We start from the raw sequence: 57,671 nt of genomic DNA on the forward strand, positions 1-57,671 counted from the left end.
ATCGCCGACGAATGGTTTCGGCCTCTGTTTCCGTTTAATAGCCGAATGGCCGAACTTTACGGCATGAAAAAACTCATTGTGGTAACCGGCGGCTCGAAAGGTATTGGCCGGGCCATTGTCGATATATTCGCAGACCGCGGTTTCGATGCCGTGCTTTGCGCCCGCAACGTTGATGGAATAGAAGGACCCGGACTAATTCCCTTCGCCGCCGACCTTAGCACACGTGCCGGCGTTGATGCCCTGGTAACGTACCTGAAAAGCCTGAACAGGCCGATAGATGTGCTGGTCAATAATGCAGGTACGTTCCAGCCGGGTCAAATTCAAAATGAAGCAGAGGGTACGTTCGAGACACTGATGAACACCAATGTGGCCAGTGCCTACCACCTTACCCGTGGTGTGGTTGGTGCTATGATTGCCCGGCGAGACGGCCATATTATTATGATGTGCTCAACGGCCAGCATCACGGCCTACACCAACGGGGGGTCGTACTGCATCTCGAAGTTTGCGCTACTTGGCATGAGTAAAGTGTTGCGCGAAGAACTAAAACCCAGTGGCGTTCGTGTTACAGCCATACTACCCGGTGCCACGCTCACCGCCAGTTGGGAAGGTACCGACCTCCCCTCCGACCGATTTATGCAGGCGACCGATGTAGCCGAAACCGTCTGGACCGCCTGTAACCTACCTAAAACAGCTGTACTTGAAGAGATTCTGATGCGTCCGCAGTTGGGAGATATTTAATGCTGCTTCTCGTTATTGAGTATGGGCCGTTGTTGCGGGTCGTTACGATACCTCAGCGCAGGCATAGCGTTCCCTGAATAGTCATTGGTTGTTTTTACTACCTAGTGACGGTGCCATGTAATGACCAGCAGCGGCGGACTGTATTTAACGACGCGAAACAAACGACATTTTCATGAATACATACTTTCGCCTACTCTCGTATGGCAGGCCGCTGGGACGGTTTCTGGTGCCGTTTATGCTGACATCGCTGTTGGCGGCACTCTTTGCTACACTCAACTTTACACTGCTGATCCCACTCCTCAACGTTCTCTTCAAGCAGTCGTCGCCCGAGCAGTTACAGGCTGTCCTGGCGCAACCTGCTCCGGCATTTTCGCTGGGTACGTCGCCAATCGATCTGTTCAACTATTATTTCGCGCAGCAGTTTCACTTACATGGGCAGTTGGGTGCCCTGAAGCTGGTTTGTGCTACGGTAGTCGCGTCTGTACTGCTCAGCAATGTATTCAAGTATCTATCTGTCAGGCAGCTAGAGTCGTTCAAGGCGCGTATGGTGGCTACGCTTCGGGAAACGGTTTTTGCCCGGGCTATTCAATTACACCTCGGGTATTTCTCCGATCAGCGTAAAGGCAACCTGATTGCCCGTATCACCACCGACGTGCAGGAGGTAGAGAATTCGATCGCCAACACGCTGTCAGCAGCCTCGAAAGAGGTGTTTACGCTCATCTTTTTCCTGATCACCCTTTTTTCGATCTCGGCAAAGCTGACGCTGGTTGCCTTCCTGGTCATTCCCATTTCGGGCGGCATCATTGCATCGCTGGTTCGCCGGATGAAGCGCGACGCCACACAGGGGCAACACCGATTAAGCAGCCTGCTTAGCGTTCTCGATGAAACCTTCGGCGGCATGCGTGTGGTAAAAGGGTTCAACGCCGAATCGTTCACGCTTGGCAAATTTAAGGCCGAAAATGAGGGCTATCGGGATGCGATTCGGTCATTGGCGAACCGCCGCGAGCTGGCCTCGCCGTTCTCCGAATTCATGGGTGTAACGGTGCTGTCGGGCATTTTGCTCTATGGGGGGTCGCTGGTCTTATCGGGCCAGTCGGATCTGACAGCGGGCGAATTTGTCACGTACCTGGCGCTCTTCTCGCAGGTCACCCGCCCCGCGAAAGATATTTCCAACGCGATCAGCAGTTCGCAACGGGGCCTGGTTTCGGGCAAACGCGTACTGGACCTGATTGACACACAACCCGCCATTACTGATAAACCGAATGCGATCCAGTTAACCGGCTTCCACCGCGATATAACGTTTGATAGTGTGTCGTTTGCCTATGAAGAAGGCTCACCGGTACTGAAGAACGTGAACTTCCGGCTGGAAAAAGGCAAAACGGTAGCGCTGGTTGGCTCGTCGGGTGGTGGTAAATCAACGCTTGCCGATCTGGTGCCCCGTTTTTACGACCCGGTTTCCGGCCAGGTACGTATCGACGGGCATGATCTGCGGGATTGCCATACGACTTCGGTGCGGAACCTGATGGGTATTGTAACCCAGGAAAGTATTCTGTTCAACGATACCGTGTTCAATAACATCGCCTTTGGCAGCAACGCCACCGACGCCGAGGTAGAGCAGGCGGCCCGCATTGCCAACGCGCATGAGTTTATCCGCAAAATGCCGAATGGCTATCAAACGACCATTGGCGATCGGGGTAGTAAACTGTCGGGGGGGCAGCGGCAACGCATCAGCATTGCCCGCGCCGTACTACGCAATCCGCCAATCCTGATTTTAGACGAAGCCACGTCGGCGCTCGACACCGAATCGGAAAAACTGGTTCAGGAAGCGCTTACCCGGTTAATGGCCAACCGGACCACGCTCGTTATCGCTCACCGCCTCAGCACCATCCAGCACGCTGATCAGATTTTGGTGGTGCATCAGGGCCAGCTGGTCGAGCAGGGTAACCATCAGGAGCTACTCGCTAACGAAGGCGGTTTTTACTGGCGGCTTCAGACTTTGCAGCAGGTGTAAACACAGTTTACTGTTTGCAGTTTACTGTTGCCCTGCCAACGTACCTGATTGTGGTTTAGCAGAGCAACAGTAAACTGCAAACGGTAAACAGCAAACTAATTTCCACTCCCTCCAACGTTCCCAGTCGCTCCAGGACCTTACTGACCAGCGACTTGCGGACTTCTATATCTAAAACACAAGCAGTATCGTAATCCTGCTTCAGAACGGTCAACTGCTGCTCTTTCACGAGTCGCATCACGTCATTCATCTGTTCGAATGAATAACGTACCTGGTAGGTCTCGTTTACGGTTTGCTCTATCATTTCTGCCTCATTTAGTGCCAGTAGAGTAGCCGTTTTATAGGCATTAATCAGGCCGGGTACACCCAGAAGCGTGCCGCCAAAATATCGGACCACAACGACCAACACGTTGGTTAAGTTCTTCGAATAGAGCACGTTCAATATTGGTCGACCAGCCGAGCCACCTGGTTCGCCGTCGTCGTTGGCGCGGTAGTTGTTCTGATCCAATCCAAGCCGATAGGCATAGCAATGGTGAACTGCTTTGGGGTGCTGCGTGCGTAACAATGCCAGGCACTTTCGTATAACTGATTCATTATGAGCAGGATAAGCAAACGCCAGAAATCGACTGCCCCGATCACGGAATTCGCCCGTTGCAGGAGCCGCCAATGTGCGAAAGGTATCATCGATGGTCATGGTTGCTAAAAAATGAAATTTGGCGATCTCTTAACTGATAATCAATGGGTTTTATATACTAAGCCAATAACCGATTCAGCTTTCAGGTGGGTGTCAATAAGTTAACGGCTCCAGTACGTTTCAAAACACGACCGCCTATTTCACAGTTGTATACCCACAAACCATTCTGATGAATCGTACGCTGCCGATGTCTACTCAACCGCCCGACAACACACCTGGTCCTATTGACCAGTTAGCGTTGCGCTACCTGCGGGGGGCCTTAGACTCGCCGCATCCTGCCGACGAACCGTTTGTGATGAACAACCGGGAAAGCCATGTAATTGCAAAAATACGCTGGCAAACGCTGGCTATGGCCGGTCTGTTTGGCATTCTTGGTGTAGTACTGCTTTATGTTCCGCAGTACGTATGGCCCGCCTTTTTCGAGCCAACCGCTTTGCCCATTTTAACTACAACCTACGAACTGCCCCTGGTTACGTTGCTGTACGGCGTGTTGTTAGTCTATCTTGAAATCTACGCGCTGTTGTATATCAATTTGCGGGCAGTACGGTATGTGATGGCCGTTTGTCAGTTTCCCCGCCAACACGATGCCCAATATGAGCGGCATCTGCATGCACTGGCCGACGCTGCACAGGAAAAAGAAAACCGGAGCATGCTACGCTTTGGGATCAACCCGTATCTTGGTCTACCCCAGTGGGGGCTTACAGCCTTCTTTATGGTGAATAAACTTAAGGCAGCCTTAAGCAATGTTGTCTTAAAATTCCTGTTAAAACGGCTTTTGGGTCGGTTTGGGCTGCGGCAAGTGACTGATCTGGCCGGTATGCCAATCTATGCGTTCTGGAATATATGGGCGTCGGATCAAGTGATCCACGAAGCCAAAATTCGGGTGATGGCCCCACTGACCATCCGTGAATTTGTGGACAGCCTGCATGAAGAATGGAAACACAACCAGGCTTTTTGCGAGCTAATTCCCGAGGCGCTCCAATACGTGGCTATCCTGAAACGCCAGTATAACTATGCGCACCTGTTGCTGACCGAAACGCTCATGGATCGCTTCGGCCTGAAAGTCATTCAACCAACCGGCCATTTTTTGGATCGGCTCGCCGAAGCGCCTGTCGAGGTACGTCGTCCGCTTGAACGGCTAATCATTTTCGGTGTGCTGATCGATGGTGGCATTTCCTGGTTCGAGAAACGGCGATTACGGCAGTTCCAACAGCGGGGCTGGCTATCTTATTCCATTGAAGAGATTGAAGAAATCGGACGCGAGTATTACAGAGGGCGCGGCCTTTGGGTCTGATTCTCTGTGCCGCAACCATATCCAATAAACGAAGCGGTTCTAACCGCCTTTATATCCATTCGACTATGTTTCGCTCCATAGCTTGTTTACTGCTTTTGTTGTTCGCAAGCGTTTTCGTTTCGGCCTGCCTCACCAAGAAAAGCGCCGATAAAGCCAGCCAATCTCACGTAAAAGATACGTCGCCTGCCAAACTGCCCGATCTGAAACCGGGCGAGGCTGTCGCGACGTTTGCCGCAGGCTGCTTCTGGTGCATTGAAGAAGAGTTTGAGCTACTGCGCGGCGTTCGGGAAGCCGTTTCAGGGTATGCGGGCGGTGAACAGGAAAATCCAACCTATGAACAGGTTGGCAATAACGAAACAGGTCATGCTGAGTCGGTTCAGGTCTATTATGATCCGAAAGTGATTCCGTATGATACGCTCGTTAAAGCCTTCCTGTACGCTCATGACCCCACCACGCTAAACCGGCAGGGGCCAGATGTGGGTACGCAATACCGTTCGATCGCCTTCTATCGTACCCCCGAAGAAAAAGCCAGCATTGAGGCCGCAATTAATCGCTTTAACGCGACTGGTGAACATCACGACCCTGTAGTGACGCAGGTAGTGCCATTCAAGGTGTTTTATCCTGCCGAAGTCTACCATCAAGGGTACTATCGTGCTCATCCTGACGAGGCATATATTGTACGTGTGTCGGAACCGAAGGTAGCGAAGTTCAAAAAACGCATGGCCGACAAGCTGAAAGCCGCACAGTAAAAAGGATAGGCCCTCAGGTACGTTGGCGCCCCGATACTCTATTAATTTACAGGACATTGCATTAAAAAACCCAATTCTAATCAGAATTGGGTTTTTTAAATTTATTACTGATCGAGGGCACTTCGGGCGGGCGAAAGGGTTATTTTTGTTAGCACGTAGACAATCCGCACCACATCGTTGATTGTGGTCAATCCAACCGTTTCAAAACTTACTTACGCATGCTTACAGCAACTGCAATTGAACCTATTTTAGAAGAAGATAAAAGCCGGTTTGTGCTCTTTCCTATCAAGCACAATGATATCTGGCAGATGTACAAAAAGCATGAAGCCTCCTTCTGGACTGCCGAAGAGATTGATCTGGGCCAGGATGTAAAAGACTGGAACAACCTGAATGATGGCGAACGGCATTTCATTTCGCACGTGCTCGCCTTCTTCGCTGCTTCCGATGGCATTGTGAACGAAAATCTGGCCGTCAATTTCCTGTCGGAGGTGCAGTATGCCGAGGCAAAATGCTTCTACGGTTTCCAGATCATGATGGAGAATATCCACTCGGAGACCTACTCACTGCTCATCGATACATACATCAAAGACCCTGTTGAGAAAGATCGGCTGCTAAACGCCATTGACACCATTCCCTGCGTACAGAAGAAAGCCGAATGGGCACTCCGCTGGATCGAGAACGGCAACTTTGCCGAACGGCTCATTGCGTTTGCGGCTGTGGAGGGTATTTTCTTCTCAGGCTCGTTCTGCTCTATCTTCTGGCTGAAAAAGCGCGGTCTGATGCCTGGTTTGACGTTCTCTAACGAGCTGATTTCGCGCGACGAGGGGCTGCACCGCGATTTCGCCTGCCTGCTCTACACCGACCATATCAAAAACCAGATGGACCCTGAGGCTGTCTATCAGATCATTCGAGACGCGGTGACCATTGAGCAGGAGTTTGTTACCGATGCACTTCCTGTTTCACTGATCGGCATGAATGCCGAGCTGATGAAGCAGTACATCGAGTTCGTAGCCGATCACCTGCTGATGTCGCTGAACCTGAACAAGGTATATAACGCCACGAATCCGTTCGATTTCATGGACATGATCTCGCTGCAAGGCAAAACCAATTTCTTCGAAAAGCGCGTCGGCGAATACCAGAAAGCCGGTGTTATGGCTTCGACGAAAGAAAACGACGGTTCTAAGTTCTCGCTGGAAGAAGATTTTTAAAAAATGGATTAAACACAGAGGAACAGAGAGTACACAGAGAAAACAGAGTTTTATTAGTAGCTCTGTTTTCTCTGTGTTTAATCCATGTTTTTATTCCTCTGCACCCAGTACTTCCCAGACTAACGCTGGCTCGTAGCCTTTACTGAGGGCATAACGGGCCAGTTTTTGTTTGACGACCAGCGGGTTGTCATCGCGTACCTGGCGGCGTTTCTTTTCCAGCAGGTCAGTCAGTTTGGCGCGGTAATCGTCGGGCTTAATGTCGGCCAGAGCTTTGTTGAGGTTGTAGCCCGTGATGCCCCGCTGCGCCAGTTCCTGGGTGATCTTGCGTTTTCCCCACCCCTTTATTCTGAATTTCCCGCCCGCAAAAGCAGTGGCAAATCGCTCTTCGCTGAGGTAGCCCTGCGTGATGAGTTCGGCAATAATCTCTTCCGCATCATCGCCGTAGATATCCCAGGCATCGAGGCGTTTACGAACTTCCTGCTGGGTACGTTCCTGGTAGGCGCAGAACGAAGCGGCCTTCCGCAACGCATCTTTGAGGTATTCGGTCATAAGTAAAAAACACCGTTCGTTGGGGGCGGGTTCGTATGTTTAATCAGGATGTGTCGAGCGCGTCGCTATTTTTGTAGGTGCCATCCAATCCCGGCGTACTGTCCGTGTCTTATGACTCATCCGTTTTTATTGAAGAAACCACTGGCCATTTTCGACCTGGAAACGACGGGCGTCAATCCGGCTAAAGATCGGATTGTGGAGGTCTGCGTAGCCAAAGCTCTGCCCGGCAAGGACAAAGCACCGGGCGATTTGGTCGTGAAAACATACCGGATCAATCCAGGGATTCCGATTCCGCTCGAAACCAGCCTGATCCACGGTATTTATGACGAAGATGTAAAAGACGCCCCTAGTTTCAAAAACGTTGCCAAAACACTGGCGCAATTTCTGGATGGCTGCGATCTGGCCGGTTTCAACAGCAATCGGTTCGATATTCCGCTTTTAGTCGAGGAATTTTTACGCGCCAACGTTGACTTTGACATTAAAAATCGTCGAATGGTAGATGTACAGCGGATCTATCACCTCATGGAACCCCGAAACCTGACGGCCGCCTATCGCCACTTCTGCGGCAAAGAACTGGTTGGCGCCCACGGAGCCGAAGCCGATACGCTCGCGACCTTCGAAGTGCTGGGTTCGATTGTGGAGAACCATACGGGCCGGACCATCCGGGATGAACAGCGCAAGATTAACTTCACCATTGATAATGATATGGACGTGCTGGATTCCATTGCCCGCAACAACAATGTGGATCTGGCCGGCCGGATGGTCTTCAACGAAAAAGGCGAAGAAATCATCAATTTTGGTAAACATGCCGGCAAAGCAGTGCTGGACGTACTTAAAACAGAACCTTCATTTTACGATTGGATCCAGAAAGGCGATTTCTCGCTAGACACCAAACGCCGCTTCACCGAAATACGATTGCGGATGTTCACCGGTGCCTTAAACGGGAAAAAATAGATTTTCTTCTACCTTTGCCCGAACGTTCCATTCACAGCTTTTATGCAACCAATTGACGCAGCGGCTACCATTCCGGAAGTAATCCAGCAAATTCCTCTGAATTATTACCTCATCTTCAGCACCGCTCTGTTTGTCATCGGCATCATCGGTGTGCTGACCCGGCGCAATGCCATCGTTATGTTCATGTCGATTGAACTGATGCTCAACGCCGTGAATACTCTTCTCATCGCCTTCTCGTCTTATCGCTCTGATCCAACGGGGCAGGTATTCGTTTTCTTTATTATGGCCGTTGCCGCCGCCGAAGTATCTGTCGGTCTCGCCATCATTGTTATGATTTATCGTAACCTCCGCACGACGGATATCGGCGTGCTGAATAAATTAAAATGGTAAAAAGAGTTTCAGGTGTCAAGCTTCAGGTTTCAGGCGCGCTGCTACACCAATAACAAGGTGATAAGCAAAGCACGTGAAACCTGAAGCTTGACACCTGAACTCGAACCTTCAGGTTCTTATGTCTACCGATCTACTCTGTCTGTTAATACCTCTTCTTCCCCTTCTGGGTTTTACCATCAACGGCCTGGGGTTCCGTAAGGTACCTTCATCATTAGTCGGCATTATTGGCCTGGCAGGTCCAGTGCTGGCGTTTGTCTGCGTTTGTCTGCTTTGGAGGGCTTTCGGAGCGGGCGACGACGCCGTGATCAAGTCGGTTTTATTTGACTGGATCAGCGTCGGTGAATTCCATATCAACTTTTCGTTTCAGATCGATCAGCTGACTATGCTGATGCTTACCATCGTGACAGGCATTGGCTCGCTGATTCACCTGTACAGCGTTGGTTACATGCACCACGATGCAGGCTACGGTAAGTTCATGGCCTTTCTGAACCTGTTCCTGTTCTTCATGCTGTTGCTGGTGCTGGGGTCGAACTTCGTCATCATGTTTATCGGCTGGGAAGGTGTCGGGCTATGCTCATACCTGCTTATCGGCTTCTGGAACACCAATACCAGCTACAACAACGCCGCCCGGAAGGCTTTCGTCATGAACCGTATTGGTGATCTGGGCTTTCTGCTCGGCATCTTCACGATCATGGCCACGTTTGGCTCGGTTGAGTACACCGATGTGTTTACCCAGGCAGTGGGTATGGAGGTCAACGACAAGGTGATCCTGGCCATTACACTTCTGCTGTTCGTTGGTGCAATGGGCAAATCAGCCCAGATCCCACTGTATACCTGGCTACCCGACGCCATGGCTGGTCCAACGCCGGTATCAGCCCTGATCCACGCCGCCACGATGGTGACAGCGGGCATCTACATGGTGGTTCGCGCCAATGTCCTCTTCTCATTAGCCCCACTGACGCTCGATATCATTGGCGGCATTGCCATTGCTACGGCGCTGCTTGCCGCGTCGATTGGTCTGTTGCAGAACGACATCAAGAAAGTCCTGGCTTACTCGACCGTGTCGCAGTTGGGCTATATGTTCATGGGACTGGGTGCTACGGCCTATACCGCCAGCATGTTCCATGTCATCACGCACGCGTTCTTCAAAGCGCTGCTCTTCCTGGGTGCGGGTAGCGTCATTCACGCCATGTCCGACGAGCAGGATATCCGCAACATGGGTGGTCTGCGTAAAGCGCTGCCCATCACGTTCTGGACCTTCCTGATCGGTACCATTGCTATTGCCGGTATTCCACCCTTCGCCGGTTTCTTTTCGAAAGACGAAATCCTGGCCCACGTATTTGAACACAGCAAAGTGATGTGGGTATTGGGTGTGATTGGCTCGGCTATGACCTCGTTCTATATGTTCCGGCTGTTATTCCTGACGTTTTTCGGCGAATTCCGGGGTACGTCTGAGCAGAAACATCACCTGCACGAATCACCACTGAGTATGACATTGCCGCTGATGGTACTAGCCGTTCTGTCGGCCCTGGGCGGTTTGCTGAACGTACCTGAGGTGCTAGGTGGTTCAGCCCGCCTGGCAGCGTTCATGTCGCCGCTGTTCGACGAAGCGCGGCAGGCCAATCCGGCTATTTTTGAAGCTAATGCCCTCGACCACGGCACTGAAATGCTGTTGATGGGCATCTCGGCTGGTATTGCGCTGATGGCTGCCATCGGGGCTTACGTCATGTATGTGAAGAACGCTGCCGTACCTGCCCCCGATTCGGAAGCTCGTTCAGTACCGCAACAGGTCATCTACGGCAAATACTACATCGACGAATTCTACGAGGGCCTGATTATCCGACCTGTCCGGGCCCTGGGCGATGCCTTCTATAGTTTGGGTGAGTTCGCTATCGACGCAGTAGTGGGTGGCGTAGCTTTCGCTGTACGCGGGAGTTCAACTGCTCTTCGGCGCGTGCAAAGTGGTTCCATCAGTTTGTATGTACTGCTGATGGTACTCAGCATTACCCTCCTTGTTGCCCTTCGCTTCTTTACTCTCCCCTTCATTGGCGGGAAATAACCGTTACAGCTACCTAACCATGCTTACGTTATCCCTGATTCTTTGCCCCATCGTAGCGGCCATAGCGGTACTCTTTCTGCCCCGTGAACTGGCCCGAATTACCGCTCTGGTGGGTACGTTGGTTGAACTGGCCTTAGCTGCTTATGTGTTTTTCACTTTCAGCGCCAACGCCGATTTCCAGTTTGGCTTCGATTATGCCTGGCTGTTCAATGCCGCCGATGGTAAAAGCGGCATTCGATTCAGTGGTGCCATCGATGGTATCAGTCTGTTACCTGTAGTGCTAACCGGATTGGTAACGCCCCTGATCGTTCTGTCGACGTTCAAGCAGACCTACGATCGCCCTAACTCATTTTATGCGTTGATGCTGTTCATGCAGGCAGCGCTGATGGGCGTATTTGTGGCCCGCGACGGGTTTCTCTTCTACCTGTTCTTTGAAGCCGCGCTGATTCCTATCTATTTCCTGGCGGCTATGTGGGGCGGCGAGAACCGTATCAAGGTTACGTTCAAATTCTTTGTTTATACCATCTTCGGTAGCCTGCTGATGCTGGTTGGCCTGGTTTATTTATATGCCAACACGCCAACAACAACAACTGGCGTACACAGCGCAGCTATTGCCGATCTGTACGCGCTGAATCTCAGTCCGGCCCAACAGGGATGGATTTTCTGGGCGTTTTTCATTGCCTTCGCCGTTAAGATGCCAGTATTTCCTTTCCATACCTGGCAGCCAGACACATACGTTGAATCACCTACCCCAGCTACGATGTTGCTGGCTGGTATCATGCTAAAAATGGGCGTATACGGCCTTATTCGCCTGTTACTCCCCATTGTTCCAGCTGGCGTTGACCGGTGGGGTAGCCTCGCTATCACCCTGTCGATTATCGGCATTGTTTACGGGGCCATTATCGCTATTCGTCAACGCGACATGAAGCGGCTCATCGCCTACTCTTCTTTCTCGCACGTAGGCTTAATGGCAGCAGGCGTGTTTTCCCGTTCTGAAATGGGCTTACAGGGGGCCCTGATTCAGATGTTGGCTCACGGTATCAATGTGGTCGGCCTGTTTTTTATTGCCGAACTGATTCTGCAACGTACAGGCACCCGCCAGCTCGACCAGCTTGGTGGTATCACACGCAGCACCCCGAAGCTAACGGTCTATTTCATGATCATACTGCTTGGCAGCGTGGCCCTTCCGTTAACAAATGGCTTCGTAGGTGAATTTCTGCTGCTGGCAGGTGTCTACGCCTATAACCACTACATGGGTCTGGTTGCCGGGTTGACCATCATCTTCGGTGCTGTGTATATGCTTCGGATGTACCAGAAGAGTATGTTCGGCACTACCACAGACCGCACAGAAGCAGTGGTTGATCTGAGCGGTACAGAAAGTTATACCCTGCTGGTTCTTTGCGTATTTGTCTTCTGGATGGGTCTATATCCGGCCTCTTTCCTTAAGCTGACAGAACCCGCCGTGGCCAATTTATTGCAATTCATTAAATGATGTCCTCAGTCTTCAGGCTTCCGTCCTCAGTTGCTCCGCCGTCGACCAGCAACGTACCTGAGCAGCGCAACTGAAGACGGAAGACAGAAGACTTTTAAACTCGTTTCCCAATGTTTCCCATCGTTGTCCTTTCTATTTCTGGCATTGTACTGCTGTTTCTGGGCTTCCTGAAGTCGCGGGCTGTTTTGCTGCCTGCCACACTGGCCTGCCTCGTGGTAGCGACTGTAGCCAACTTCTACGACTGGAACAAAACCTATGTCTATTTCAACGACATGCTGGTGATCAACAACCTGGCGATGGTCTTCATTGGGATTGTACTGCTATCAGCGTTTATGGTCGTAGCCTTGTCGAGCAGTTTACTCGACGATGAAGATGCCCAACCCGCAGAATACTATGCAATCATGCTGTTTTCGCTGGTCGGGGCTATTATGATGATCGGCTATGAAAATCTGCTGATGTTGTTTGTGGGTATCGAAATCCTGTCGGTGGCTATGTACATCCTGACTGGTAGCGATAAACGGAACCTGCGCTCCAATGAAGCCGCCCTGAAGTATTTCCTGATGGGTGCGTTTGCAACAGGTATTCTTCTTTTCGGCATGGCACTTCTCTACGGGGCTACAGGTACGTTCACCATCTCGGGGATTGGCAATGCAGTGGGCGGTATGATCAAGGCACAAACTTCACCGCTACTGCTTTACGCCGGTATGTTTATGTTGCTGATTGGTATGCTCTTTAAAGTGTCGGCGGCCCCCTTCCATTTCTGGACCCCCGACGTATATGACGGTTCGCCTACGCTGTTCACCGCCTTCATGTCTACGGTGGTAAAAACGGCGGGATTTGCAGCCCTACTGCGTGTTCTATTGGTCAGCTTTGGTGCTACGGTCGTTTACGGCTACTGGGTTCAGGTGTTAACGGTCGTTACCTTACTGACGCTGGTTATTGGCAACATCACCGCCGTATATCAGACCAGTTTCAAACGGATGATGGCGTATTCGAGTATATCACATGCCGGGTACCTGCTTATTGGTCTGGTAGGTCTGTCACAACAGTCGAACAGCGCCATTGCCTTTTATTCGCTGGCTTACTCGCTTTCGACCATTTCAGCATTTGGCATTTTACTACTCGTTGTAAAGAACCGCCCCCTCAATGACGCCTTCGTTGGTGACCAGGCTACACTGACTCGTCCCGACGAAAGTTATGATGCCTTTAATGGGTTGGCTCGTCAAAATCCGTTACTTGGCTTTATAATGGCCGTAGCCATGTTGTCACTGGCCGGCATTCCATTAACAGCTGGCTTTTGGGGGAAATTTATGTTGTTTTCAACGGCGGTAGACAAAGGGCTGGTGTGGCTTCTTATAGTGGCAGTGCTCATGTCGGCAGTTGGCATCTACTACTATTTCCGGGTGGTAATCGCCATGTATTTCCGGGACGGAAATACGGGTACCATTCGCGTTGCTCCTTTTTATCGCTTTGTACTAATTGCCGCTACGGTGCTGACGATTATACTTGGTATTGCTCCAGGCTTATTTCAGCGGTTGATCTAACCATTCTGTAATTAGCCCGTTTACTCAGTAGATCGGCTTCAAGTAACAGTACAAACGGGGGCTGCGTACTTTTGCCCCAGTAATCAATAATCCAACGAACGTGCAGCCTGTCGAAATCAGCATCGTGCAAACAGAAAAACACAAAGCGCCACGGGAGTTTTTCTCCTTTTTCCTGACGGCTTTGCTCGGTGCCTCGATCAATTTTGTTAGCCGAATTGTATACCGGGAACTGTTTGCTATCGATTATAGCACTAGTGTCCTGTTTGGGTATCTCACCGCCACCGTGCTGACCTTCATCCCTACCAAGCGTTATGCCTTCGCCGCTGGCAACACGGGCAATACGAAACGGGAAGCCATTAAATTTCTGATGATCGCCGCAGTAGCACTGGCCGTACAGGTGTACGTGGCTAAACTGACGCTGGAGTATGTGGCGAATCCTCTCTTCCCTGACCTGTCGAAAATATGGCGGGAAACGGGCTCACACGTGGTTGGTATGGGCTTGAGCTTTTTGGCCAATTTCTTCGGTCATAAGCTGCTTACTTTTCGGAGCACAGGCATGTATGACCGTATAAAGGCTCGGACGGGACGCCAGAACGAAGATGTATTCTAAGGTATTCCTATAGAATTACAATACTGCATTTTTTCAAGATACAACAGGCCATACGAAAATAATCTGCCATCTATATTGCACATTACCAAGATACTACCTAATTTTGCGTTGGAAACTTTAAAGCCACCAAGACTTAGTATCATGAAAAAAGTTATCGCCCTCCTGTTTGTAGGTAGCGTATTGACGCTGGCCGCTTGCGAAAGCAAACCCAAAACTGAAGAAGCGGCTGTTGATTCAACTGCCGTTGTGGCTGACTCGGCTGCTGCTGTTGTTGATTCAGCTGCTGCCAGTGTTGATTCAACCGCTTCAGCATCTGCCGTTGCTCCTGCCGACAGCGCGAAGTAATTCTGTTGCTTCATAGCAACCCGGAAAAAGCCCTATTTTCGTAGGGCTTTTTTGTTTTTATACCTCTGTGCTTCATCAACTCCATCTTCACGTACCTGCGCTTGCCGTTCAGTATTGCCAACAACTACAGCAGCAATTTCCATTTGCGCTCCGAATTGTTAAGCCTAGACGGACCCGTCTGGGCGATTTCCGCGCCATGCCCAATGGCACAACCCATATTACAGTCAATGCTGATCTCAATCCGTATGCGTTTCTGATAACCTACGTTCATGAGGTCGCTCATTGCGCCGTTTATCATACCTTCAAGCGACATGGAAAGCCTCATGGACGTACCTGGCAAACACAGTTCCAGCGCCTAATGAGTCCGTTACTGGTAGAAGCCGTTTTTCCGAACGATGTGCTTATTCCGCTGCGTTACTATATGACACGCCCAGCGGCTACGACCTCAGCCCAGCCCCTGCTCATGCGAGCCCTTCGCCAGTATGACCCCCAAAAGCCTCAGCCCCTTGACGGGGCATGGCAAGCACTTCATCAACTGCCAGAAAGCCAGCTGTTTCACTTTCAGAAAAAAAGATATATCCGGGGTAAGTTACGCCGCACCCGCATCGTTTGTAAAGATGTCCAGTCAGGCCGTTCATATGCTGTACTGGCCGATGCGCTGGTGATGCCAATCCATGAAACTATATGAGCAATGTACAAACTATACTAAACAGCCGTAGTAAGTTATTGAGCCTGGCAGGTGTACGCTGGCTATTGCTTGTACAGTGTATAGTACACATTGTTCAGCCAGTTCAGGCCCAGTCGGTACTTAAGTCCGGTGCATGGTATAAGATCGGGGTACTCGGTACGGGCATCTACCAACTCGATTACACCACGTTAACGGCCCTGGATCCTGCTTTTCGGACGGCCGATCCGCGTAAATTCAGGTTGTATGGCAATGGCGGCGCACCTCTTCCTCAAGCCAACGCAGCCGCTCGTCCGGCCGACTTACTGGAAAATTCCATCCAGGTAACAGGCGAAGCAGATGGCCGTTTCGATGCTGGTGATGTGCTCCGTTTTTACGCGCAGGGGCCTCAGACTAGTACCAAAGACCCAGTTACGGGACGATTCCGGCATCAAATCAATCCGTATAGCGATACTACTTTTTATTTTCTGACTATCGGCTCAGAAACGGGGGCGCGGATCGCCACCCGGCAATCGGTGCCTGCCGCTGGCCTTCCGGTCATCACCACCTTCGATCACTACGCTTATTACGAACATGACACCACAAACCTGATCAATTCGGGGCGGGAATGGTTGGGTGATTATTACGGAACGTACCCACAACAGTTTGTTCCTTTTCAATTACCAGGGCGCGTGGCTGGTGCACCGGCCTACGTAACGCTCTCGGCAGTAGGCGTGTCATTATCTCCGTCAGCTTTTTATGTATCTCTTGACAACACTGTACTGACAAGTGTTACGTTTGAGGCCATCAGCGGCTATCGATTTGCCCCCAGGGGATCGGCCCGAACGGTGACGAGCCAGGTTAGTCTGCCTGCTACATCAGACGAAGTACGATTAACCCTAACGTTTGACCGGCAAAATGGCAGTGGCGCAGTAGCTTACCTCAATTACGTAGCCGTTCAGACGCGGCGGGAAATTCGGCAGTACGACGTCCCCACACTGGTACGGGGCGGACGGGGTACCTACACCGCCAGGCAGGCAACGGGCGATCTGCTGATCTGGGATGTTGTTAACCCATCCACTCCGGTGCAACAGGCCTACACCCTGGCGGGCACGCAAGCGACCTGGGCTACATCGGATACAGCCTCTTTCTACGTCCATACGCCGCAGCAAGTGCGCGTTCCTGCGGCCATTTATCCAGTTGCCAATCAGAACATCCGGGCAGAGGCAACACCAAACCTGCTTATTGTTACTCCCTCAGCCTGGCGCAATGAGGCCGAAAGGCTAGCCCAGTTCCGGCGAACCAATGATAAGCTACGTGTCGTAGTTGTTACAACAGCCCAACTGTATAATGAATTTTCGTCCGGGCAACCTGATGTTACGGCGATTCGGGATGCGGCCCGCTATTTCGCCACAAAACAGCCAGGTACGTTACGGTATCTTCTACTGATGGGCGACGCGTCGTATGATTATCGGGGAAAAACCAAATCGCTGACGCCAGCCGAAACGGGTAATCTTATTCCCACGTATGAAAGCCTTGAATCACTCGATCCGGTGCGTACGTTTTCGTCTGATGACTACTTCGGCTTTTTGAAAGATGAAGATGGCGAATGGCCCGAAACGTATAGCGACAATACACGGCTCGATATTGGCGTGGGGCGATTGGCGGTAAAATCAGCGGCTGAGGCCAGAAACGTAGTCGACAAGCTCATCCGTTATGCCTCCGATAAACGACTGCTTGGCGACTGGCGAACGAAACTGCTGTTGGTTGCCGATGATGGGGACGGAAATATTCATCAGAATGACGAAGACCAGTTAGCTAGTCTGGTCGAGGCTCGCCACCCGGAATTCAGACCAGAGCGGCTGTTTCTGGATGCATTCAAACAGGACACCATCACACTTGCCGGGCAACCCGCTGGCCTGGTCACCGAGCGGGCACCAACCGTTAACAAAGCCATCAACCGATCCATCGACGAAGGGCAGTTATTGATCAATTATGCCGGGCATGGCGGCGAAACGGGTTGGGCGCAGGAACAGATACTGACCGTTCAGGATATTTTGTCGTGGACAAACAGTCGAATGCCGTTATTCATTACGGCTACCTGCGAATTTGGCCGATACGACGACCCCAACGTTGTGTCGGGGGCAGAGCTGGCCCAGCTTGATCGGACCGGTGGGGCCATTGGGCTGCTCACCACCACTCGGCCTGTTTTTGCCAACACCAATTATCTATTGAACGAAGCCTTTTACAAGGCCATCTTTCTGGCGGTTGAAGGCGGTTTACCTCGCCTGGGTGATGTTATGCGTGATACGAAAAACAACAGCATCAGTGGTGTACAGAACCGCAACTTCACGCTCCTCGGCGACCCATCGATGCGCCTGGCTTACCCGCAGCAAAACGTAACATTCACGCGTCTCAACGACAACGTGTTGAATTCTACCCGCACCGACACACTGCGCGCTGGCCAGCGTGTTACGCTCCAGGGCGAGGTTCGTCCGCAAAGTAGCACAGTGGTTTCAACTGACTTTGCAGGTACCGTACGCGTGTTGGTATATGATAAACCGCTCGCGCTGACAACACGAGGTACCGAAAGCAATCCTTTTTCCTACAAAGCTTATCAAAGTCTGTTATTTGCCGGACAGGCTACCGTGCAGCAGGGGCGTTTTCAGGTTAGTTTCACGGTACCCACCGACGTAGCCCCAGCGTTTGGTTTTGGTCGGGTATACGCCTACGCCGTTCGGTCCGATAGCCTCAGCGATGCCGTAGGTGGCTATCAGAACCTGGTGATAGGTGGCGCAGGTACGTTGCCTACCGATACGAAGCCGCCTACCTTGACGCTTACCCTGGCAAATGTTGACCCAGCAGCCACGCAGCCTACGGCTACGGGGCCAACGGTAACCATACGGCTGCAAGTTGCCGATGAAACGGGCATCAACCTGACCCAGACTGCGGCCAATCACGGTCCAACCCTTCAGTTGGATACGTCCACGCCCAGTCGAATTGCTGATTATTTTACGGGTTCGGCAGATGGAAAGCAGGGAGAGTTTGCTATTCCCCTGCGCGATATGGCCCCCGGCAACTATGTAGTCAGAGCACGCGTGTTTGATCTTAACAATAATCTGGCCGAGGCTACGTTGGCATTTGTAGTCACCGACAAGCCTGCACTGACTATTCAACGGTTAGTCGGTGCCCCTAATCCGGTGCAGGACCAGAGCCAATGGCTGTTAACGCATAACCGCCCCGGCCAGCCATTGACCTGGACATGGCGGTTGTTATCGCTCAACGGAAAAAGTTTGCTGGAGCAACAGGGAGCGTGTTATGACTGCGCAGAAACAGTGTCTATTGGTTCGTACAATAAACTGGCATTCCCTTTGCCTATAGGCGTTTATATATTACAAACTGAACTGACTAATCCTGAAACTGGCGAAAAGGCAAAGGCCAGTAGTCGTTTACTTTTTACCAACTGATAGAAACGTTTTTTTTCTACACGCAGAAACCTCGTAATTTTGACAGTCATGCAGTACAGCAGCCCGTTGGCCACCACACTGACAGACCATTAAAACGGATTTATGAATCGTATGTACTTCAGCTTGCTACTTAGCGCAGGCTTCTTCGTAACAAGCTCAGTGGCCGTAGCCCAGGTGACGTCGTTTACTAATCTGGCGGGTCAGGTGCAACGGGTTCCCAACTCGGCCGTGCCCTTTCTGAATTTCACGCCCGATGCCCGGTCGGGGGCACTTGGTGACGCCGGGGTCGCGCTGGATAATCCTGATGCCAACGCAATTTTCTGGAATCCCTCTAAGCTGGTCTATGCAAAGCAGAATGCAGGCGCGTCGGTGTCGTACACACCCTGGCTACGTGACCTCATCGGCGATATGTATTATGGATACTTCTCGGGCTATAAAAAAATAAACAAAAACCAGGTCATTGGCCTATCACTGCTATATTTCGACCTGGGCACGATTGACTTCACGACCAATCAGGGTGTATCGGCCGGGTCGTTCAACTCGCGGGAATACGCGCTAACAGCTAGTTTTTCGCAGAAATTAGCCCGCAATTTCTCGATGGGCGTCAACGTCAAGTACCTCAACTCCAACCTGGGGGGCGGCGTGTCGTTTGGCAGTGGCCAAACACCTATTCAACCTGGTTCAACGGCTGCATTTGATCTTAGCGCTTACTACAACAACTCGATTCGGGATGATGTTACGGGCAAAGGCATTAGCTGGGCGTATGGCGTCATGATCTCGAACCTGGGCGGTCGGATCAACTACGGCAGTCAGGAACGGTATTTTATTCCAACCAACTTCCGGCTGGGTGGTATGTTCACCTACCATGCCGATCAGGTCAATAAATTCAACTTTGTGCTCGACCTGAATAAGCTTATGGTGCCAACCCCGCCAATTTATCAGATAGTAGGTAATCAGAAAGTTATTGTATCGGGTCAAAACCCAAACCGCCCTTACCTAAGCGCTGTATTCGGTTCGTTTGCTGATGCCCCCAATGGCTTCAGCGAAGAATTGAAAGAGATCACTGGTTCGTTTGGGGCCGAGTACTGGTATAACGACCAGTTTGCGGCTCGTGTTGGTTATTTCGGCGAATCGGTTGAGAAAGGTGGTCGGCAGTATGCTACCGCTGGTATAGGTGCCCGGCTTCCGTCACTGGGTGTCGATTTCTCGTACCTGCTGCCCGTTCGTTCAGGTAGCCCATTGGCAAACACCTTTCGGGTAACATTGCTCTTCAATTTCAACAAAAATCAACGGGCCGCTGAAGATTCGGAAACAGCCGACAGCGAGAACTAATTTCGATACGCACAGTTCTTATACCGGCAATCCATTACGGTGGGTTGCCGGTTTTTCATTACCAGATGATATCACTCGACCGCACTCTTGCCCCCGATTACCAACCTGTTCAGGACATCCGTCTTACTAGCGTAGACACCCAACAACTGAGCAACGGAGCACCACTTTACATCGTTGCTTTCGATCAACAGCCAGTTATACGGGTTGAAGTGAACTTCGACGCGGGCGCCTGGTATGAGAACCAGCCAGCTACTTCTTTTTTCGCGTGGAAAATGTTGTCTGAAGGTACCACGTCACGCACGTCGGCCCAGATCAGTGATGCCTTTGACCGGTATGGCGCTTTCCTGGAACTGAACAGTGGTTTTGATCGCGGCAGTCTGGTTGTGTATTGTCAGCCCAAGCATCTTGCCAACGTACTGCCTCTTATGGCGGAACTACTCACCGAGGCAACGTACCCAGAAAAAGAGTTCGAGGACCTGCGCACGATCACGCTGCAAAACCTCAAAGTCAGTTACGAGAAAACCAGTCATCTGGCCAGTGTGCGGTTCCGGCAGAAACTGTACGGCCCTACGCACCCGTATGGCCGTAGCCAGCACCCCGATACCGTAGGTGCGTTGCCCCGTAGCGAAGCTGTAGCCTTCTATAACCAGTACATTCGTCAGCAGCCTTTTCGGGTGTTGCTCGCCGGGCAGGTCACGCTTACGGAAACGGCGCTCGTCAACGACATCCTGGGCCAATTACCTATTCAGGCGAACGTACCCAGCCAGGCGGCAACACCACCGAGTATCCATACCGACACTACTCCTGACCTGATCGAGAAGGCTGGCAGTTTGCAGTCGACCATTCGGTTAGGGCGGGTTCTGTTCAAGCGCGATCATCCAGACTTTTATAAAATGCTGGTCACGAACGAAATTCTGGGTGGGTACTTTGGCTCACGGTTGATGAAAAACATCCGCGAAGACAAAGGCTTTACCTATGGCATTTCGTCAAACGTAGGAGCATTTAGGCAGGCCGGGCAATTTTTGATCGGTACCGACGTAAAACGTGAGTTTACCCAGCAGACCATCGACGAAATCTGGAAAGAAATCCATCGGTTACAGACCGAACCCACTCCTGCCGACGAACTGACGACCGTTCAGAATTACATGGCTGGTGAGTTTGTGGGATCGTTAAATACACCGTTTGAGATTGCCGACCGATATAAACTCATCTTGCTCGATGGTTTACCAGCCGACTTTTTAAGCAGCTACATCAGCCATATCCGGGCCGTGACTGCCGACGACGTGCAACAGATGGCCCAGACGTACCTGACCGAACAAGCGCTGGTGGAGGTGATCGTCGGCGGCAAGTAATCGATAGAGTGACTATTAGGTAACTGAAAAACCCAGTAGATAGCGTTAAGAGGCGTTCATTAGTTTTTTCCTAAATTTGGAGTCAGATCAACAAGTTGTGGTCTGGATCAGCCTTCCTTACGCTCGCGCTAATGACCTTATCTATTGCCCCAGCTGCTTTGCTGGCCTATCTACTGGGATCGATTCCGACAGCCGTTTGGTACGGACGCGCCTTTTTCAACATAGATATTCGTGAACATGGCAGTGGTAATGCCGGAGCGACGAATACGTTCCGGGTGTTGGGGAAACGAGCGGGCACGGTTGTCATGCTTGTCGATGTACTGAAAGGGTTTGCGGCGGCATCGCTGGTTCATATTCTGAGTGCGCTGGGTACGTTATCGCCCGATGAAGTGCTGGGCTGCCAGCTCCTGTTTGGTTTTCTGGCCGTTCTGGGCCATTTGTTTCCTGTTTTCGCCCAGTTTCGTGGTGGTAAAGGCGTAGCCACGCTGCTGGGTATGGCGCTGGCTATCAAACCCGAGGTGGCAGCCATATGCATTGGCGTTTGGCTGTTGGTAGTGATCGCATCGCAATATGTTTCCCTGGGGTCGATTGTAGCGGCTCTCGCTTTTCCGGTTCTGTTGCTGCTTCGGGTGTCGGGGCAGCCAGAAAGCCCCCTCCTGATCGCGTTCGGGTTTGTGATCTTTCTCGTTGTCGTGATCACCCACAAGAAAAACATAGGCCGTTTACTGCACGGCAACGAAAGTCGGACAATCCTCATCAAACGAAATCGAAAGGTGTAACCTGAAGCTGTTAGTCAACGCGGTGATGTGTGTTCGTCCTGACTAACTGGCTATTCAGCACTTCTCATCCTACAAACTGGTACCATTATGCTCTCAACCTACCTGGCTGATAATAAACAACGGTTCCTGGACGAACTGTTCGATCTGATTCGTATTCCATCCGTATCGGCAGATTCCGCTTTTAAAGGCGACGTGCGGCGTGCCGCCGAATTTGTCCGTGATCGCCTTGCCGACGCCGGTCTCGATGGGCCCGAGGTGATCGAAACGCCGGGCCATCCCATCGTTTACGCCGAGAAGATCGTTGACCCAACCAAACCGACGGTGCTTGTTTACGGTCATTACGACGTGCAGCCTGCCGATCCGTATGAACTTTGGGACACACCACCTTTCGAGCCAACAATTCGTAATGAACGCATTTACGCCCGTGGTGCCTGCGACGACAAAGGGCAGTTTTACATGCATATCAAGGCACTGGAAGCCATGCTGGCGACCAACACGTTGCCCTGCAATGTAAAAGTGATGATCGAAGGTGAAGAAGAAGTCGGCTCCGACCACCTGGGCGACTTCGTGGCGGCGAACCGGGAAAAGCTCGCCGCCGATGTCATTCTGATTTCCGACACAAGCATCATCAGCAACGACGTACCTTCGGTAGAGTCGGGCTTGCGGGGCTTGTCGTATGTGGAGGTAGAAGTGGTTGGTCCGAACCGCGACCTGCATTCGGGTGTCTATGGGGGCGGGGTAGCCAATCCGGTGAACGTTCTTTGTGACATGATTGCCTCCCTGAAAGACGCAAACGGCCGAATCGCCATTCCCGGTTTTTATGACACCGTTGTTGATCTGTCTGATGACGAGCGGACCGAGCTGGCCAAAGCTCCTTTCGACCTCGATGAATACAAACGGGATCTGGGCATCGGTGACGTGTTTGGCGAAGCCGGTTACTCGACAAACGAACGTACCTCGATCAGGCCCACATTGGATGTCAATGGTATCTGGGGCGGTTACATTGGCGAAGGCGCTAAAACCGTTCTACCCTCGAAAGCATCAGCCAAAATCAGCATGCGGCTGGTACCCAATCAAACGCCCGACGAGATTACGGCGTTGTTTGCTGCCCATTTCAAGGCTATTGCCCCAGCGTCGGTCACTGTGAGCGTGAAGCCGCATCACGGTGGTTTCCCGTATGTCACGCCAACGGATTCTATCGAGTTCGAAGCAGCAAGCCGAGCGTTTGAGGAAGCATGGGGCAAGAAACCCATTCCCACACGTGGAGGCGGTAGCATACCCATTGTGGCACTGTTTGAGAAAGAATTGGGTATCAAAAGTATTCTGATGGGCTTTGGCCTCGATGCCGATGCCCTGCATTCGCCCAATGAAAGCTACGGCCTCTTCAATTTTTATAAGGGCATTGAGACCATCCCCTATTTCTACAAGCATTACACTGCGCTGAAAGCCTAGGCAGCTACGTACCCAGGCTATCAGCTGTTTCGTTGATGATTAATTGTAAAGCCCTCGCTAAGGAGGGCTTTTTTTAGTACCTGGCTTGCTTGTTGGTAAGCCGTTTTTATACGGGTAGTAGAAATAGCCTATATCACTGGCTTTAGTGTAGTGATTTTTTCGTATAATTCGGTTCAGTAACAAGGGGTTAACAACCTAGGCGATGAGAAAAGCAATTACGCGTACAGCGCGATGGTGGGCTATGGTCCTCCATATTCTGTTGTCGGTAGTTGGTTCTGCGTTCGCAGACCCGTTGCTTCCCCCTATTCATTACCGGATAGACCACATTGGCGTCGATGACGGCCTCACGCAGGGTTCAGTCTATTTCATTCTTAAAGACTCCCGTGGCTTCATGTGGTTTGGCACACAGGACGGTCTGAACTGCTACGATGGTCACCGGTTCCTAACCTATCGCCCCGACGATCGTCGTCCGGGCAGTATTCGGGGGGTGAATATCTTTGGCATCATTGAAGACAAACAGGGTACCATCTGGGTCGGCACTGAAGAAGGCCTAAACCGGTATGATCGCTGGAAGGATCAGTTTACCTGCTTCTATACATCATTGGCAAAGCCTGGAACACGACCGGCCCCTTCCCGTACACTCCCCTTTTTTGCCGACGACAACGAACTACTTTATCTAAGCGACGCTGAAGGGCTGGTGTCGGTGAACTATCGCCTTCGCCAGAAACGAGTACTGCATCCCGCCCTGAAGCCCAGGCACGAGTATGACCTTCAGAGTTCTACGACCCGCACACCGGCGGGCGATATCTGGTTACATGCCTCTGTTGGTTTACTGCGGTATAATTTATCCGAAAAAAAGCTCCACCGTTATTTCAGTGCCCACATAACGAACGAGTTTGGGCAACCAGAAACTGTTTTCTCCTTCCATATTGACGGCGACAACATTGCCTGGATTGGCACTGCCAATGGCCTTGTCCGTTTTGATTATAAATCTGGCCTGTCACGCACTTACGCGGCAGTAGGAGCGGCTAAACTTGGTCCTATTTACAGCCTGTCTGAAGACCAGCAGGGACGTCTCTGGATCGGCACCCGCGAACAGGGCATTTTTTATTTCGATAAACGTACCCGGCTCTTTGGCAACATCGAAAGCCCATCAAACAACATACTGGCCATCAGGCAGTTCGAAATCAATAAAATACTGGTCGATAACCAGGGGATCGTGTGGGCGAATATTGATCCAAACGGGCTGGTGAAGCTGGTCCCTGAGTTGTTCTCTTTCGACGGAATCACTAAAAATTTTCAGCAGAGTCATCTCCCTGCCAATCAACAGTTAACCAATTTCACTATCCGTGGCTTCACTGAACTGGCAGTAACTCCGGCCGATAAGGCCCTGCCAAAGCCGCCGGTCTGGGTTGGTACCGAAACAGGCATTAACGTACTGGATCAGTCGTCGTGGCGGGTACTTCGGCATTATCTGACTACAACACCGCATAGCAATATGCCGATGTATAACCCAATCAAACGCCTCTATCTTGATGCGTACAAACGGATGTGGGTTGGTACGATTGGCGGTGCCTATCTGTTTCATCCGCGCAACGAATCATTTGAATTGCTGGCTTTCCCCGCCGCAAAAACGCGCCCGGCCGATGTAACGGAGAATTTTGCCCGCGACATGATAGCCATAAGCGCCGATACAGTCCTGGCGGCCACCGAAGAAGGCATTTTTCAACTGAGTCTGGCCAACCGCCGCTGGGTCAAACGCGCTGAATTAGCCAATCAAAATCTATTCTCATTTCGGTGGGAACCCCATACGCGCCGCCTGTGGGTGGGAACGTACCTGAACGGCTTCAGCTGCTATCAACTGCCGCCCGACGGATCGGCGGCGCCGTGGCGACGGTTAATGACCGGGTTGGCCAGATTCACGGTTCTTCACATACATGACGATCCGGCGCGGAAGGCTGTCTGGCTTTCTACAGATCGCGGTCTGGCGGCCCTTGATCGTCAAACAAACAAAATAAGGATATATACAGAACGGGATGGTCTGGCCAATTCCTTTGTATACGGTGTCTTACCTGATGCGCAAAACAACCTGTGGCTCAGTACCAACCGAGGTATCGCCCGGTTTGATGTAGCCAACACACAGATCAAAAATTTTGGATTGACTGACGGGCTTCAAGGCCTGGAATTTAATGGGAATGCCCTATTCCGTACGCAAAGTGGTACCCTCTTATTCGGGGGCGTTAACGGATTCAACAGTTGCCGGCCCGAACTATATCGTGGTAGTCGCACCAACCCGGCGGTTCATCTATACAATCTACGTGTGAACGACGAACCGTATGGTACAGACGCCCGCCTGAATGAATCCAACTTATTGCTCGATTACGCCCAGAACACATTCTCCCTTGAGTTTGCAGCTATGGACTACCTCAGCCATAACCGGAATAAGTACTCGTACAGGCTTAGCAATTACGATGCAGACTGGGTGCAGGCCGGCGAAAAGAACTATGTCCGCTATGCCAACGTACCGCCCGGCAATTATGTACTGGAGGTCAGAACGGCGAATAAAGATGGTCAGTGGAGTTACCGGGTACACCGGCTGATCATCCAGATCAATCCACCCTTCTGGCGTACTATTCCTTTTGCATTGCTACTCATCTTTGCCCTAAGCGCAGCCGTGCTAATCTGGGTACGTCGGCGAGAGAACATGCTCCGCGACCGACAGGCCGAGCAGCTTAGATTGGCTTTTGATGTTCAGGAGCAGGTTAAACGGGACATTGCCCGTGACTTACACGACGAGATAGGTACCCGACTAGCCACTTTGAAACTTTACACCTCACAGATTGCCCGTTATGTCAGCAACGATGAAGCGCCACGTACCCTACGTAATGCCATCAACGGCCTGATAAACGATACAATCAGTGACGTACGTGACCTATTGCGTGAACTTAATCCACGCACGCTGGAACAATATGGTTTCGGGCCGGCTCTCGAGGAGTTGCTTGATCGAATCAACGCAACGGGCGCTATTGAAGCACACCTCAACATGGATGATAATTTAACCCGGTTCCCGACCGACACTGAAATCATGCTTTATCGCATTGTTCAGGAATTGATTAACAACACCCTAAAACACGCTAACGCCTCTCAGATAGATATTACCTGCCGGTACCGCGACGATCGGATCTATTTGACCTATGCAGATAACGGGCAGGGATTCAACTACGAGCGCGTCCGGCAGGGGCTGGGTATCGGCAACATAGAGTCAAGGGTGGCTATGCTTCAGGGCGTCATTCAGTGGCAAACAGAACACGAAAAAGGAACGTCAGTGATGATCCTGTTACCGCTACCCTATGCCGACCGAAAGCTACGACCAATTCAGACCTCCATGAAAATTCCAACGTCCTGACTGGTGGGTTGGTGTAGATGTTACTAATCATATACTGTCGTTACTATTCTTAGATTGATCTGTCATTTATTTAGATAATGTATGTTTGATTAAACAAAAGGCATATACATATATAATATCGTGTTAGTTGGCTCATCTTTTACATGTATCCCCTGTTTGGGTACGTTATGTAGTGACCTTACAGAAAAAGGTACGTCTGAGTTACAAAATATCAGCCATTGAGCCTTGTTATTATGGAAAAAGTTAGGAGGAACCGTGCCAAAACAACTCAACGTATTATTGACGCCTTTGAAGAAGTACTAGCAGAACGTGGCTTACAGGATGTAGGCGTAAACCGCGTGGCTGAACGAGCTGGTGTCAGTAAGGTGTTGATCTATCGTTATTTCGGCGGATTGGAAGGCCTAATTGCTCATTACATACGAATGGGTAAGCTTTATCCTAACTTTTCTGAGCCCGTGCTGGAGCAGCTCCGCCCCAATAACGAGGAAGAGCTAAGTCGCTTGTGGCACCGCCAGCTAACGCAACTGTTCCGGCAATTTCGGAACAACAAGGCTAGTCGTGAACTGCTAAAAGCCAATACAATTGAGAGTGATCCTGTTGCCGATATTGCCAGCCAGGTGCAGGATGAAGAGATTACCCGGCTCGTTAAGCAGCTTTCATTTGTTGAAAACGTCGACAACGAAGCGATATCAGCCATTACGGTGGGAGCTATGTCTTATCTGACGCTGATGGCCGATAACAACCGAACTATGGTTGGCATTAATCTACGTAGTGAAGAAGGCTGGAAGCGGATTGAAAACGCCGTGAAACTCATTTACGGGGCGTTGAGCGAAAAGACAGTTCAAACCGAAACAGCCTCCTTTACAAAAGCCGAAAACTCAATAGATATACAGTGGAAATAAGGTCTCGCTGGCAGTTACTACAAATAGGTACTAACTGCCAGCCACCCATCACTTCACAACTATTGTTTTTCGATCAACACCTACCCCTTTGATCGTCAGCGATTTCCACTTTTTAGGAAGGCGACCTTTTAATTGACCAATACCGGCATCGGTGATATCTACACCGCCAAATCCGTTGATAACGGCCTGCAACATCCCACCGGCTCCCGTGGCAAAATACGGATTGGTACCACCCGCTGTTTCAGACAGCACACCGAAGGGAGGCACTTCGTTAGGTTTATAGCTTCTGACAAACCATTCGTAGCCCTTCTCGGGGTCGCCCATCCGCGTATAGAGCGTCGATAAAACAGACCAGCCCATTGCCGGACCATCAGGAGAGTATCTGGGCGCATAGTATGCCAGATCTTTACGAATCTTAGCCTCGTCGTTTACAATCTTTAGTGGGTAGGCCAGCAGGTTCACGTCAGCCTGCTTGATCATCACGCCGTCATAGGTCCGGTTCTCTTTTGTAGTTCCATCCGGGAAGGTCAGAATTGGAACTCCTGCTGCCACAACATTCCATTGCGGATTGGGTGAAAGCCCTAATTCCTGGGCGGCTTTGGTCGCCATGCCCAGTACCGTTTTCACCATGCCATTGGTAAACGCGTTGTCGTCGATATTTTCCTGCCATTCATTCGAACCAATGACGTTGTTTATGTGGTATAACCCATCGGCGCCTTTTTCAACGCGGCTAACCCAAAAGTCAGCTACTTCTTTCAGCATTGGATACCCCCGGGTACGTAGCCAGTCTTTGTCTTTCGTCACCTGATAATACGTCCAGAATGACCAGCCTATACAGCCTGTAATATGGTGTTGAAAAGGCCCGGTAAGTGCCCATACCGGTGTAGCCTCCTGCCCATCCGCGTCAGACTCCCAGGGAAACATTACACCGGTGTAGCCGTGGCTAAACGCATTCTGCCGGGCCATAGACATGCGTTCGTACCGGTATTCGAGTAATGATTTAGCCAGTTCAGGTTTCAGAATTACCAACGGCGGATACATCCATAGTTCGGTATCCCAGAAGACGTGACCGTTGTAACCCAGGCCTGATAAACCCATGGGCGAGAGGCTGTAAGCCGTTCCTTCCCGCGCGAATGAATATAGATGATACAATGCCTGACGAACGGCCCGCTGGGCATCAGGGTCACCATCAATGACAATATCAGACTGCCACAGTTTTTCCCATTCCGCATGGTGGCGGCTTAGCAGCCGCTGGGTACGTTCCAAGGCGGCAAAAATGGTCAGTCGTTCAGCTTCGTTGTGCGGATCGGCCGTATGGGCTGTTGATGAAACAGACCCAACTACACTGAAACGGTATGTTTGGCCGGCCTTTAGTTGTTTTTTAAACTTGGCCAGGTGCATGTTGTAATCCCAGTCTTCGTGGATCACATCGGGCTCCTGGCCGTGTGGCTCTTCAAAAATAAAGGACGTCGAGGCCGCAACTGTATGACGGCCGGTAGGGCTTTTTGCCACCGACGTCAGTAGTCGAATAGTCACATGGGGTCGGTCAATCTCGGAATAGAAGTTCTTTACTTCCTTTAAATTCTCCGGCGATTCCAGCACCGACATGGGGACAATCTCGCAATCCTTCTTGGCGGTAATGTCTACCTGGGTGAGGGCTGAGAAAGGTAAATGGCGTAACGCTAGAACCGTTTGCTTCACGCTGACTTTGTCCTTATAATCGAACGTAGTCGTTAGCGCGGCCTTCTGCATATCAAGCGTTTGGCGGTAGTTGGTAATCGTCCGCTGATCGATCCGCTGCCCATCAACGTCGAGGTTCATGTTGGCAAAGTTGAAGACCTTCAGAATGTTCGATACGCGCCCCCGGCCGTAGGTATCAAACGCGCCGTTGAGCACCACATCCTTCACCTTCATGGGTTCTGGAGACGACACCAGGCCGATCATACCGTTAGCGACCGTGATGCCGTAATAATTGGCCGGGTTGATAGTCTGAGCTACAATTTGCCAGTCGGCTTGTTGGGCCCAACTGGCTGTCTGACACGTGCTGATAATGGCAATTACCAGGCTGACCTGAGTAATCAGGCTACTTCTCATAGAAACTGTTGTTAGTCGAAAATAATAGCAATATAGCGGGATTAAACGTAATCAGGGAAAGAGGAAGCCGTAGAGACGGGCGTTAGCTGTACCCGTGCGTCTGCCAGTTCGCGCAGGCATGGGCAGTTAGCTGCTGTTGAGCTAGTTGCCCTCTTTCGCCTGGCAGACGTTAATCTGGCGAATAAGTCAGCTGAACGATTAAGGCCGATGTACCGTCCTGGTTGCTGCGTTGCCAGCCAATGGCCAGTGGTATGCTTTTCGACAGAAAAACTTCCAGCCCCAGTGCCAGTTGCCCTACGTCGTGCTGGCCCGATATCCAGTCACCGATTACGTGTAGTTTCTGGTATAGTATACCCGCATCAAAACCAGTTTGAAACCCAATGGTGGGCCCATTTCCCAAATACCGGACATGTCCCGTGTAGGCCCCGGCTGTCAGCTTATAGTGGTTCTGATAGAACTCTTTATTGAGGTTAACATACCCATACCCGACAAACCGACGCTGGCTCTTGTTGGGCGTTAAATTATACCCTGCCTGCCCGCCAATACCTATATGGAAACTATGAGGCAGTTTAATAATTTTTTGAGCATTAACCATCAACAGCGGTGCATAGACCCGTTCGCTCGTTGAATCGTTACGGAAAATCTGGCTCTGCGAAGGATAGTAATCCAGATTGAGCAGGTTGGCGCCTATTTCCCAGTCCTTTCCTAATCCATAGTTAAACGTGGTTAGTGAGCGATAATAGTCCTGAATCGAAAACTGTTGTTGAACATTGATCTTGTGGGTTTTAGCTACATCTGATTCAGGTACGTTGAAATAGGACTCTTGCGCAAACAACGTATTTATACTCAGCATAAGCAGGGCTATTAACAGCCAGCAACTGTCTTTTCGTTTCATAAATAGGTGATAGTTAATCTCTCTTTAATACCGAATTCAGTGTCAGTGTTTTTACATTAATCACCTTTTAATTAAAAGTCTGTTTAATAGATGGGATATTTGTAGGGATATGTGAAGTAGTTGTTCGTGCAGAATATACTTATAAAAAGTTTGTTACAGCACCCTGGATTCTGCCTTTTATGGTTCCTGAATTGGTGATCTGGTGCAGCGTTTTTATCCGCTAAACATGATTGGTAAGTTAATCGCCCTTCTTCTGGGCGCTAGTATAACGGTTGCTACAACGGCAGCAGCACAGGATACATTGTCGGTAACGCTGTTTCAGGCTGACAGTCTGTTTTTAAAACAAAACCTTCAGGCGTTGGCCGGTCGATTTCAGATCGATGCGGCGCAGGCGCAGATCGTTCAGGCCCAGCTTTACGAAAACCCGTTTGTTTCGTTTGAATTCAACGCCTTCAATCCAACACTTGGTCAGGCGTTCGATGTGGGCCGAAATGGGCAAAAGGCGATAACCATTCAGCAAACAATTCTGTTGGCAGGCAAGCGCAATAAACGAGTCGCTGTAGCCACGCAGCAGGCCCGGCTTACCGAGCTTCAGTTTGCCGATTTACTGCGTACACTGCGCTTTGACGTGCATAGTCGGTTCTTTTCCGTTTTTTTCACGACGAACACCTTGCAGGTATATGCCCAGCGCCGGGTCCGACTCACCGAAACCATTGCCGCCTTCGAGCGGCAATACGCCAAGTCTAATGTCGCCCTGAAAGAGCTGGTTCGTTTAAAGGCCTTGCTCCTGCAATTGACAAATGACCAGCTGGAGCTTCAGAACCAACTGATTGACCAGCAGCGCGATCTTCGCATTTTACTTCAGACAGCGCAAACAATTCGGCCTGTTCTGGCCCCGCGCGACACAGCCCGTTATAACCAACCCTTGCCTACGTTACAGCGTGCTGTCACCGTCGCCTTTGACAATCGGCCTGATTTGCAGGGGAGTGCGGTGGCGATTCAACAGGCCGATGCCAACGTAAACCTGCAACGGGCGCTGGCTAAACCCGATCTGCGTGTGGGAGCGCTCTATGATCAGAATGCCAGTTATGTGACCAACTATTTGGGCCTTACGGTTGGCATGGACCTCCCCGTCTTCAATCGAAATCAGGGGAATATCCGCTCAGCCATCGCACAGGGGCAGTTTCTTCGACTTGGGCAACGTACCCAGCAGACAATCGTGGAGAATGAGGTGCGCGCATCGCTTGAGCAAATTCAGCAGACGAACGCCGCTTTCCAGAGTATCGACGCTCGTTTCCCGGCCCAATTTGATGAGCTGAGTCAAAACGTGCTTCGGAATTTCGAGAAGGGCAACATTGCGCTCATTGAGTTTGTCGATCTATTTGAAACGTACCTGGAAAATGTCAGACAGCTCAATCGGCTACGGGCTGACCGAATCACCGCGTATGAACAGCTATCGTTTGTATTGGGCACCGACCTTTTTAAGTAACTGTACCGTATGAAACCTATCTTTTTGCTTCTCGTTCTGGCCGCAATTGCCTGTTCAAAAGAACAGAAATTGGCTACTGAAGCGCCTAAAACAGCCTTTGCCCTGACCGATACAATGGCCAGCCGGATCCAGACAGAGGCTGTGAAACCGCTCCCCATCCGCAGCCAGCTTCGGCTCATTGGCCACGTGGTTCCCGACGAAAACCGACTGATCCGGGTGTTCCCCCTCGTTGGTGGCAACGTACGGGATGTACGGGCTGAGTTGGGCGATTTTGTTAATAAAGGCCAAACGCTGGCCGTCATTCAGTCGGGCGAAGTAGCGGGGTACAACAGCGAAGTGGCGCAGGCACAGGCCGAACTCAGACTGGCTCAGAAAAACCTCCAGGTAGCCCAGGATCTGTTTACCGACAAGCTTAGCTCAGAACGGGATGTCGTGGCGGCCCGGAAAGAGGTAGAACGCGAACAGGCCGAATTGGCCCGCCTCCGCGAAGTGCTGCAAATCTACGGGGCCGACAAGCAGTCGCAGTCAGTGGTGAAAGCGCCAATTTCGGGCTATGTCCTGGAAAAGAATATTAACCGGGGTATGCAACTGCGGTCTGACGACGCCAACGCCGTGTTCACTATTTCGCAGTTGAACGAGATTTGGGTCATGGCCAATGTGAACGAGTCAGACATTGGCCGGGTCAAGTTGGGGCTTCCGGCTCAGATACGCACCCTTAGTTATCCCGACAAGGTATTCAGGGGTACTGTCGATAAAGTATACAACGTACTTGACCCAGCCACCAAAACCATGCAGGTACGTATCCGGCTAGCCAATGAACAGATGAAGCTCAAACCAGGCATGAATGCAACGGTCATGCTGGCTTTCGATGAAGGCGGCTCCATGCCGACCATTCCGGCTCACGCCCTGATTTTTGATAAGAACAAACAGTTTGTCATGGTCTACCATGACCGGCAGCATATTGATACGCGTGAAGTAAATGTATACCGTTCGCAGGGCGACATTGCCTACATCCGCAGCGGGCTACAACCCGGCGACAGGGTGATCACTCAGTCGCAATTGTTGATCTACGACGCGCTAAATGATTAAAGAGTGAAAGACTAAAAGAGCGAAAGAGTGACAGGCTTTATTGCCCGGCAACGGGAATAGAGCAAAGCTATTCACTCAGTCGCTCTTTCAATCTTTCGCTCATTGAGAACCATGAATAACTTCATCAAGTCGATCCTGACGTTTTCTCTGAAAAACCGATTCTTCGTGTTTTTTATGGTCGGCGCATTGACCATAGCGGGCATTATCAGCTACCTGAAAACCCCGATCGAGGCGTTTCCCGACGTTACGAATACCCAGATCATTGTGGTAACGGAATGGAACGGGCGTAGTGCCGAAGAAGTAGAACGATTCGTGACGGTGCCGATCGAAGTGGCCATGAACTCGGTGCAACGCAAAACCAACGTGCGCTCTATCACCATGTTCGGGCTGTCGGTCATGAAGATCATTTTCGAAGACGACGTCGAAGATTTCTTTGCCCGCCAGCAGGTAAACAATCTGCTCCGAACGGTGTCCCTTCCCGAAGGTGTAGAACCCGACATTCAGCCACCTTATGGCCCCACCGGTGAGATTTTCCGGTACACCCTCAAATCACCTACCCGCGATACCCGTGAATTGCTGACGATTCAGAACTGGGTAATTGACCGGCAGTTGCGTGCCGTGGCGGGTGTAGCCGATATCGTAGCGTTTGGTGGCCGCGAAAAAACGTATGAGGTGAGCGTCAACCCGTTACTCCTTCAGAAGTACGGCATTACGCCTTCCGAAGTGTATAACGCCGTGACCCAGAACAACCTGAATGTTGGCGGTGACGTGATTGAGAAAAACGGGCAGGCGTATGTGGTACGGGGAATTGGTTTGTTAACCAACATCGACGACATCAATAACATCATTGTTGATGAGCAGGGTGGTCTACCTGTACTTGTACGGGATGTTGCTGATGTTATTGAATCAAATCAGCCCCGGGTAGGGCAAGTTGGCCTGGATAAAAACGACGATGTTGTTGAAGGCATCATTGTACAGCGCAAGGGTGAGAACCCATCGGAGGTGCTGGGGCGGGTAAAAGAAAAAATAGCCGAGCTGAATGAGAAGGTGCTCCCCGACGATGTAGAGATGGTCACCTTCTACGACCGCGACAACCTGATGACCTTTTGTACCGAAACGGTTCTGCATAACCTGGCCGAAGGTATTCTGTTCGTCACGGTCATTGTCTTCCTGTTCATGGCCGACTGGCGCACGACGGTCATCGTCAGTATTATTATTCCACTGGCATTGCTGTTTGCGTTTCTCTGTATGCGCCTGCGCGGTATGTCGGCAAATTTGCTCTCAATGGGGGCTGTCGACTTCGGTATCATCATCGATGGAGCCGTGGTTATGGTCGAAGGCATCTTTGTGGTGCTTGACCATAAAGCCCATAAGGTGGGCATGGAGCGCTTCAATAGACTGGCCAAACTGGGGTTGATTCGCAAAACAGGCACCGAGCTGGGCAAAGCTGTCTTTTTTTCCAAACTGATCATTATCACCGCCTTACTGCCTATTTTTTCGTTTGAAAAAGTAGAGGGTAAGATGTTCAGCCCCCTGGCCTGGACACTCGGTTTTGCCTTGCTCGGCGCGCTGATCTTCACCCTGACCCTGGTGCCGGTGCTCTGCTCTATGCTGTTGAACAAGAACGTGAGGGAGAAGAATAACTTCATTGTTAATTTCTTCAACCGCAGCATCACGCGAGGCTTTACCTGGACATATGCCCACAAGAAAATCAGTATGCTGGCCGCGCTGGTGTTTATGGGCCTCAGCTTTGCCTCGGCCACGCTACTGGGCACCGAGTTCCTGCCGCAATTGAATGAAGGCGCCCTTTGGGTTGAAGCCAAGCTACCGATGAGTTCTTCACTCGGTGAAACAGTGAAAATGGTGCATACCCTGCGTGGCAAACTGATGGAGTTTCCTGAGGTACGCGGTGTCCTGTCGCAGACGGGGCGTTCAAATGACGGTACCGACCCTTCGGGCTTCTATTATGTGCAAATGCAGGTCAACCTGAAGCCTAAAAAGGAATGGGCCCGGACAATCACGACCGACGGCCTGATCGAAGAGATGGATGCCAAGCTAAAGCAGTTTCAGGGCATCAACTACAACTATTCGCAGCCGATCATCGACAACGTGGCCGAGGCAGTGGCTGGCATGAACGCCAGTAATGCGGTGAAAATATTTGGCAGCGACCTGGCCGAGCTCGATAAATATGCCAATCAGGTTATTGACGCCATCCGGGACGTACCTGGCATTAAAGACGTCGGGATTCTGCGGAACGTAGGCCAGCCCGAACTCAGCATATATGTTGATAAACAGAAAATGGCCTTCTACGGCGTGCGGGTAGGCGATGCTGAAGCGGTTATTGAGATGGCTATTGGCGGTAAAACGGCTACGCAACTTTATGAAGGCGAACGCCGGTTCGACATCCGGGTACGTTACCTGCCCGATTACCGTAAAAATGAAGAAGATATTGGGCTCCTGATGGTGCCAACGATCCGGGGTGATAAAATTCCGCTGAAAGAGATTGCTACGATCAAAACCCTGACCGGACCGGCCTTTGTTTACCGCGACAAAAACAAACGGTTCATTGGTGTCAAATTCTCGGTTCGTGAGCGGGACCTCGGCAGCACTATTGCCGATGCACAGCAACGGGTTCGTGAAAAGGTCAAATTCGAGAAAGGTTATGAACCCGAATGGACGGGCGAGTTTGAAAATCAGGTACGTGCCTCGAAGCGGCTTGGCCAGGTAGTACCCTTAAGCCTTCTGGCCATCTTCGTGATTCTATTTGTACTGTTCGGGAATGCTAAAGATGCGGGGCTGGTGCTGCTCAACGTGCCGTTTGCCCTGATCGGCGGCATCCTGGCACTACATGCCACCGGTACGATCTTCGGCATTTCGGCGGGTGTCGGTTTTATCGCGCTCTTTGGTATCTGTGTGCAGAATGGCGTTATCCTCATTTCGGTGTTCAACGCCAATCTTACCGCTGGTATGACACTCGATCAGGCCATTTCTGAAGGCGTACAATCCCGGATTCGCCCGGTAGTAATGACCGCCATGATGGCCGCAATTGGTTTGCTCCCGGCAGCCGTTAGCAGTGGCATTGGTTCCGAAACGCAGAAACCCCTAGCCATTGTGGTCATTGGCGGCCTGATCACCGCTACTATTCTAACCCTGCTCATCTTCCCGATCATCTACCGGTTCTTCAACCGAAATACAACGCACACCGCCCGACGGGGTGGCAAGAAACGCAAACAGGCAGTGGAAGTGGCTTAACCCACTTGATAGCTAACAGCTGTCTTGTGGGCTTATAGCACCCGCAGATCAACATTAGCTTCATCATCTTCTCCGGTCAACACCGGGTATCCATTTCCGGGTGTGCTATCGGGATCGGCCGGTGCAGCAAAACGTACCTGCGCCTGGGTATGTTTTAAACCTGCGGTGGTGACTCTCGCCCTGAAACTGATGGTAGTGGATGCCCCGGCAGGTAGTGATAACGTTGTTCCGGTGATTCCTCCCCCACCAGGCCCCATCGTATTGCTGTCAACGAATTGGAGTCCGTCGGGCAGGTAAGCGGTTGTGTTCACGTTTGTGGCAGTTGCCCCACCTTCATTGCTTACAATTAACGTATAGGTGACCAGATCGTTGAGTTTCGGCGTTCGAGTACTCACCACCATACGCAGGTTCAGATCGGCCAAATTCGCCACTGGTGTTGGCTGGTTACTCTTTACCGTCGGCAACGGTTTCTGGTTTGGGTTGGGAGAAGTATACGTGGCCGCCCCAGATCCAACCCGTAGGTCGAGTTGAGTGGCATCATCCTGTCCATCGCCCGTCCCTGAACCTGGCTGACTGTCCGGGTCGGCATTCTCAGCCTGTATAATTTCCGTGGCTACCTGATAAGTACCATCTGCGGTAGCCGTTACCCGAAACGCCTGCGTTACATGCTGCCCCGCTTCCAGAACAGGCAACGTACCTGACACGACCCCGTTGCCAACCGATACGTTGGCCGATAGGGCCGTTGCCGCCATATTGGCAGGTAAACGACACGCCCAGTTCACATTAAGAGCCCGAACAGCACCGCTGTTACGGGTTGTCAGAAAGATGGTTGCAGTATCATTGACCGAAACCACGCGGCGAGAGGCGTTGCTGCTCAGATCCAGGTCTGTTTTCGGCAACAAATTGACAAGAGGCGTAGGCGCACCGGCCATTACCGGGTTTGTTGACACGACACGTACCCGATAAGTGCCCACTGCCAGCGAATCCGGCCAGCGCACCACTACCGGCGACAGGCTACCGCGCCCTATTGTAGCCCGGAATCGGCCCTGTGCATCCAGCACCTGTACATCCCATTGGTTACCGGCGTTGAACGTACCCAGTTGCGTAAACGAAACCTGCACGCTATCGCCAGCAGAAAAGGGACCTCCACCTGCTGCACCAACATCGCCAGTGGCAGCAAATAAGAGGGGAAGAATAGGCGAGGCTGTCTGAAAGAAACTGTCGCTCAAGCTATTGCTCCAATTTCGAGCTAAACGGGATAGCCCCATGTTAGCCGGAATTGCCAGCGGATTAAGGTAGTATTTCGGGTGTGGCGACGGGCGTAAGGCGTTTCCGAAATGCACATCAGCTTTACCGCCTAGCCGGTTGATGATCGTGTCGTTCAGCGGTCCTTCGAAGACGTTAAAATCAGGTGTCTGGATGACCTGCCGCTGTTGCGCAATGACGTCCGCATTTGTTACCTCGCCGGTAAAAGATGCACGCGCCACGACCCAGGGCATGGAACGGTTGTTAAAATCCAGCCGCACTTTCCGAATCAACGAGTCGAGGCGAGCGGCGTAGAGAGGAATCGTCGCTGGCCGTGCGTTCTCTGACTCACCCTGCTGCCAAAGCACCGCCCGAAAGCCGCCTGTAGCACCATAATAACTCATCAATTGCCGCAAATTCGTGTAAGGCTGTAGGTTAGGCCAGTTCGCCACACAGTTAAAAAGATTACACGCCGGTTCACCTTTGGCCGTATTACTCCAGTTATCAATGGTCGACGCATCCCAGCCTGCATTGTAGAACATCACCGGCACATTGAACCGGTTGACGATATAATCGCCTAGTTCGCCCCAGGCCCACGAGCTTTCGCCCATCGGGAATACCCGTTTTCCGGCTGTCAGCGGCGTATAAGTAGCATAGGGCATTGGGTTACCCGACGAGAACAGTGCCACATAGGGAGGAGGGTAATAATGATTGATGGTATCAATGGAACTGACCCGGTCAGAAACCGCGCCCAGGTCATTATCCCCAATACCAAATCCACGTGCATTCGATTGACCCGCCGTAATGAATACCTCCCCAATACCTACCGGCTGAACCGTTGTTTCTGCTATCGTAGCCCCGTTTTTTATGGCCCGTATCGTTAGTATATACCACCCCCCTGCCCCCGTTAGCGAACCTATAACAACGCCTGCCGATGCATTTGCCTGGATTAGCTGCCAGCTGGTAGTCGTTCCCAGTCCGGCAGTTACAGGCGTTAGTTGCCCCTCTATCCGATCGGCGGCCTGCGCCAGTCTGGCAGCCACATAGAGGCGCCCCTGATTGTCTAGACCACGTTGTGTTACAAAACGACTGGTTGGAAACTGAATGGATAATTGAGCGACAGCGGACAAGGCAGCAACCTCCAGAAGGCATAACAGGCAAGCAAAGAGGCGATACTTCATTAATGAACAGGCAATGTAAATCTCTTAGGAATATAGAATAGATAGCCTAATTTTAGAAAGCATTATAACCTTGTGGAAAACATAGACAGGCTGCATCTATTAAAAATCAAAGATAATAGACTCAATTTTTCCAGCCCGATTAAACTATGTTAAGGCGTGCTCCTCCCCAAAATACAATTATGCATGTTCCCATTCCTGAGTAACGATAAACCGGCACTACCTTGACAGTCAATATGTAAACGGTACGGAATGTGTCTTAAGCGATTGGATTTTGTCCTATGAAATAGTGAGAAAATTACAATTCACGATTTTTTTACAAGAGCACTGTATCTGTATATGGACAGAAAAAACGTAGATTTGTAAGCGTGTTTAGTGGGCTTTACCGGAATTTTATTTCTCGAAACGCCACAGTTGTAAAATTTTCACTTTTTTTACGTTCAAAACCTAACTTTCAATTCAACCCCAACAGTACACAGTTCAATGAAGACACAATCTGCAACCCCCGCACCCGCTAAGGCAGCCGCACCGAAGAAATCGTCAGGTGGTTTGAACCCAGTGTTTGTGATCCCAATCCTGTTCATCATTGCCGAATTGGTTTTCCATTTCGTTTTTGGCGATGGCAAGCACTTCCAGGATGGTGACAACACGAAGCTCCCCCTCCCTGGTGACTATTTTGGAACCGTTTATGCTGGTGGTTTTATCGTACCTATTCTGTTCACTTGCTTCCTTTGCGTATTCGTTTTCTCAATTGAGCGTTTCATCACCATTGGCCGCGCCAACGGATCAGGCTCAATCGATGACTTCGTTCGCAAAATCAAGAGCCAGCTCGACCGGAACGAGGTTGCAGCGGCTATCGCTGAGTGCGACAAGCAGAAAGGCTCAATCGGTAACGTAGTGAAAACTGCCCTGCTGAAATACCAGCAACTGGCTACAGACACGCAACTGAACAAAGAGCAGAAACTGGTTGCTCTCCAGAAAGAAGTAGAAGAAGCCACTACGCTGGAACTGCCAATGCTGGAGAAGAACCTGACGATCATCGCTACTCTGGCGTCGGTATCTACCCTGATCGCCCTGCTTGGAACGGTACTTGGTATGATTCGTGCCTTCGCCGCCATGGGTGCTACTGGTCAGCCAGACACAGGCGCTCTGTCGACAGGTATCTCTGAAGCCCTTGTAAACACGGCTATCGGTATCGGTACAGCGGCTATTGCTACGATCATGTACTCATACTTCACGAGCCGGATCGATACCCTGACTTACAACATCGACGAAATCGGTCTGAGCATCCAGCAGAACTTTGCTGCGCATAACTAAGCCGGTTTCTGACGTTAGTTAACACGGGTGGCCCGCCCCGCCTGGGCGGGCTAACCCCTTAACAGACCAAATCAATGCCAAAAGTTAAAGTTAAACGGGCCAGTTCAACGGTCGATATGACAGCGATGTGTGACGTAGCCTTCCTGCTACTCACCTTCTTTATCCTGACTGCCCAGTTCCGGTCGCAGGATGCTGCCGCGATCGAAACGCCTTCGTCGATTTCCTCTATCAAGGTGCCTGATACAGACATCATGACCATTGCGCTCGACAAAGAAGGAAAGATCTATTTCGGGATCGACGGTCAGCCAACCCGGATTGCCATGCTGGACAACATAGCCGCCGCTAAAGGCATTACGTTCAACGATAGAGAAAAGAAGGAGTTTGCCCTGATGAGCAACTTCGGTATGCCTATCGCCCAGTTAAAGGCGTATCTGAACCTGTCTAAAGAGCAACAGGCTAAAGTCAAGCAACCAGGTATTCCAACGGATACGACCGGTGCTGGCCCGACCAACGAGCTGAAAGACTGGGTCTATAACAGCCGTAAAGCCAACAACAATCTCCGGATTGCCCTGAAAGGTGATAACCTGGCCAAGTTCACGAACTTTAAGAACGTGCTGGCTACGCTTCAAGCGCAGAATATCAACAAATTCAACCTGATCACTGGCACAGAAGCGCCACCAGCAGGCTGGAAAGCAGATTAAAGGAAACGCTGGTTTTCTGTTCAGCGTCAAAATGATGGTTTGCGCAGTAACTTCTTATGGAATTTTTGAAGCCGGCGCATCAAGAAGATAAACGCTAGAACAGTTAACCAATTAAACATTTTCCCTCATGGCAGAAATTAACACCGGTGGAGGTGGTGGTAAGCATGACGGTGGTAAGGTACGGTCCAAGAAAGCGTCAACCCGTGTCGATATGACACCGATGGTTGACCTTGGGTTCCTGCTCATTACCTTCTTCATTCTGGCTACCACCCTCAGCAAACCATCGTCGATGACGCTGAACGTACCGGACAAAACGAAAGAGATTGAGACCGAACCATTGAAGGCCTCAAACGTAATGACGATTTTCCTGGGTAAAGACAACAAGGCCCACTACATTTTTGGTAAGGCTGCCTCTGAAGACCCGGAAGTGAAAACCGTTTCAGTGGGTTACGACCTGCGGAAAGCGATTCAGGAAAGTGGCGCTAAAGTTCCTGCCGACAAGTTCGTGGTAGTTATTAAGCCAACGAAAGAATCTACCTACAAAAACATGGTAGACCTTCTGGACGAGATGGCCATCATCAAAATCAAGCGGTACGCACTGGTTGATGTGTTGACGCCCGACGAGAAAACGCTGTTGAAAGACAAAGTCAAATTAGAGATCTAGACCCATGGCAGAAACTCCAAAACAAGCGACACTCGATGATATCGTGTTCGCGAACCGGAACAAGGCCTATGGTGCCTATGCCCTCCGGAAAGAGTACCCAGCGGTTGTAACCCGGGCGCTTATCATTGGCTCAGCCATCACAGCACTGGCCCTATTCGGCCCAACGCTGATCGACATTCTGAAGCCGGAAGAAAAGCAGGAGGCAATGGTAGAAGTGGATCTGATGAAGCTGCCCCCGCCGCCAATCGATCCGAACGAACCACCGCCACCACCGCCACCACCGGTTGAACTACCGAAGGTAAACACAGTTAAATTCCTTCCGCCTGAAGTAAAACCTGATGAGGAAGTTCCAGAGGAAACGCCCCCCCCTGCCGTTGAAGAACTGAAGGAGGCCGTTGCCGCTGAAAAGACTCAGGAAGGTGATCCCAACGCTGAAGAAGTGATTGCTGCCCCAGAAGAGTCAGCAGGTCCGTCTAAGGCCGAGGTTGTGGTTGAGGCCCCAGCCCCTAAAGATGATGAAGTCTTTACGGTAGTAGAGCAAAACCCAGAGTTTGTTGGCGGTAACGCCGCTATGTATGCCTGGTTAGGCAAAAACATCAAGTATCCGGCTGCTGCCTCACGGGCCAACATTTCGGGTAAGGTGTTCGTTAGCTTCACTGTAAACACAGACGGATCTATCACCGATGCCCAAGTACTGAAAGGCCTCGGTTTTGGTACGGACGAAGAAGCGATCCGGGTGGTGAAATCAATGCCAAAGTGGAAGCCAGGTAAACAGTCTGGCCGTCCGGTTCGGGTAAAGTATAACCTGCCTATCAGCTTCCAGTTGGAATAAGCATGAACCGCGACACCAATCGCATTGCCGAAACGCTTCGACTGTATCTGTCGGTTTTGGCATCGGTCGCATATCTGGGAGGAGGCATCGCACTGATAGCCTCCTCTCAGTCTTTTGGGATCGCCGCTCTAGAAGGACCACTACGCTACGTATTGGCTGTTTTACTAGTAGTTTATGGAGCCTTCCGAGGGTTTCGAGCTATACAACAGTTTCGTAATCAATAGTTTGTGATCCGATTAACCATTAATGTGGAAAAACCGTTGTCAACGCATCTATGAGATGTACAGGCAACGGTTTCTCTGTCTTATCGCGACTACAAGTGATCTCAAAAACACATTTTTATTCATTCCTCTTTGCATTCGGGATTAGTTTGTCGGGGTGTAAGGATGAGAAAAAGCTGGACAGTCCTTCGCAAGGGCAGATTACAGTTGCCGCTGATGAATCTTATCAGCCATTGACGGAAGAAATTACCAGGACGTATCAGTTGCTGTACCCCAGAACAAAATTTGATCTGGTCTTTAAACCTGAGCGGGAGGCCATACGTCTAATGCTTGAAGACAAAGCCCGGATTTGCATTGTCTCGCGTAAACTGAGTGCCAATGAACAACGTGGCCTGGATCAGCATAAGATCGTTGGTTCAGCGACCCGAATTGCAACAGACGGGGTAGCACTTATTATTAGTAAGCAGAACACCGATTCACTGATGACGATGCGCGAACTACAGGGTTTGTTTACAAAACAAATAACGCAGTGGGGGCAGTTGAAGGGTAGCAATTTGTCGGGGGCAATAACGTTGGTATTTGACAATCCAAACTCCAGCAACCTTGATTATGTACTGACGAAGTTTGGTGTAAAGCGTTTAGACGGATTACGCATTACCACGGCAAAGTCGAATAAAGGTGTAATCGACTACGTTCGCCAACACCCGGACGCCATTGGTTTCATTGGTGTAAACTGGATTAGCGATGGCGATGGGCCAGTTTCAGCCGAGTTATCGAAGAATATCCGGGTTGTCGGGCTTTCTGAAAAAGAAAACCCTAGTTCACGGGCTGATTATTTTCAGCCTTTTCAGCAGGCGTTAGGCTTAAAGGATTATCCCCTGCGCCGCGATGTGTATATTTTGAGCCGGGAAGCCCATCCTGGTCTTGGTGGGGGCCTTACCAACTACCTGATTCGGGACGCAGGCAGCCTGTTGATCGAAAAATTAGGACTTTGGCCACAGGTGCCGTACAATAGGGAAGTACGTTTCAAATAAGCAGATGGTTTTTTCTGTTTGGACGCAATTTTTTAGTTTTGTGCCTTGTTTTATGATTAAAGCACCCTTCGTTTTTTTAACAACCTACGAATGCGAATGAACCAACCCAAAAACGCCCTGCTAGCCACCTTGTTTATAGGGGCTGCAACGTTGGTACCAGCCACCGCTCAGGATATTGCTACCGGTTTGAAAGATCTGGAGGCTGAGCGCGTTCCGAAGGCGGAGCAAACGTTCAAGCAATTGGCGTCAACGGCTCCAACCGCCGACAATCAGTTTTATCTTGGCTACTTCCTGCTTAAAACGGGAAAGCCCGATGAAGCCAAAGCGGCCTTTGAAAAAGGATTAGCTGCCGACCCTAAAAACCAGCTCAACAATGTTGGTCTGGCGGGTGTGGCCCTATCAAAGAAAGACCTGACTACAGCGAAAGCTAAGACAGATGAAGCCGTTGCTGCCACCAAAGGCAAAAACAGTGACGTACTGTTCCGTGCTGGTGAAATGTACACCTTATTTGAAGGTGATAAAGGAGCTAATGATCCCGCTCGGGCTATTGAACTGCTCGAGCGTGCCAAAGTTCTGGATAAGAAGAATCAGAATGTTGATATTCCGATGGCAATGGGCGATGCCTATACGCTTCGGAATGAAGGTGGCCCGGCGGTAAGTCGTTACGAAGAAGTAATTGATGGCCCGGTAGCAGCTGCCTCGAACAATACCGTTAAAGCTGAGGCTAACGCCAAAATTGGTCAGTTGTATCTGCGTAGTAAGCAATACAAGCTGGCGCAGGAGTTCTTCGAGAAAGCACTGGCTGCTGACCCAGAGTTTGCCCCTACGTACCGGTCATACGCTGATGCGCTGGTTGGCTCAAAAGCCTACAAGAAAGCATCGAGCATCTACGACACGTATGTGCAGAAAAGTGGAACGCAGGACCCCGAGCTGTTGCTGAACGTGGCCAAGTACTACTTCCTGGCGGGCGATCACCAGAAGTCGCTTGATTACCTGGCTAAGTTGAAAGGTCAGGTGAAAGACCCGATCATCGATCGGATGACAGGCTGGTCTAGCTTCGCTTTGGGTAAGAATGATGTCGCCGTTGAGTCGCTGAATAAGTTTATCAGCACAGCTCCGCAGAAAGTAATCTTCGATGATTACAAATACCTGGGACGTTCATATGCCCAGTTGGGCACTCCGGAAGGTGATTCACTGAGCGTTGTCAACTTGCTGAAAGCTGCTCCAAGTGATACCACAGAAAATCTGTATAAAGAAGTGGCTGACCGGTATTACGCCGCCAAACGTTACGATAAAGCAGCAACGTACCTACAGCAGGCTATTAGCACAGATAAGAAGCCAAGCAACAATGATTATCTGAAACTGGGCCTATCCTATTACAACTATGGCCTGCAGGTGCCTAAGCTGATAGCTGATACAACGCTGCAACGTACCGAGCGTACAAAAGCGTTTATGCAGGCTGATACCGCTTTTGCCCGCCTGGCCGATAACGCGGAGAAAATAGGCACTCCTTATCCATTGGCGTACTATTACCGGGCTCAGTCGAACTACTTTGCGAATGGCCGGGAAGCTTCACTAGCAAGCGGTGCTCCAGTGCCACTATACGAAAAGTTTATTGAGCAAGCCTTAGCTGCGCAGGCAAATCCAGAGACAGGTGCCACCACCCGCGAACAGAACAGAAAGTACCTGATCACGGCGTATCGGTATCTAATTCAAAACAGCATTGCCAAAAAAGACGATGCCAAAGCCAAGGATTACGCTAACAAGGTGCTTGAGCTGGACCCTAACGACAAGGATGCGAAAGAATTTTTGAATCCAACGCCTGCTCCGGCAACTCCGTCAAAACCGGCGGGCAAGCCAGCGGCTAAACCGGCTCCCAAAAAAGGATCAGCTAAGTAATAGTTTGACAGGAGTTTGTGCGCAGGGGCGCGGGCAGGTTTGTCCGCGCCCTTTCGTTTTGTAAATTTGTCGCCGTTGCTTTTTTCAAACGCAACCTTGCATCCCCTCGTAGCTGTATGCTCAATCTTGTACTGTTCGGTCCGCCGGGTGCCGGCAAAGGCACACAAAGTGAAAAATTAATTCAAAAGTACCAGCTCGTTCACCTTTCGACAGGTGATCTGCTACGGTCGCAGATTGCGGCGGGCACTGAGCTAGGTCTGCGGGCCAAATCGTTGATGGATCAGGGCTTACTGGTTCCAGACGAAGTGGTCATCGGTATGATCGAAGCCAAACTGATGGAGAATCAGCAGGCTGCCGGGTTCATTTTCGATGGTTTCCCCCGCACGGTGAAGCAAGCCGAAGCGCTGGATGAGCTGCTGACTCAACATGGTACAGGCATTACAACCATGGTTGCGTTGGTTGTCGATGAGGAAGAGTTAATCCGCCGGTTGCTAAAGCGCGGCGAAACGTCGGGCCGACCGGATGATAAAGACGAAGCAACGGCTCGCCGTCGAGTTAGCGTATACACTAACGAAACAATGCCTGTAGCTGAGCACTATGCTCATCAGGGTAAGTATGCGGCTATCAGTGGTATTGGTAGTATTGATGACATTTTTGACTTAGTGTGCCAAAAAATTCAACAGGCACAACCTAGTTGACCAAACAAACCACTGGTAGCTGATAAGGCTCAACTACCAGTGGTTAACTGCCTAGCGGCTCTTTCATGGCTTCATCCAACTTCATCGACTACGTAAAAATTAACTGCCGCTCAGGACACGGTGGCGCTGGATCTATGCATTTCCGGCGCGAGAAGCACGTACCTAAGGGCGGGCCAGATGGCGGTGATGGTGGGCGAGGAGGCCATATCATCCTGAAAGCCAATGCGCAATTATGGACCTTATTGCATCTGAAATATCAGAAACACATTAAAGCAAGCTCCGGTAACGGTGGAGAAGGTGGGCGCCGGACGGGAGCAGAAGGTGAGGATGTTTACATCGAAGTGCCACTAGGCACTATAGCCCGGCATGCCGAAACCAACGAGGTAATGGCCGAGTTGACCGAAGATGGGCAGGAAATTATATTGCTTCCAGGTGGCCGTGGCGGCTTAGGGAACACGCATTTTAAGTCAGCGACCCAACAAACGCCTCAACATGCACAGCCCGGCGAGCCAGGCAAAGAAGAATGGGTCATTCTGGAATTAAAACTACTGGCCGATGTAGGTCTCGTTGGTTTTCCAAACGCAGGTAAATCAACGCTGTTATCGGTCTTATCGGCCGCACGACCGGAAATTGCGGATTATCCCTTTACAACCCTGGTTCCTAATTTGGGTGTAGTGGCTTATCGCGATTATAAATCCTTTGTTATAGCCGATATCCCCGGCATCATTGAAGGTGCGTCGCAGGGGAAAGGGCTGGGCCTGCGCTTCCTGCGGCATATTGAGCGAAATTCGGTGCTGTTGTTCATGATTCCGGCCAATAGCGACGATATAGCCGCCGAATATCAAATCCTGGCAAACGAGCTCATCGCCTTTAATCCCGAGTTAGCGGATAAAACCAGATTACTGGCGATTACGAAGATAGACTTAGTTGACAATGATGCGCTGAACCAGATACGAAGTAATCTGCCGGAAAATATTCCGTACGTATTTATTTCGTCAGTTCAACAGTACGGCCTTACCGAGTTGAAAGATGTACTCTGGAAAACGCTGACTGCACCTGTTGATCTAACCTGATTAGAAATTTTCACGAGTTACGTATGTACACGCAACTCACCAAGCGTGTGCCTTTCAATCCTCGCTTGACAAATGGCCTCACGCTTGCCCATGAAACTCTTCGCGTTCAGTTGCCGCTTTCTCTTCTTACTACTTTCAGGTTATTGTTCTTTTGCCCAGGTACAGGTTTCTTTCCCGGTTACACGTGCTGTTTTTCAGCGAAATTCAGCAAATAATGCCTCTGTCAGTATAACGGGCACATATACTGTTTCCATCACCCGAATCGAAGCGCGTGCAGAAGCACGTAACGGCCAGGGCACTACTACCGGCTGGCAAACCATTGTCGCCAACCCACAAGGCGGTGCCTTCACCGGAGCATTGACTATGCAGGGTGGCTGGTATAACCTAACGGTTCGCCTGATGCGCGATAACCAGGAGGTCGGCAGCCAAACGATCGAACGGGTTGGTGTGGGCGAAGTATTTATAATAGCTGGTCAGTCGAATGCAGGACGAATAGCGGAAAACGAACGGAGAGACGGTGTGTCGGCCCAAGATGACCGGGTTAGCAGTGTCGTTTTTCAGTATAATGACAATCAATATCCAGCTGATGCGCCAAGTCCGGTTTTTTCCCATCTCGACGGACCCAATGATATTGCTCCCTTTGGCATCGGTTCCTGGTGCTGGGGGACACTGGGCGACCTATTAGCCGCCCGCCTGAACGTACCTGTCCTCTTTTTCAACGCTGTATTTAATGGAACATCCGTTAGAAACTGGGCAGAGACGGCCACTGGTGATCGCACAGTTAGTGACTATACTCCCGTTTTTTATCCGCCCAAGCAACCTTACTTCCATCTAAAATTAGCCTTGCAGAACTATGCGAGTATGATGGGTGTGCGGGCTGTTCTTTGGCATCAGGGCGAAGCTGACAATCAGTTTGAAACCCCTGCCAGTCTGTACGCCGAGCGATTACAGGTGGTAATCGACCAAAGTAGGGCCGATTTTGGCAAAAATATACCGTGGGTGGTTGCTCGTGCATCGTATAGCGATCTTTACTCATTCGACCAAAAGGTGATCGATGGACAAAACCAGGTCATCGCCAATAAACCCAATACGTTCGCCGGGCCTAACACTGATCTGATCCAGATTCCCCGAGCAAGGGCACCGCTATTTGATCCCGTGCATTTTGATAATCCAGGACTAAGTGAAGTGGCATCAGCCTGGAGCGCTAGTCTAAACAGCGCATTTTTTAGCAATACCACGCCCATCAATCCGGCTGGCGCACCAATAGTAACAGTTAGCTGCGCGGGTAACAATGCGGTTACTTATTCTGTCACCAACTACCAGCAGGTCTTTTGGGACTCAGGCGAGACAGGCCAAACGATTACAAAACCAGCCGGTAGTACCGTACGGGCGAAAGTGAAAGACGCCCTCGGCAACCTGCATTATACGCAAACCCTTACGACTGCTCCTGCCCCCACTATCCAGGCCGACGGACCCACGAAGTTCTGCGAAACGGGCCGCGTAAACCTCACAGCCACTACTGATCGGGATTTTGTCTGGAACACGGGGGCAGTGAGCAAGACTATCAGCGTGACCAGCACTGGAAATTATTCAGTATCGGTCAAAGATGTAACTGGTTGTACGTTCACATCAAATGTTATTCCTGTCTCGATCAACCCCATTCCGGCCCGGCCAACCATTACAACGGAGGGATCGCTGACCTCGTGCCTGGGCGACAACACAACGCTATCGGCCAGCCCGGCAGCGACTTACAACTGGAGCAATGGCGAACGTACCCAGCGTATAATCGTTAGCCAGTCGGGTAGCTACTCATTAACTGTAGCCGATGAGAATGGCTGTACCTCACCGGCTTCGGTTGTGATCAGTGCCACGGTCAACCCTCGTCCCGATCCTCTCTCAATCAACTTTACCGGCCGTACTACTTTTTGTGCGAATGAGTCGATAACGCTCAATGCCAGTACTGCCCCCGTATATGAATGGAGCAACGGAACAACCACACCAAGCGTAGTCGTCAACCAATCGGGCCACTACACCGTACGTACCCGGAATTCATTCAATTGCCCATCGGCCCCATCCAATGTGGTAGCCGTAGTGGTGAACCCTTTGCCTGTGACACCCCTTATCAGCAGTGAACGAGCTACCACCTTTTGTCAGGGCGACAATACAGTGCTGGCCGTCACAAACACATCTGCGTCGGGGTATAACTGGAGTAATGGGGCTCGAACGCCCCGTCTTACAGTAACCCAGTCGGGTAGTTATTCACTAACGCTTTCTGATGGAAATGGCTGTGTTTCAGCGCCATCAAATGTAATTGCCATTCTGGTCAACCCCGTTCCGGCCTTACCGCAGGTAACAGCCAGTGGGCGAACTATTTTCTGCGCCAACGAATCGGTAACACTGACGGCCAGCCCCGAAGCGAATTACGAATGGAGTAGTGGCCAATCAACGCAAAGCATTACTGTTAACCAGTCGGGTAGCTATTCGATTCGGACACGCAACCAGTTTAATTGCTTTTCAGAACGTTCAGGGCCAATTAATGTAACAGTAAATCCGCTGCCTGCCACGCCAACTATCAGCAACGAACGACCAACCACCTTTTGCCAGGGCGACAACACAGTGTTGGTAGCGAGCCCAGCCGTAGCTTATAACTGGAATACGGGCGTGCAAACGCAACGATTGACTATTACCCAAAGCGGAAATTTTTCGTTGACAGTATCTGATGCCAATGGGTGTGTGTCGTTGCCCTCAGTTGTTGTTCCCGTAGTCGCTAATCCATTACCAGCAACGCCACAGCTTACCGCTAGCGGGTCTACGACCTTTTGCGCTAATGAATCAATTACCCTAAGCGCAAGTGCCGAAACCAGTTACCTCTGGAACACAGGGCAGACCACACGTAGTATCGGTGTTAACCAGTCAGGTACGTATCTGGTGCGTACTCGTAATCAGTTTAACTGTGAATCTGCACCATCAAACGCGGTTACGATCCTGGTCAACCCGTTACCCGCGCCACCTATCGTATCGGCCAGAGGATCACTTACCTTCTGTGAAGGAACGAGTGTGACATTACAGACAAACTCGCCACTACGCACGTTCTGGTCAACAGGTGATTCGACGCTTACTCTTGTGGTTCGTCAGGCTGGTTTTTATACCGCTCGCGTCCGTGACAGCAATGGCTGCTTGTCTCCTAATAGCTTATCTGTTGCAACAAGTGTACTTCTGCGGCCACAGGCTCCCCAACTGGCGCAGGTTGGTACGTACCTATTGCAAGCAACTGGTGCGGCAGCAACTGAGCGCTATTACTGGCACCGCGATGCAGATTCGCTGACTGTGGCAACTGCCCAGTTGCGTGTAACACAGACAGGGGTCTATAGCGTCCAAACAGCCACTACTTATTCCCCAACGTTGGTCTGCCTATCGGCTCCTTCCACAAGCTATACCTATCAGCTACCAACCGAGAACCAGAATATCAGCCTTTACCCCAACCCCAACCCGACGGGTGACTTCCTGATCGAGACCCTGGTTGACCTGAGCAATGCGGTTATCACTGTTTATACTCTTAGTGGCCAACAGGTGTATCAGACAACCCCTACGCTACTCGACGGACGGCGACAGATCTCGTTGACCTCGCTTTTGCCAGGCCCTTATCTGATCATGATCCAGTCGGGCAGTACGAAAGTGACGAAACGTGTACAGATTGGTCTGTAATAATCACCGGTTGAACGCGTTAACTTTGTGGTCTATTGGCTCCATCGCCGATACCCTAATTCAGGTGATTAGAGCAGTCTTATTACCTACCAACTACTCTATGAACAGTATATCTATGCGCTGGATTTTATACGGGCTATTCGTTTGTTTACTTACATCACCAACATTTGCGCAGACGCTGGCTACTGGTATTGATATTACGTATCCGGAAACCCGTGCCGTATTTCAGCGAGACAACGATAACACTACCACCATTTTTGTTTCCGGTTCTTACTTCCAGCCTGTCGATAGCCTCCAGGTACGTTTGGTTGCCGAAGTAGCGGGGCAGGGAATCAATACCGAATGGCGAACCCTGCAAAAGGCCGTTCAGGGTGGTGTCTTTCAGGGCCGAATAAAAGGTACGGGTGGTTGGTATCGCCTCGAAGTGCAGGGATTTTACAACGGGGCTGTAGTGGCCAGCGATGTCGTTCGTAAAGTTGGCATCGGCGAAGTATTTATTATCACGGGGCAATCCAACGCACAGGGTTTTCAGGATTTTGGCGCCGTTGGGGCCGCCGATGACCGGGTTAATTGCGTCAGCTATAACAATTCACTGGCCAACTCGCTGGCAGACCCACCCGCTCCTGTTTTCGAACAATTGAGTGCCACCTCGGTGATCGGTATGCGGGGGCAAAGTGCCTGGTGCTGGGGGCGACTTGGCGACCTGTTGGCTCAACAGTACAACGTGCCTGTGCTATTTATCAACACGGCCTGGGCTGGTACAACTATCCGAAACTGGATTGAAAGTTTCGACGATAAAGTAACGAAGAACATTTTTGCACTTGGTACCCCCAACGAAAATATGCCCAGGGGTATGCCATACGCCAATCTGCGTATTGCGCTACGCTATTATTGCTCACTACAGGGGCTCAGGGCCATTCTCTGGCACCAGGGCGAAACGGATAATATTCCACTTCATCTGGAACGCGAAGAATACCGGCGGTTATTACAGAGCCTGATTGATAAAACGCGCACCGACACCAATCGTTACCCAGCCTGGATTCTGGCCCGCGCTTCTAGAAATAGTCAGTTAGACGGCACCTGCTTTCAGAATTGCAATGGTAACCAGGATTGTATTGATAAATGCCCGAATGTCTTTTCAAACAGCGATAAAATCACGGGCGGCCAAACGGACATTATCAACTCATTTAATAATAACGTATACGCAGGTCCATTTACCGACAATATCCAGCCCGCCCGGCCCGATGGCGTTCACTTTTCGGGCGATGGCCTCCTTCAGTTAGCACAAGCCTGGTACCAAAGCATGAGCCCGGTCTTTTTTGCCAGCTCGATTCCACTGCTCCCTACTGTGCAGCCAACAATAGCTGCCGCCTGCGGCCCAACGGATAACAGCATAAACGTAGTCCTCCCTTCAGGTTTCAGTAGCTACACATGGCGCACCGGGCAAACAACCCGTACCTTGACCATCACGCAGCCTGGCCAATACGAGGCCACCATGAAAGACGCGAGTGGTAATACGTTCTTATCGCCTAAGATTGACGTTCGTGCTCCCCTTCAGCCTGCTGTGCCTACTATTTCCGTAGCGCAACAAGGGACGGCAGTAGCGGCTTCGCAACAGCAAATCTGTGCCGATTCAGTGCTATCGTTAGTGGCTAACGTACCCACACAGGCCGCGGCCCAGTGGAGCAACGGGATCAATCAGCGCGTGCTGAATGCCGGTAATGCGGGCACCTATAGTGTCAGGGCCGTAAATACCTATGGTTGCCGATCGGCCAGCTCTCCAGCCATTACGCTCATCGTACGGCCTAAGTTAGTGACGCCTACTATTGCGCAGGCTGGCGTATATACCCTACAGGCCACCTTACCGGCTTACCCCAATAATGAACAGTTTGACTGGCGCCGGGGCACAACGTTCCTGAATAACCAGAACGGAGCCATTGCCAAGGCCATTATCACCGGGACGTATTCTGCCCGTGCCAAAGCGAAATTCACCCTCGCTGGTGCACCAGATCTGACTTGTTATTCCAACTTCTCCAATGAGATTCCATTTGTCTCATCGGAGAACTCTGAAGGCTTAAGCGTCTATCCGAATCCGGCTTCGAACGGTTATATAGCCGTCGAAACGGTAGAGAACCTACAGAACGTTGAGCTGACGGTACATACGCTTACGGGCCAGCTGGTTTTTTCTGCCAAAGTTCCTTCTTTCGATGAGCGAAAACTCATCAGCGTAGCCGGGCTTACCTCTGGTCAGTACATTGTTCGCCTGAAAACCGCAGGCTTCAACGTGGCCAAGCGTATTGTGGTTATCCAGTAAGCCGTTTTATAACTAACTTGCGGTCCTCTTAAAGCCCGTTCAATGCATGAACACAGCATCGTATTTGCCTTCCGATTACGTACCCATCTTTATCCAGTTGGCCCTGGCCCTGGGGTTTATCATCACAACGATGGTCGTTACCCACAGCATCGGCCCAAAACGCCACAGCCAGAAAAAGGACGACCCATTTGAATGTGGTATTCCCGCCCAGGGGGATGCACGTGCGCCTATTTCGATTAAGTACTTCTTGATCGCAATTCTGTTCGTTTTATTCGACGTAGAAGTAATCTTTTTGTACCCCTGGGCTGTTAACTTTTTAAAGCTTGGCACCGCTGGTTTCATCCAGATGATTTTGTTTATGGGCCTGCTTCTGGCTGGCTTCTATTACGTTATTCGGAAAGGCGTTTTGAATTGGGAATAAACAAAGGCATATGGACCCCGTAGCTTGCTCTGGTCACAATCCATTGCCTTCGAACAAAAAAGATTATGTCATCATCTGTCAAGATGGTAGAGGCCCCCGAAGGCCATGAAGGCTCGGGGTTCTTTGCTACTTCGCTCGATAAAGTTGTTGGTATGGCCCGGGCAAATTCGCTCTGGCCTTTGCCATTTGCCACCTCTTGTTGTGGCATCGAATTTATGGCCACAATGGGGTCGCATTACGATTTCGCCCGTTTTGGTTCTGAACGGCCCAGTTTCTCGCCCCGGCAGGCTGATCTGCTCATGGTGATGGGGACGATCGCTAAAAAAATGGCCCCGATTGTAAAGCAGGTCTATCTTCAGATGGCTGAACCCCGCTGGGTGATTGCCATGGGAGCCTGTGCTAGTAGCGGAGGAATTTTCGATACCTACAGTGTACTACAGGGTATTGATCGGATTATCCCGGTAGACGTGTATATACCTGGCTGCCCGCCCCGCCCCGAGCAGGTAATTGAAGGGCTGATGCAGATTCAGGAGATGGCCCGTAACGAATCTACCCGCCGTCGTAACACAGAAGAGTACCAGTTGCTGTTGAATTCATATGGCATTCAATAGCCTGTCTGAATTGTCTAATAAGAACCTCCCGTATGCTCACTAACCAGGCCATTGCCGAAGACCTGATTAAGCAGTTTGGCGCGAACGTGTACGATTTCGATGAGCCCTATGGCCTCCTGACGTTATCGGCATCACGAGAGCAAATCGTACCTATTCTGCTGTATCTCAAAGATCATAAAACGTATCAGATCAATTTTCTGACAGACATCACTGGCGTTCATTACCCAGATGAGCCGGGTCGTGAGTTTTGTGTAGTTTATCACGCCCACAGTCTGGTCCATAATTTCCGGGTACGTATCAAAGTATTCCTGTCAGAGGCAGATCTGCACATTCCCAGCATGACTGTCCTGTATGCATCGGCCAACTGGATGGAGCGCGAAACCTTTGATTTCTTCGGCATTCAGTTCGATGGTCATCCAAATCTGGTTCGTATTCTAAATATGGAAGAGATGGATTACTACCCCATGCGGAAGCAGTACCCGCTGGAAGACGGCACTCGGGAAGATAAGATAGACGCCTTGTTTGGGCGATAAACTAAAGCAGTTGTCTGTTTACTGTTTTCCGTTTACTGTTGCGCTGCTTAATCGCCAGTAACGAGCACAGGCAGCGCAACGGTAAACGGAAAACAGTAAACAGACAACTTGACTTGTTATGACCACTGAAGATCTTAGCATAGACGCTGTTGGAGCACGCAATACCCCGGCAACTCCCGAAGGGCCCATTCAGTACGTTAATGAACTGACGACATTGAATCTGGGGCCTACTCACCCGGCCACCCACGGTATTTTCCAGAACATCCTGCAAATGGACGGTGAAAAAATCGTGTCGGGCGAACAAACCATTGGCTATATCCATCGGGCGTTCGAAAAAATAGCCGAACGCCGGCCTTTATATCAGATTACGACGCTTACCGACCGAATGAATTATTGCTCGTCACCGATCAATAACCTCGGCTGGATGATGACTGTCGAAAAACTACTGGGTGTACAGACGCCAAAACGGGCCGACTATATCCGGGTGATCATGATGGAGCTGGCCCGTATCTCAGATCACCTCATCTGTAACGGTATTCTCGGCGTTGATACGGGTGCATTTACGGGATTCCTGTATCTGTTCGAAGAGCGCGAAAACATTTACGAGATCTACGAGGAAATGTGCGGTGCCCGTCTGACTACCAACATGGGTCGGATCGGCGGTATGGAACGAGACCTGTCAGCCGAAGCGATTCGCAAGATCCGTAAGTTTCTCAAGGATTTCCCTCCCGTGATGAAGGAGTTTGAGAAGCTCTTTAACCGGAACCGCATCTTCATGGATCGGATCGTCGACGTAGGGCCAATCACCGCTGAACGGGCATTGAGCTATGGCTTTACCGGCCCCAACCTGCGGGCCGCCGGCGTAGACTACGATGTTCGGGCCATGAATCCATATTCATCTTACGAAGATTTCGAATTTGAGATTCCTGTTGGTGAAAGCGGCGACACGTACGACCGGTTCATGGTGCGTAACGAAGAAATTTGGCAGAGCCTGCGCATTATAGAACAGGCGCTTGATAAGTTACCCGACGGCCCCTATTATGCCGATGCACCGGAATACTACCTGCCGCCCAAACAGGAAGTATATAAAAACATGGAAGCCCTGATTTACCACTTCAAAATTGTGATGGGCGAGATTGATGCACCGGTTGGCGAAGTATATCACGCCGTAGAAGGCGGAAATGGTGAACTCGGCTTTTATCTGATAAGTGATGGAGGCCGTGCGCCCTATCGGTTACACTTCCGTCGCCCTAGTTTTATTTATTATCAGGCATTTCCGGAAATGTGCAAAGGCACAACCTTGTCAGATGCCATTGTCATTATGAGTAGCCTGAATGTGATTGCAGGCGAATTAGACGCATAAGAATTAGCCATGACCACCGAAGCGCACCCTAACGTTACCTTCACGCCCGAGCGGCTGACGCTGGCAAAGGAGATTATTGCCCGGTATCCGGCTGGTAAGCAAAAATCAGCCCTATTACCCCTACTTCACTTATTACAGGAACAGGAAGGCTGGACTAGCCCCGAAGGGATGGATATGGTTGCCGGACTTCTGGATATCCAGCCGATAGAAGCCTACGAAGTGGCCTCGTTCTATACGATGTACCATCTTGAGCCAGTCGGTAAACACGTTATTGAATACTGCCGTACCGGCCCGTGCTGCCTGATGGGGGGTGAAGAGGTATACGATCACTTGAAACGATCGCTTGGTATCGAAGCCGGCCAAACCACCCCCGATGGTTTGTTCACGGTGAAAGAAGTGGAATGTCTGGCTGCCTGTGGGATGGGGCCCGTATTTCAGATTCGGGAAAAATATTACATGAATTTAACGAATGACCGCGTCGACGAGATCATTCGCGAGTTGAGTGCCTAGCCAACTGCGTACTCATTAGTGTCACCGTAACAGAAAAATGGAAAGTAAGATCAAAGACAAACTGCGCCGTTTGTATCGAATGGCCAAGCATAAGTTGAATAGCCCTCAACGCGACTTTGATGTTGATACCTTACCCTGGATTGACCGTCCGGGTGCCGATATCGACGCGTTTTTGGCTCGGTTCGACGTACCTGTCGACTTTCCATACGACCTGAAAGAATTGCTGGAGCAGTGGCAGAACCAAGGCTATGTGATCCTGAAAGGGGCTTTACCGACCGATTGGACAGACGCCCTTTGGGATGAAGTGGAGACTACGATAGATCAACATAAGCAGCATTCCTTGAAAGCGCTTGTTTATCAGTTCAATGACCGAAAAGAAACGCCAATTCACGCAGTGCCGAAAGAGAAACTCAACGGAATTGGCGCCCGTCTGCTTGAGTACCATAGCAGCTCGGTCATGGCCAAACAGGTGATGACTCATCCACACATCGCTACCTTTTTGAAAGCGATCTTTGATGAGCCCATCAGTGTGTTTCAAAGCCTGA

At 50.8% G+C, this 57,671-nt stretch carries 44 protein-coding genes (1 of these 44 running past the window's edge); 38 read left to right on the top strand and 6 right to left on the bottom strand.

Annotated features, from left to right (window positions below):
• Positions 1 to 63 precede the first annotated feature (63 nt).
• Together ACAW75_RS01925 and ACAW75_RS01930 are read left to right on the top strand one after the other, a co-directional pair.
• Entirely contained in the window at positions 64 to 738 is a 675-nt protein-coding gene (locus tag ACAW75_RS01925; protein WP_370726975.1) for an SDR family oxidoreductase, read from the top strand.
• 172 nt (positions 739 to 910) lie between these two features.
• Positions 911 to 2,749: an ABC transporter ATP-binding protein gene (locus ACAW75_RS01930; protein ID WP_370726976.1), complete on the top strand. Its 1,839-nt coding sequence runs from the start codon at positions 911 to 913 to the stop codon at positions 2,747 to 2,749.
• A gap of 55 nt (positions 2,750 to 2,804) precedes the next feature.
• On the opposite strand, the gene ACAW75_RS01935 is transcribed toward ACAW75_RS01930, so the two are convergent.
• Positions 2,805 to 3,440 (bottom strand): IMPACT family protein, encoded by a 636-nt coding sequence (locus ACAW75_RS01935; protein WP_370726977.1) that lies wholly within the window; start codon positions 3,438 to 3,440, stop codon positions 2,805 to 2,807.
• Positions 3,441 to 3,609: 169 nt separating this feature from the next.
• Between ACAW75_RS01935 and ACAW75_RS01940 the strand changes: the two genes are divergently transcribed.
• The 3 genes from ACAW75_RS01940 to ACAW75_RS01950 all read left to right on the top strand — a co-directional run bounded on the left by ACAW75_RS01940 (position 3,610) and on the right by ACAW75_RS01950 (position 6,691).
• Entirely contained in the window at positions 3,610 to 4,734 is a 1,125-nt protein-coding gene (locus ACAW75_RS01940) for an LBF_2804 family protein (protein WP_370726978.1), read from the top strand.
• Positions 4,735 to 4,799: 65 nt separating this feature from the next.
• The gene (gene msrA, locus ACAW75_RS01945; protein ID WP_370726979.1) at positions 4,800 to 5,483 is read left to right on the top strand and encodes a peptide-methionine (S)-S-oxide reductase MsrA; all 684 of its coding nucleotides are present in this window, start codon (positions 4,800 to 4,802) and stop codon (positions 5,481 to 5,483) included.
• 218 nt (positions 5,484 to 5,701) lie between these two features.
• Positions 5,702 to 6,691, top strand: coding sequence for a ribonucleoside-diphosphate reductase small subunit (locus tag ACAW75_RS01950; RefSeq protein ID WP_370726980.1), 990 nt, complete (start codon positions 5,702 to 5,704; stop codon positions 6,689 to 6,691).
• A gap of 90 nt (positions 6,692 to 6,781) precedes the next feature.
• Here ACAW75_RS01950 and ACAW75_RS01955 read toward each other — a convergent pair whose 3' ends face one another.
• Positions 6,782 to 7,240, bottom strand: a complete 459-nt coding sequence (locus tag ACAW75_RS01955) for a regulatory protein RecX (RefSeq protein ID WP_370726981.1) — start codon at positions 7,238 to 7,240, stop codon at positions 6,782 to 6,784.
• Positions 7,241 to 7,351: 111 nt separating this feature from the next.
• Between ACAW75_RS01955 and ACAW75_RS01960 the strand changes: the two genes are divergently transcribed.
• From ACAW75_RS01960 to ACAW75_RS01985, 6 genes are all read left to right on the top strand, one after another.
• Positions 7,352 to 8,194: a 3'-5' exonuclease gene (locus ACAW75_RS01960; RefSeq protein ID WP_370726982.1), complete on the top strand. Its 843-nt coding sequence runs from the start codon at positions 7,352 to 7,354 to the stop codon at positions 8,192 to 8,194.
• A gap of 42 nt (positions 8,195 to 8,236) precedes the next feature.
• Positions 8,237 to 8,584: an NADH-quinone oxidoreductase subunit NuoK gene (gene nuoK, locus ACAW75_RS01965; protein ID WP_370726983.1), complete on the top strand. Its 348-nt coding sequence runs from the start codon at positions 8,237 to 8,239 to the stop codon at positions 8,582 to 8,584.
• Between the two features lie 118 nt (positions 8,585 to 8,702).
• Positions 8,703 to 10,643: an NADH-quinone oxidoreductase subunit L gene (gene nuoL / locus ACAW75_RS01970; protein WP_370726984.1), complete on the top strand. Its 1,941-nt coding sequence runs from the start codon at positions 8,703 to 8,705 to the stop codon at positions 10,641 to 10,643.
• 19 nt (positions 10,644 to 10,662) lie between these two features.
• A complete protein-coding gene (locus ACAW75_RS01975; RefSeq protein ID WP_370726985.1) occupies positions 10,663 to 12,135 on the top strand; it encodes a complex I subunit 4 family protein in 1,473 nt (490 codons plus the stop codon).
• A gap of 110 nt (positions 12,136 to 12,245) precedes the next feature.
• The gene (locus ACAW75_RS01980) at positions 12,246 to 13,679 is read left to right on the top strand and encodes an NADH-quinone oxidoreductase subunit N (RefSeq protein ID WP_370726986.1); all 1,434 of its coding nucleotides are present in this window, start codon (positions 12,246 to 12,248) and stop codon (positions 13,677 to 13,679) included.
• A gap of 100 nt (positions 13,680 to 13,779) precedes the next feature.
• Positions 13,780 to 14,289 (top strand): GtrA family protein, encoded by a 510-nt coding sequence (locus tag ACAW75_RS01985; protein WP_370726987.1) that lies wholly within the window; start codon positions 13,780 to 13,782, stop codon positions 14,287 to 14,289.
• On the opposite strand, the gene ACAW75_RS01990 is transcribed toward ACAW75_RS01985, so the two are convergent.
• Positions 14,286 to 14,648 carry a hypothetical protein gene (locus tag ACAW75_RS01990; RefSeq protein ID WP_370726988.1) on the bottom strand — a complete coding sequence of 121 codons (363 nt, stop codon included), beginning with the start codon at positions 14,646 to 14,648 and terminating at the stop codon, positions 14,286 to 14,288. The genes ACAW75_RS01985 and ACAW75_RS01990 overlap by 4 nt on opposite strands.
• 53 nt (positions 14,649 to 14,701) lie before the next feature.
• On the opposite strand from ACAW75_RS01990, the gene ACAW75_RS01995 reads away from it, so the two are divergent.
• The 8 genes from ACAW75_RS01995 (at position 14,702) to ACAW75_RS02030 (ending at position 27,988) form a co-directional block, all read left to right on the top strand.
• On the top strand, positions 14,702 to 15,322 hold the full coding sequence (locus ACAW75_RS01995) for a SprT-like domain-containing protein (RefSeq protein WP_370726989.1): 621 nt from the start codon (positions 14,702 to 14,704) through the stop codon (positions 15,320 to 15,322).
• The gene (porU, locus tag ACAW75_RS02000) at positions 15,319 to 18,765 is read left to right on the top strand and encodes a type IX secretion system sortase PorU (protein WP_370726990.1); all 3,447 of its coding nucleotides are present in this window, start codon (positions 15,319 to 15,321) and stop codon (positions 18,763 to 18,765) included. Before ACAW75_RS01995 ends, porU begins: the two co-directional genes overlap by 4 nt.
• A 102-nt stretch (positions 18,766 to 18,867) precedes the next feature.
• Positions 18,868 to 20,097 (top strand): type IX secretion system outer membrane channel protein PorV, encoded by a 1,230-nt coding sequence (porV, locus tag ACAW75_RS02005; RefSeq protein ID WP_370726991.1) that lies wholly within the window; start codon positions 18,868 to 18,870, stop codon positions 20,095 to 20,097.
• A gap of 68 nt (positions 20,098 to 20,165) precedes the next feature.
• The gene (locus ACAW75_RS02010; protein ID WP_370727099.1) at positions 20,166 to 21,449 is read left to right on the top strand and encodes a M16 family metallopeptidase; all 1,284 of its coding nucleotides are present in this window, start codon (positions 20,166 to 20,168) and stop codon (positions 21,447 to 21,449) included.
• Between the two features lie 131 nt (positions 21,450 to 21,580).
• Positions 21,581 to 22,228 (top strand): glycerol-3-phosphate 1-O-acyltransferase PlsY, encoded by a 648-nt coding sequence (gene plsY, locus ACAW75_RS02015; protein WP_370726992.1) that lies wholly within the window; start codon positions 21,581 to 21,583, stop codon positions 22,226 to 22,228.
• An 87-nt stretch (positions 22,229 to 22,315) separates the two neighbouring features.
• Entirely contained in the window at positions 22,316 to 23,680 is a 1,365-nt protein-coding gene (locus ACAW75_RS02020; protein WP_370726993.1) for a dipeptidase, read from the top strand.
• Positions 23,681 to 23,921: 241 nt separating this feature from the next.
• Entirely contained in the window at positions 23,922 to 27,086 is a 3,165-nt protein-coding gene (locus tag ACAW75_RS02025) for a ligand-binding sensor domain-containing protein (protein WP_370726994.1), read from the top strand.
• Positions 27,087 to 27,319: 233 nt separating this feature from the next.
• Complete coding sequence (locus ACAW75_RS02030) at positions 27,320 to 27,988, top strand: TetR/AcrR family transcriptional regulator (RefSeq protein WP_370726995.1); 669 nt, start codon at positions 27,320 to 27,322, stop codon at positions 27,986 to 27,988.
• A gap of 48 nt (positions 27,989 to 28,036) precedes the next feature.
• On the opposite strand, the gene ACAW75_RS02035 is transcribed toward ACAW75_RS02030, so the two are convergent.
• Both ACAW75_RS02035 and ACAW75_RS02040 read right to left on the bottom strand, forming a co-directional pair.
• Positions 28,037 to 30,082 (bottom strand): kojibiose hydrolase, encoded by a 2,046-nt coding sequence (locus ACAW75_RS02035; RefSeq protein ID WP_370726996.1) that lies wholly within the window; start codon positions 30,080 to 30,082, stop codon positions 28,037 to 28,039.
• A 169-nt stretch (positions 30,083 to 30,251) separates the two neighbouring features.
• The gene (locus ACAW75_RS02040) at positions 30,252 to 30,977 is read right to left on the bottom strand and encodes a hypothetical protein (RefSeq protein WP_370726997.1); all 726 of its coding nucleotides are present in this window, start codon (positions 30,975 to 30,977) and stop codon (positions 30,252 to 30,254) included.
• A gap of 226 nt (positions 30,978 to 31,203) precedes the next feature.
• On the opposite strand from ACAW75_RS02040, the gene ACAW75_RS02045 reads away from it, so the two are divergent.
• From ACAW75_RS02045 to ACAW75_RS02055, 3 genes are all read left to right on the top strand, one after another.
• Positions 31,204 to 32,466, top strand: a complete 1,263-nt coding sequence (locus ACAW75_RS02045; protein WP_370726998.1) for a TolC family protein — start codon at positions 31,204 to 31,206, stop codon at positions 32,464 to 32,466.
• A gap of 9 nt (positions 32,467 to 32,475) precedes the next feature.
• Positions 32,476 to 33,555, top strand: a complete 1,080-nt coding sequence (locus ACAW75_RS02050) for an efflux RND transporter periplasmic adaptor subunit (RefSeq protein ID WP_370726999.1) — start codon at positions 32,476 to 32,478, stop codon at positions 33,553 to 33,555.
• A gap of 111 nt (positions 33,556 to 33,666) precedes the next feature.
• Positions 33,667 to 36,807, top strand: a complete 3,141-nt coding sequence (locus ACAW75_RS02055) for an efflux RND transporter permease subunit (protein WP_370727000.1) — start codon at positions 33,667 to 33,669, stop codon at positions 36,805 to 36,807.
• Between the two features lie 32 nt (positions 36,808 to 36,839).
• Here the strand turns inward: ACAW75_RS02055 and ACAW75_RS02060 are convergent, their stop codons facing one another.
• Positions 36,840 to 39,233: a sialate O-acetylesterase gene (locus ACAW75_RS02060; RefSeq protein ID WP_370727001.1), complete on the bottom strand. Its 2,394-nt coding sequence runs from the start codon at positions 39,231 to 39,233 to the stop codon at positions 36,840 to 36,842.
• 480 nt (positions 39,234 to 39,713) lie between these two features.
• Here ACAW75_RS02060 and ACAW75_RS02065 point away from each other — a divergent pair, with 480 nt between their 5' ends.
• The 16 genes from ACAW75_RS02065 to ACAW75_RS02140 all read left to right on the top strand — a co-directional run.
• Positions 39,714 to 40,547 (top strand): MotA/TolQ/ExbB proton channel family protein, encoded by an 834-nt coding sequence (locus ACAW75_RS02065; protein WP_370727002.1) that lies wholly within the window; start codon positions 39,714 to 39,716, stop codon positions 40,545 to 40,547.
• Positions 40,548 to 40,621: 74 nt separating this feature from the next.
• Positions 40,622 to 41,248, top strand: coding sequence for an ExbD/TolR family protein (locus tag ACAW75_RS02070; RefSeq protein ID WP_370727003.1), 627 nt, complete (start codon positions 40,622 to 40,624; stop codon positions 41,246 to 41,248).
• 127 nt (positions 41,249 to 41,375) lie between these two features.
• Positions 41,376 to 41,912 carry an ExbD/TolR family protein gene (locus tag ACAW75_RS02075; RefSeq protein ID WP_370727004.1) on the top strand — a complete coding sequence of 179 codons (537 nt, stop codon included), beginning with the start codon at positions 41,376 to 41,378 and terminating at the stop codon, positions 41,910 to 41,912.
• Between the two features lie 4 nt (positions 41,913 to 41,916).
• Positions 41,917 to 42,744: an energy transducer TonB gene (locus ACAW75_RS02080; protein WP_370727005.1), complete on the top strand. Its 828-nt coding sequence runs from the start codon at positions 41,917 to 41,919 to the stop codon at positions 42,742 to 42,744.
• Positions 42,745 to 43,063: 319 nt separating this feature from the next.
• Complete coding sequence (locus tag ACAW75_RS02085; RefSeq protein ID WP_370727006.1) at positions 43,064 to 43,999, top strand: PstS family phosphate ABC transporter substrate-binding protein; 936 nt, start codon at positions 43,064 to 43,066, stop codon at positions 43,997 to 43,999.
• A 96-nt stretch (positions 44,000 to 44,095) separates the two neighbouring features.
• Positions 44,096 to 45,898, top strand: coding sequence for a tetratricopeptide repeat protein (locus tag ACAW75_RS02090; protein ID WP_370727007.1), 1,803 nt, complete (start codon positions 44,096 to 44,098; stop codon positions 45,896 to 45,898).
• Between the two features lie 116 nt (positions 45,899 to 46,014).
• Positions 46,015 to 46,596, top strand: a complete 582-nt coding sequence (locus tag ACAW75_RS02095; protein ID WP_370727008.1) for an adenylate kinase — start codon at positions 46,015 to 46,017, stop codon at positions 46,594 to 46,596.
• A gap of 65 nt (positions 46,597 to 46,661) precedes the next feature.
• Positions 46,662 to 47,669 (top strand): GTPase ObgE, encoded by a 1,008-nt coding sequence (gene obgE, locus ACAW75_RS02100; RefSeq protein ID WP_370727009.1) that lies wholly within the window; start codon positions 46,662 to 46,664, stop codon positions 47,667 to 47,669.
• 72 nt (positions 47,670 to 47,741) lie between these two features.
• On the top strand, positions 47,742 to 51,374 hold the full coding sequence (locus ACAW75_RS02105; RefSeq protein ID WP_370727010.1) for a sialate O-acetylesterase: 3,633 nt from the start codon (positions 47,742 to 47,744) through the stop codon (positions 51,372 to 51,374).
• Positions 51,375 to 51,474: 100 nt separating this feature from the next.
• Positions 51,475 to 53,688: a T9SS type A sorting domain-containing protein gene (locus tag ACAW75_RS02110; protein WP_370727011.1), complete on the top strand. Its 2,214-nt coding sequence runs from the start codon at positions 51,475 to 51,477 to the stop codon at positions 53,686 to 53,688.
• A 46-nt stretch (positions 53,689 to 53,734) separates the two neighbouring features.
• A complete protein-coding gene (locus ACAW75_RS02115) occupies positions 53,735 to 54,109 on the top strand; it encodes an NADH-quinone oxidoreductase subunit A (protein ID WP_370727012.1) in 375 nt (124 codons plus the stop codon).
• Positions 54,110 to 54,174: 65 nt separating this feature from the next.
• Positions 54,175 to 54,720 carry an NADH-quinone oxidoreductase subunit B gene (locus ACAW75_RS02120; protein WP_370727013.1) on the top strand — a complete coding sequence of 182 codons (546 nt, stop codon included), beginning with the start codon at positions 54,175 to 54,177 and terminating at the stop codon, positions 54,718 to 54,720.
• Between the two features lie 32 nt (positions 54,721 to 54,752).
• A complete protein-coding gene (locus ACAW75_RS02125; protein WP_370727014.1) occupies positions 54,753 to 55,253 on the top strand; it encodes an NADH-quinone oxidoreductase subunit C in 501 nt (166 codons plus the stop codon).
• A gap of 118 nt (positions 55,254 to 55,371) precedes the next feature.
• Complete coding sequence (nuoD, locus tag ACAW75_RS02130; protein WP_370727015.1) at positions 55,372 to 56,616, top strand: NADH dehydrogenase (quinone) subunit D; 1,245 nt, start codon at positions 55,372 to 55,374, stop codon at positions 56,614 to 56,616.
• 9 nt (positions 56,617 to 56,625) lie between these two features.
• Entirely contained in the window at positions 56,626 to 57,126 is a 501-nt protein-coding gene (locus ACAW75_RS02135) for an NADH-quinone oxidoreductase subunit NuoE family protein (protein ID WP_370727016.1), read from the top strand.
• A 37-nt stretch (positions 57,127 to 57,163) separates the two neighbouring features.
• Positions 57,164 to 57,671: the 5' end (the start) of a phytanoyl-CoA dioxygenase family protein gene (locus ACAW75_RS02140; protein WP_370727017.1), read on the top strand. 536 nt of this gene lie beyond the right edge of the window; 508 of the gene's 1,044 nt are visible here — the first part of the coding sequence; it begins with the start codon at positions 57,164 to 57,166; the stop codon falls past the right edge of the window.

This window comes from Fibrella arboris, assembly GCF_041321095.1.
Taxonomy (GTDB): Bacteria; Bacteroidota; Bacteroidia; order Cytophagales; family Spirosomataceae; genus Fibrella; species Fibrella arboris.

Excerpts from the sequence above, each read along its gene's own strand:
- ACAW75_RS01960 (WP_370726982.1), top strand. The coding sequence starts at position 7,352 with ATGACTCATCCGTTTTTATTGAAGAAACCACTGGCCATTTTCGACCTG.
- ACAW75_RS01990 (WP_370726988.1), bottom strand. The coding sequence starts at position 14,648 with ATGAAGCAACAGAATTACTTCGCGCTGTCGGCAGGAGCAACGGCAGAT.
- ACAW75_RS02075 (WP_370727004.1), top strand. The coding sequence starts at position 41,376 with ATGGCAGAAATTAACACCGGTGGAGGTGGTGGTAAGCATGACGGTGGT.
- nuoL (WP_370726984.1), top strand. The coding sequence starts at position 8,703 with ATGTCTACCGATCTACTCTGTCTGTTAATACCTCTTCTTCCCCTTCTG.
- ACAW75_RS02115 (WP_370727012.1), top strand. The coding sequence starts at position 53,735 with ATGAACACAGCATCGTATTTGCCTTCCGATTACGTACCCATCTTTATC.
- ACAW75_RS01975 (WP_370726985.1), top strand. The coding sequence starts at position 10,663 with ATGCTTACGTTATCCCTGATTCTTTGCCCCATCGTAGCGGCCATAGCG.
- ACAW75_RS02045 (WP_370726998.1), top strand. The coding sequence starts at position 31,204 with ATGATTGGTAAGTTAATCGCCCTTCTTCTGGGCGCTAGTATAACGGTT.
- ACAW75_RS02050 (WP_370726999.1), top strand. The coding sequence starts at position 32,476 with ATGAAACCTATCTTTTTGCTTCTCGTTCTGGCCGCAATTGCCTGTTCA.
- ACAW75_RS01940 (WP_370726978.1), top strand. The coding sequence starts at position 3,610 with ATGAATCGTACGCTGCCGATGTCTACTCAACCGCCCGACAACACACCT.
- ACAW75_RS02040 (WP_370726997.1), bottom strand. The coding sequence starts at position 30,977 with ATGAAACGAAAAGACAGTTGCTGGCTGTTAATAGCCCTGCTTATGCTG.
- porV (WP_370726991.1), top strand. The coding sequence starts at position 18,868 with ATGAATCGTATGTACTTCAGCTTGCTACTTAGCGCAGGCTTCTTCGTA.
- ACAW75_RS02065 (WP_370727002.1), top strand. The coding sequence starts at position 39,714 with ATGAAGACACAATCTGCAACCCCCGCACCCGCTAAGGCAGCCGCACCG.
- nuoK (WP_370726983.1), top strand. The coding sequence starts at position 8,237 with ATGCAACCAATTGACGCAGCGGCTACCATTCCGGAAGTAATCCAGCAA.
- ACAW75_RS02025 (WP_370726994.1), top strand. The coding sequence starts at position 23,922 with ATGGTCCTCCATATTCTGTTGTCGGTAGTTGGTTCTGCGTTCGCAGAC.
- ACAW75_RS01935 (WP_370726977.1), bottom strand. The coding sequence starts at position 3,440 with ATGACCATCGATGATACCTTTCGCACATTGGCGGCTCCTGCAACGGGC.
- obgE (WP_370727009.1), top strand. The coding sequence starts at position 46,662 with ATGGCTTCATCCAACTTCATCGACTACGTAAAAATTAACTGCCGCTCA.
- porU (WP_370726990.1), top strand. The coding sequence starts at position 15,319 with ATGAGCAATGTACAAACTATACTAAACAGCCGTAGTAAGTTATTGAGC.
- ACAW75_RS02090 (WP_370727007.1), top strand. The coding sequence starts at position 44,096 with ATGAACCAACCCAAAAACGCCCTGCTAGCCACCTTGTTTATAGGGGCT.
- ACAW75_RS01950 (WP_370726980.1), top strand. The coding sequence starts at position 5,702 with ATGCTTACAGCAACTGCAATTGAACCTATTTTAGAAGAAGATAAAAGC.
- ACAW75_RS02060 (WP_370727001.1), bottom strand. The coding sequence starts at position 39,233 with ATGAAGTATCGCCTCTTTGCTTGCCTGTTATGCCTTCTGGAGGTTGCT.
- ACAW75_RS02120 (WP_370727013.1), top strand. The coding sequence starts at position 54,175 with ATGTCATCATCTGTCAAGATGGTAGAGGCCCCCGAAGGCCATGAAGGC.
- ACAW75_RS01955 (WP_370726981.1), bottom strand. The coding sequence starts at position 7,240 with ATGACCGAATACCTCAAAGATGCGTTGCGGAAGGCCGCTTCGTTCTGC.
- ACAW75_RS02105 (WP_370727010.1), top strand. The coding sequence starts at position 47,742 with ATGGCCTCACGCTTGCCCATGAAACTCTTCGCGTTCAGTTGCCGCTTT.
- ACAW75_RS01925 (WP_370726975.1), top strand. The coding sequence starts at position 64 with ATGAAAAAACTCATTGTGGTAACCGGCGGCTCGAAAGGTATTGGCCGG.
- ACAW75_RS02080 (WP_370727005.1), top strand. The coding sequence starts at position 41,917 with ATGGCAGAAACTCCAAAACAAGCGACACTCGATGATATCGTGTTCGCG.
- ACAW75_RS02055 (WP_370727000.1), top strand. The coding sequence starts at position 33,667 with ATGAATAACTTCATCAAGTCGATCCTGACGTTTTCTCTGAAAAACCGA.
- ACAW75_RS02135 (WP_370727016.1), top strand. The coding sequence starts at position 56,626 with ATGACCACCGAAGCGCACCCTAACGTTACCTTCACGCCCGAGCGGCTG.
- ACAW75_RS02110 (WP_370727011.1), top strand. The coding sequence starts at position 51,475 with ATGAACAGTATATCTATGCGCTGGATTTTATACGGGCTATTCGTTTGT.
- plsY (WP_370726992.1), top strand. The coding sequence starts at position 21,581 with ATGACCTTATCTATTGCCCCAGCTGCTTTGCTGGCCTATCTACTGGGA.
- ACAW75_RS02095 (WP_370727008.1), top strand. The coding sequence starts at position 46,015 with ATGCTCAATCTTGTACTGTTCGGTCCGCCGGGTGCCGGCAAAGGCACA.
- ACAW75_RS02125 (WP_370727014.1), top strand. The coding sequence starts at position 54,753 with ATGCTCACTAACCAGGCCATTGCCGAAGACCTGATTAAGCAGTTTGGC.
- ACAW75_RS01980 (WP_370726986.1), top strand. The coding sequence starts at position 12,246 with ATGTTTCCCATCGTTGTCCTTTCTATTTCTGGCATTGTACTGCTGTTT.
- ACAW75_RS01930 (WP_370726976.1), top strand. The coding sequence starts at position 911 with ATGAATACATACTTTCGCCTACTCTCGTATGGCAGGCCGCTGGGACGG.
- ACAW75_RS02020 (WP_370726993.1), top strand. The coding sequence starts at position 22,316 with ATGCTCTCAACCTACCTGGCTGATAATAAACAACGGTTCCTGGACGAA.
- ACAW75_RS02070 (WP_370727003.1), top strand. The coding sequence starts at position 40,622 with ATGCCAAAAGTTAAAGTTAAACGGGCCAGTTCAACGGTCGATATGACA.
- ACAW75_RS02035 (WP_370726996.1), bottom strand. The coding sequence starts at position 30,082 with ATGAGAAGTAGCCTGATTACTCAGGTCAGCCTGGTAATTGCCATTATC.
- nuoD (WP_370727015.1), top strand. The coding sequence starts at position 55,372 with ATGACCACTGAAGATCTTAGCATAGACGCTGTTGGAGCACGCAATACC.
- ACAW75_RS02030 (WP_370726995.1), top strand. The coding sequence starts at position 27,320 with ATGGAAAAAGTTAGGAGGAACCGTGCCAAAACAACTCAACGTATTATT.
- msrA (WP_370726979.1), top strand. The coding sequence starts at position 4,800 with ATGTTTCGCTCCATAGCTTGTTTACTGCTTTTGTTGTTCGCAAGCGTT.